This is a genomic window from Citrobacter sp. JUb117 (assembly GCF_024809055.1).
Taxonomy (GTDB): domain Bacteria; phylum Pseudomonadota; class Gammaproteobacteria; order Enterobacterales; family Enterobacteriaceae; genus Citrobacter; species Citrobacter gillenii.
Genome location: NZ_JANUFB010000002.1, coordinates 516,074 through 573,744, shown reverse-complemented (window position 1 = coordinate 573,744; position 57,671 = coordinate 516,074). Strand labels below are relative to the sequence as shown.

Here is a 57,671-nt window from a genome sequence, read left to right as displayed (position 1 = left end):
TCTTTCTTATCATCAGAAACCAGAGATTTCAGTTTATCGAACAAACCCATGATCTTCTCCTAAGCAGTAAATTGGGCCGCATCTCGTGGATTAGCAGATTGTTTTTTCTTCAATGAACTTGTTAACCAGCGTCATTAACTCGTCCGTTGTCGGTTGAGCAAGAGCCTGCTCTGCTAACACCTTCGCATCTTCGAAGTTCGTGTTACGGATAATCTTCTTAATGCGCGGGATAGAAATGGCGCTCATAGAGAATTCGTCCAGACCCATCCCCAGCAACAGAAGTGTAGCACGTTCGTCGCCTGCAAGCTCACCACACATGCCGGTCCATTTGCCTTCAGCATGAGAAGCATCAATAACTTGCTTGATCAGCGTCAGAACAGATGGCGACATCGGTTGGTAAAGGTGGGAAATCATATCATTACCACGGTCAACTGCCAGGGTGTACTGCGTTAAATCATTGGTGCCGATACTAAAGAAGTCAACTTCTTTGGCTAAATGACGTGCAATGGTTGCCGCAGCCGGTGTTTCCACCATCACGCCAATCTCAATGGTTTCGTCAAATGCTTTGCCTTCGTCACGCAGTTCCTGTTTGTAGATTTCGATCTCTTTGCGCAGTGCGCGTACTTCTTCAACAGAGATGATCATCGGGAACATGATGCGCAGTTTGCCGAAAGCAGAAGCACGCAGGATGGCACGAACCTGGTCACGCAGGATCTCTTTACGATCCATCGCGATACGAATAGCACGCCAGCCCAGGAATGGGTTCTCTTCTTTCGGGAAGTTCATGTACGGCAGCTCTTTATCGCCACCGATGTCCATAGTACGCACGATGACCGCCTGCGAGCCACAGGCTTCAGCAACGGCTTTATACGCAGCAAACTGTTCTTCTTCAGTTGGCAGCGAGTCACGGTCCATAAACAGGAATTCGGTACGATACAGACCCACGCCTTCAGCGCCATTACGCTCAGCGCCTTCAACGTCACGCACGGTACCGATGTTGGCGCACACTTCAACCTGATGACCGTCCAGCGTGATAGCTGGCAGATCTTTCAGCTTAGCGAGTTCCGCTTTCTCGGTAGCAACTTGCTCCTGAACGGCACGCAGTTGCTCAATAACGTCGTTGGTTGGATTGACGTAAACCAGATTGTTTACGGCATCCAGAATCAGATAGTCGTCGTTTTTCACCTGAGAGGTGACGCTGCCGGTACCCACGATGGCAGGCAGTTCCAGAGAACGTGCCATGATTGAGGTATGGGAAGTACGTCCACCCGCGTCAGTGATGAAACCCAGCACCTTATTCAGGTTCAGCTGTGCGGTTTCTGACGGTGTCAGATCGGCGGCAACCAGGATAACTTCGTCCTGAATAGCGCTCAGGTCAATAATTGCCAGACCCAGGATGTTACGCAGCAGGCGTTTACCGATGTCACGTACGTCAGCCGCACGTTCTTTCAGGTATTCATCATCCAGCTCTTCCAGAGCGGTGGCCTGACCTTCGATAATTTCATGCGCAGCTGCGTCAGCCGTCATGTGCTTATCTTTAATCAGGGCTATGATTTCCTGCTCCAGCTCCTCATCTTCGAGCAGCATGATATGCCCTTCAAAGATGGCTTCTTTTTCTTCACCGAACGTTTCACCAGCTTTGGTTTTGATCGCTTCCAGTTGCGCAGATGCCTTGGCACGACCGCTCAGAAAACGTTCAACTTCCTGATCAACCTTGTCGGCAGAAATTTTTTTCCGGTCAATGACGATTTCGTCTTCTTTCAGCAGCAGTGCTTTGCCGAAAGCGATACCCGGGGATGCTAAAATGCCTGAAATCATAACCCTACCTTACTTGTGACTGATATTGAAAAGAACTCGTTGAACTTACTCGAGTTCAGCCATCAGTTTAACCAGATGCTCAACTGCTTTCTGCTCGTCTTCGCCTTCTGCGGAAAGGGTAACAACGGTGCCCTGAGTCAGGCCCAGAGTCTGCAGTTTAAACAGGCTTTTGGCGCTAGCGCTTTTGCCGTTGGAAGTCACAGTAATTTCAGACGTAAAGCCTTTTGCTTCTTTAACGAACTGAGCAGCAGGGCGAGTATGCAGACCGTTCGGAGCGGTAATGGTAACTTCTTGCTGGAACATTATATTTCCCCAACTTATAGGTTTAGTGTTGTGGAACTAAAGTCTAGCCTGGCGGCTCAACTTTAGCCTGTATTGTTAGCGTCGACCTAAACAGGTCGCGACACAAAAGGAGTTCGGTGCAATCCGTTGCGGGCAACTTCTTGCCACTGACGTTTCTTTCGTCATTAAACATTATGCCGCGAAAGGAAGAATTGAACCAAATCATTAAATCGATTCAGCTCGCGCTTTTCCTGTAACGATTAATTTCGCGCATCAAAATAATTAGTTTGGTTAAATACCAGTTCCGGCGGGTTGAATCAATGCCAGGTGGGGCGAAACTTTGAAGCAGGCCACAAAAAAGCACCCAAAAGGGTGCTTTTCTACGCGTTTTTAACATGCTGGCATTACTGTTGCAGTTCTTTCTCAGTAAAGAGATCGGCAAACAGTGCAGTGCTCAGATAACGCTCACCCGATGACGGTAGAATAACCACTATATTCTTATTGGTAAAGGTTTCATCTTCCTGGAGTTTAAGCGCGGCAGCAACCGCGGCTCCTGAAGAGATACCTGCCAGAATACCTTCTTCTTCCATCAAGCGACGCGCGGTAGAGATAGCCTCGTCGTTAGTGATGGCGACCACTTTATCAATCAGTTTCAGATCGAGGTTGCCCGGAATGAAACCAGCGCCAATGCCCTGAATTTTATGTGGGCCAGGCTTGAGTTCTTCACCCGCCAACGCCTGAGCGATGACCGGAGAATCTGTCGGTTCTACGGCAACGGTGATCAAATCCGCTTTGCCTTTGGTTCCTTTGATATAACGGGAAACGCCGGTCAGCGTACCGCCGGTGCCAACGCCGGAGATAAACACATCCACCTGACCATCGGTGTCTTCCCAGATTTCCGGGCCGGTGGTTTTTTCGTGAATTTCCGGGTTAGCCGGGTTACTGAATTGCTGAAGCAGCAGGAATTTTTCCGGATTGCTGGCAACAATTTCTTCTGCTTTCTGAATCGCGCCCTTCATGCCTTTTGCGCCTTCAGTCAGCACCAGATTTGCACCCAGCGCTTTCAGCAGCTTACGACGCTCAATACTCATCGTTTCCGGCATCGTCAGGGTCAGCTTGTAACCGCGCGCGGCAGCAACGTAGGCCAGGGCAATACCGGTGTTACCGCTGGTCGGTTCAACCAGTTCAATACCCGGTTTCAGCACACCACGTTTTTCGGCATCCCAAATCATATTGGCACCGATACGGCATTTGACGCTAAAGCTCGGGTTGCGTGATTCTACCTTCGCCAGAATGCGTCCGTTACCGATACGGTTCAGTCGAACCAGCGGCGTATGACCGATAGTCAGCGAGTTGTCTTCAAAAATCTTACTCATGGCCTGTCCTTAACTGTATGAAATTGGGATACCGCATCAGCATACCTGTTGAGAAAGTATGGGGAAGTAAGGAAATCGCATATCTATATGCTGATGAGAAATAATGCCTTGCAGTATGGAATAAGAGCGGGCATAAGACGGCCCGCATTTACACATTTTTGCATTACTTCCATAACGCGTGCTTAGCACGATAGCAATCTACCCACATTGCGGTGGCACCGCAAACGGCAACCGGCATGATGAACATGTTGAGCACAGGGATCAGGGTGAACAGGCTGGTCAGCGCGCCAAACTGCATATTGGTGACTTTGCGCGTGCGCAGGGCGGTACGCATCTCTTTGAACGGCACTTTGTGGTTATCAAACGGGTAATCACAATATTGGATAGCCAGCATCCACGCGCTAAACAGGAACCACAGTACTGGCGCAACGGTCTGTCCAATGCCGGGGATAAAATAGAGCAGCAGCAGTACGACTGCGCGCGGAAGGTACCAGGCCAGTTTTTGCCATTCACGTTTCATAATACGCGGAACATCTTTCATAATACCGAGCACGCCGGTGTCGGGTGGCGTTGCGCCGGTCAGTCGCGCTTCCAGTTGTTCAGCCAGTAAGCCGTTAAACGGTGCCGCGATCCAGTTGGCAAGCGTGGAGAAAAAATAGCCAAATACCAGCAGCACGGAGAATGTCACAATGGGCCACAGCAAATAACTGAGCCACTGTAGCCAGTCCGGAACATGACTCATTAGAGCGGGTATCCAGCTATCCAGTTGGCTAAATAACCACCAGAACGCGCCCCCCATCAGCAAAATGTTCACCAGCAACGGCAGGAGAACAAAGCGACGGATCCCCGGTTGGCTGATGAGCTTCCATCCCTGAGAAAAATAATAAAAACCGCTGCGTGGTACACTTGCAGATGATGAAACCATAGTCGGGACATGCTCCTTGTGGTCTAAGTCCAGGTCAACTTCGCGTATATTACCGGGTTGTTGAGCGTTAGGCTGTTCAGAAATGTTCGAAAAAACAGCAAAAAGCACGATTTTATTCATCTTTATGCTGTGAAAGCCAAGAGTACACTTGCACTAGACGTAATCGGCAAATACTCTTAGTGAGTAAATGTTTGCCGTGGTGGCAAGGTGTTAGAACAACAGAGAATATAATGATGCAGGATTTGCGTCTGATATTAATCATTGTTGGCGCGATCGCCATAATCGCTTTACTGGTACATGGTTTCTGGACTAGCCGTAAAGAACGGTCTTCTATATTCCGCGATCGCCCACTGAAACGCATGAAGTCTAAACGTGATGACGAGGATTCTATCGGCGATAACGTCGAGGAAGACGAAGGCGTGGGCGAAGTCCGCGTACATCGTGTGAATCATGCTCCCGGCAGCGGTCAGGAACATGGTGTTCCTCCTCAGTCGCCGCAACACCAGTACCAGCCGCCTTATGCGTCTGCTCAGCCGCGTCAACCCGCGCAGCAGCCCGCTCAAGCGCCGGTACCGCCGCCGCATGTTCAGCCTGTGCAGCAGCCTGTACAACCGGTGTCGCATCAGCCTGTACCACAGCAGCCGATGCAGCACCAGCCGGTCGCGCCGCAAGTTCAGCAGCCGGTTCAGCATGCGCCACAGCCTGCACCGCAGGCCTTCCAGCCAGCCGAGCCTGTTGTTGAGCAACCGCAGCCAGAGCCGGTCGTTGAGCCAGCGCCCGTTGTGGAAAAACCGCAGCCTAAAGAAACGGTCATTATTATGAACGTGGCGGCACATCATGGCAGCGAACTCAATGGCGAAGTGCTGCTCAACAGCATTCAGCAGGCAGGCTTTAAATTTGGCGATATGAATATTTTCCATCGTCATCTGAGCCCCGATGGCAGCGGCCCGTCACTGTTCAGTCTGGCCAATATGGTGAATCCGGGGACGTTTGACCCTGAGATGACCGGCGATTTCACTACGCCTGGCGTGACTATCTTTATGCAGGTGCCGTCCTACGGGGATGAGCTGCAAAACTTTAAGCTGATGCTGCAGTCAGCGCAGCACATCGCCGATGAAGTGGGTGGTGTGGTGCTCGACGATCAACGTCGCATGATGACGCCGCAGAAACTGCGCGAGTATCAGGACCGCATCCGCGACGTTATAGAATCTCACGCCTGATTGCCCTCTGGCGTGACATCTCCTTTCTGAACCCCCGCCTGTCGGGGGTTTTTTATCATTGATGGTGCGATATGGAATCAATCGAACAACAACTGACAGAACTGCGAACCACGCTTCGCCATCATGAGTATCTTTACCATGTGATGGACGCACCGGACATTCCCGATGCGGAATATGATCGCCTGATGCGCGAACTGCGTGAACTGGAAGCTCAGCACCCGGATCTGATTACGCCCGACTCGCCGACGCAACGCGTCGGTGCGGCTCCGCTGGCGTCCTTCAGTCAGATACGTCATGAAGTGCCGATGTTGTCGCTGGACAACGTATTTGATGAAGAGAGTTTTCTCGCGTTCAATAAACGCGTACAGGACCGACTGAAGAGTACGGATAAGCTGACCTGGTGCTGTGAACTGAAGCTGGACGGTCTGGCGGTAAGCATTCTGTATGAAAACGGCGTGCTGGTCAGCGCGGCAACGCGCGGTGATGGCACGACCGGTGAAGACATTACCTCGAATGTGCGTACCATTCGCGCGATCCCGCTCAAGCTGCGCGGCGACAATATTCCAACGCGTCTGGAAGTACGTGGCGAAGTTTTTTTGCCGCAGGCGGGTTTTGAAAAAATCAATGAAGACGCGCGTCGCACTGGCAATAAAGTGTTTGCTAACCCACGTAACGCGGCAGCCGGTTCATTACGCCAGCTCGATCCGCGTATCACGGCGAAGCGACCGCTGACCTTCTTCTGCTATGGCGTCGGCGTGCTGGAAGGGGGTGAACTGCCGGATACCCATTTGGGTCGTTTGCTGCAATTCAAAGCGTGGGGACTTCCGGTCAGCGACAGGGTCACGCTGTGCGACTCTCCGGAGGAAGTACTTGCTTACTATCATCAGGTTGAAGCAGACCGACCAACGCTCGGCTTCGACATTGATGGCGTGGTGATTAAGGTCAACTCGCTGGCGCTGCAGGAGCAACTGGGCTTTGTGGCCCGTGCGCCGCGCTGGGCGGTGGCGTTTAAGTTCCCGGCGCAGGAACAGATGACCTTTGTGCGCGACGTTGAGTTTCAGGTCGGGCGTACCGGGGCGATTACGCCCGTCGCTCGCCTGGAGCCGGTACAAGTAGCGGGGGTGCTGGTCAGTAACGCCACGCTGCACAACGCCGATGAAATCGATCGTCTGGGTTTACGCATTGGTGACAAGGTGGTGATTCGCCGTGCGGGTGATGTGATCCCGCAGGTGGTGAACGTGGTGCTTTCCGAGCGCCCCGAAGAGACGCGTGAAATCGTCTTCCCAACCCATTGCCCGGTGTGTGGTTCTGACGTTGAGCGTGTGGAAGGTGAAGTCGTTACCCGCTGCACCGGTGGTCTCATTTGCGGTGCACAGCGTAAAGAATCCCTCAAGCATTTTGTTTCGCGTCGGGCGCTGGATGTGGACGGCATGGGCGATAAGATTATCGATCAGCTGGTCGAGAAAGAGTATGTCCATACGCCAGCCGATCTGTTCCAGTTAACGGCCGGTAAGTTGACGGGGCTGGATCGCATGGGGCCGAAGTCGGCACAAAACGTGGTCAATGCGCTGGAAAAAGCCAAACAAACCACGTTTGCCCGCTTTCTCTATGCGTTGGGTATCCGTGAAGTGGGCGAAGCCACGGCCGCAGGTCTGGCAAGCTATTTCGGTACGTTGGATGCGCTGGAAGCGGCGTCTATTGAGGAGCTACAAAAAGTCCCTGACGTCGGCATTGTGGTGGCCACTCACGTGTTTAACTTCTTTGCCGAAGAGAGCAACCGTGAGGTCATTGGCCAGCTACTGGCACAGGGCATTCACTGGCCTGCGCCGGTGGTCATCAACGCCGAAGAGATCGACAGCCCGTTTGCCGGGAAAACGGTGGTACTGACGGGAAGCCTGAGCCAGATGTCGCGCGATGACGCCAAAGCCCGGTTGACCGAACTGGGGGCGAAAGTGGCGGGCAGCGTGTCGAAGAAAACCGATCTGGTGATTGCCGGTGAAGCCGCAGGCTCCAAGCTTGCCAAAGCACAGGAGCTGGGTATCGCTGTGATTGATGAAGCGGAGATGATCCGCTTACTGGGCGCCTGAGATGGAAAAAGAGCAACTGATTGACATCGCTAATACCGTCATGCCCTTTGGCAAATACAAAGGGCGTCGGTTGATTGATGTGCCGGAAGAGTATCTGCTGTGGTTTGCCCGTAACGATGAATTTCCACCGGGCAAACTGGGCGAGCTGATGCAAATTACGTTGCTGATTAAAACTGAGGGGCTGACGCAGCTGGTACAGCCCCTAAAACGTCCGCTTTAAGCCTTTGCGGCGCGGCCTTCCTGCTGCGCCTGCAAGGCGTCAGTTTGTCGCTTATAGCGACGAGCCAGCACTGCGCAGACCATCAGCTGGATTTGATGGAATATCATCAACGGCAGCACCATCATGCCGATCACCGACGTCGGGAACAGAATGTTTGCCATGGGGATCCCGTTCGCCAGGCTCTTTTTCGACCCGCAGAATACAATGGTGATTTCATCGGCCTTATTGAAACCGCATTTACGCGCCACAAAGACATTTATCCCGATCACAATAGCCAGCAGTACGACGCTGACTACCACGATAAACAACAGTGAACCTACCCCGACTTTGTGCCAGATCCCATTCACCACGGCTTCGCTGAAGGCAGAATAAACCACCAGCAGAATCGAAGACTGGTCCGTTTTAGCGATCCATTTTTTATGTTGTGACACCCAGTTACCAATCCACGGGCGTGAAAGATGCCCCAGCACGAACGGCAGCAGCAGCTGCAGCATGATTTTACCCACCTGCTCAAGGCTGCCTTCTGCGCCATGCATATTCATCACCAGACCGACCAACAACGGTGAGAGAAAAATACCCAACAGGCTGGAGGCGGAGGCAGAGCACACGGCGGCTGCCACGTTACCACCGGCCAGCGAGGTGAAGGCAATCGCCGACTGCACCGTGGCAGGCAAAATGCACAGATACAGGAAACCCGTGTACAGCATCGGATCGACGTTAACCGGTGCCCACCAGGCAAACAGCACGCCCAGCACCGGGAAGACGACAAAGGTGCTGCACATCACCCACAGATGCAACCGCCAGTGGCTACCGCCGGCAATAATGGCTTCTCGTGAGAGTTTGGCCCCATGCATAAAGAACAGCAGGGCAATCGCTGCGGTGGTTAACCCTTCAAAGAAAGGGACAAATCCACCCTCGGCGGGAAAAAAAGATGCCAGTAACACAACGGTAATCAGCGTCAACGTGAACGGATCGAGGATACGAAAAAGTTTCATAAAAGCTCCTGGAATTCGGTCGCACTAGTTTGCGTTTTTCCATTTGAGAAATAAAATTGATTTATTGCATCCATATATGAATTAAATCGATGAATTACTCTCTGCGTCAACTGCGTATCTTTGTCACCGTCGCTCAGGCTAAAAGCTTTAGTCGGGCGGGGGATATCATCGGCTTAAGCCAGTCGGCGGTGAGCCACAGCGTAAAAGAGCTGGAAGGGCAGACGGGCGTGCGTCTGTTGGACAGGACCACACGAGAGGTGGTGCTTACCGACGCCGGACAACAGCTGGCAGCACGCCTTGAGCGTATCCTGGATGAGCTGCACAGCACGCTGCGCGAAGCCGGGCAGGTTGGCACGCAGCTCACCGGTATAGTTCGTGTCGCGGCCAGCCAGACCATCTCTGCCCATCTTATTCCCCAGTGTATTGCCCAGAGTAATGCGCTTTATCCCGCGATCGATTTTGTCCTGCATGACAGGCCGCAGCAGTGGGTACTGGAAAGTATTCGTCAGGGGGAAGTGGATTTCGGCATTGTTATCGATCCGGGTGCGGTAACGGACCTGCAGTGTGAAGCGGTGCTGTCGGAACCCTTCCTGCTGCTGTGTCGGGAGGATCATCCTTTAGCCGAGCGGGAGTGGGTTAATTGGCAGGATCTCCTGCACGAACGTCTGGTGTTGCAGGATTACGCCTCTGGTAGCCGACCGCTGATTGATGCGGCACTGGCCCATTTCTCCATTGATGCCAACATTGTGCAGGAGATAGGCCACCCGGCAACGCTCTTTCCGATGGTCGAAGCGGGGATTGGTATCAGTGTACTGCCCGCGCTGGCGCTCCCCCTGCCGCAGGGCAGCCATTTGCAGGTCAAACGTCTGACGCCGGTGGTTGAACGACAGCTGATGCTGGCTCGACGTAAAAATCGCTCTTTATCGACCGCCGCTCAGGCATTGTGGGACGTCGTGCGCACACAGGCCAGTGAATTAACTGCCGGTCGTGCGCGGGATCCGCTGTATCAGTTATAAGCGCCCCCATGCCATTTCCGGCAGGAGAATAATGTGAAGTTGGGCGGGTTTAGCGCAACTCATCAATACCGATTTACTATCGATCGACGGGAAAAACTGTATTGGTAATCGATTGCGTAGTCTCGTTATAACATCGGGGTACGCTACGTTATTTTCGATTACTCAGTTTTAAGGACATCTCATGAGCCACACTCTTTTCTCTCAGAATCCCTGGTATAGCGCCGATATCATTCGTGGTTATAAACCTGACTTCACGCCACGCGTGGCGTTTATTCTCGGCTCCGGGCTGGGTGCACTGGCCGAGCAAATCGAGGATGCGGTGGCGATCTCTTACGAGAAGCTGCCAGGGTTCCCGGTCAGCACCGTACATGGACATGCGGGGGAACTGGTGCTGGGGAATCTGGCTGGCGTTCCTGTGGTCTGCATGAAAGGGCGTGGGCACTTCTACGAAGGTCGCGGCATGACGGTGATGACCGATGCTATTCGTACCCTTAAACTGCTGGGCTGCGAACTGCTATTTTGCACCAACGCGGCGGGCTCTTTACGTCCTGAAGTCGGTCCGGGCAGCCTGGTGGCGCTCAGCGATCACATTAATACCATGCCAGGCACGCCAATGGTTGGACTCAACGATGAGCGTTTTGGCGAGCGTTTCTTCTCGCTGGCGAACGCCTACGATGCAGACTACCGTGCGATCCTGCAAACCGTAGCGAAAGAAGAGGGATTCCCGCTGAGCGAAGGCGTATTTGTCTCCTATCCGGGACCGAACTTTGAGACGGCGGCAGAAATTCGCATGATGCAGATTATTGGCGGTGATGTGGTTGGTATGTCGGTGGTCCCTGAAGTTATCGCTGCACGTCACTGTGAATTGAAGGTGGTTGCGGTTTCTGCCATCACCAACCTGGCAGAAGGGCTGGGGGATGTGAAGTTATCCCATGCCCAGACGTTGGCGGCGGCGGAACTCTCCCGACAGAACTTCATCAATTTGATCTGCGGCTTCTTGCGCAAGCTGGCTTGAATAAAAACGATAACTGACCCCGCTTGCGGGGTCTTACTTTTTTGGCAAGGAACGGAAAAATGGGTATCGCCTCACGCTTAAAGCTCATGTCGTTTTTGCAATATTTCATCTGGGGAAGCTGGTTGGTGACCCTGGGTTCTTACATGATCAACACCCTGCATTTTACCGGTGCCAACGTGGGTATGGTTTATAGCTCGAAAGGGCTGGCGGCGATTATTATGCCTGGCATCATGGGGATCATCGCTGATAAATGGTTGCGCGCCGAACGCGCCTACATGCTGTGTCACCTGGTGTGCGCGGGTGTGCTGCTGTATGCCACCACCGTGACCGATGCAGATACCATGTTCTGGGTGATGCTGATTAACGCCATGGCTTATATGCCGACGATTGCGTTGTCGAACAGCGTCTCATACTCCTGCCTGGCGCAATCCGGCCAGGATCCGGTGACGGCTTTCCCGCCGATTCGCGTGTTTGGCACGATTGGCTTTATTGTGGCTATGTGGACGGTAAGCCTGATGGGACTGGAACTGAGCAGCGCCCAGCTGTATATCGCCTCCGGCGCCTCATTACTGCTGGCGATGTACGCGTTTACCTTACCGAAAATTCCGGTTGCTGAGAAGAAAGTGGCAACGACGCTTGCCGGTAAACTGGGACTGGATGCGTTTGTGCTGTTTAAAAATCCGCGTATGGCGATATTCTTTCTCTTTGCCATGATGCTGGGGGCGGTACTGCAAATCACCAACGTCTTTGGTAATCCGTTCCTGCATGATTTTGCCCGTAACCCTGAATTTGCCGGCAGCTTTGTCGTGAAGTATCCCTCTATTTTGCTGTCGGTGTCGCAGATGGCGGAAGTGGGCTTCATTCTCACCATTCCGTTCTTCCTTAAACGCTTTGGGATTAAAACGGTGATGCTGATGAGCATGCTGGCGTGGACGCTGCGTTTTGGTTTCTTTGCGTTTGGCGATCCGTCACCGTTTGGCTTTGTGCTGTTACTGATGTCGATGATCGTTTACGGTTGCGCGTTTGATTTCTTCAACATATCCGGATCGGTGTTCGTCGAGCAGGAAGTCAGTTCCAACATTCGCGCCAGCGCACAGGGGCTGTTTATGACCATGGTGAACGGCGTCGGGGCGTGGGTGGGTTCAATTCTGAGCGGCATGGCGGTGGACTATTTCTCCGTCGATGGCGTGAAGGACTGGCAAACCATCTGGTTGGTGTTTGCGGCTTATGCGCTGGCGTTGGCCGTCATTTTTGCGCTGTTCTTCAAATACAAGCATGAGCCGGAAAGGTCCGTGCAGAAATCGCTGGCACATTAATCCTTACCTGCGGCGGGCTAATGCTGCCCGCCGTTTTATGTTCTGTGATGCAATGTGGTAACTTTGCGCATTATCCTTCTCCGCTGGAGCGCATTACTCATGGAACGCACGCATCGTATCGATCTGAAGTTACTGCGTTATTTTCTGGCAGTCGCAGAAGAACTGCATTTTGGACGTGCGGCTGCTCGCCTGAATATGTCACAACCCCCGCTAAGTATTCATATCAAAGAGCTGGAACAGCAGCTCGGCACACTGTTGTTTATCCGGCATTCCCGTAGCGTGACCTTAACCCACGCCGGAAAAATCCTGATGGAAGAGTCACGCCGCCTGTTATCCAGCGCTAACCAGGCGCTGGCACGCGTGGAGCAGATTGGCCGCGGTGAGGCAGGGCGAGTCGAACTGGGCGTAATAGGCACGGCGATGTGGGGAAAAATGCGCCCGGTGATGCGGCGATTTTTGAAAGAGAACCCGAACGTTGAGGTTCTGTTTCGCGAAAACATGCCGGCAATGCAGATGACGCTGCTGGAGCGGCGTGAGCTGGATGCGGGGATTTGGCGGATGGCGACAGCACCCTCGCACGGATTTACCAGCCTGCGCTTGCATGAGTCTTCATTTTTGGTGGCGATGCCGGAAGAACATCCGCTGAGCGCTCGTGACGCCGTGCCGCTGGAAGCGCTGCGTAATGAATATTTTGTCACGATGCCTTCCATTCATACTGACTGGGCATTTTTGCAGCGTGTGTGCCAGAGCGCCGGATTTTCACCAATGATTATTCGTGAGGTGAGGGAGCCACAAACGGTGCTGGCGATGATCAGTATGGGGATTGGTATTACGTTAATTGCAGATAGTTATGCGCAGATGAACTGGCCTGGCGTGGTATTCCGCCCGCTGGAAGAACGCATTCCTGCTGATTTATATATTGTGTATGACCAACAGCAGGCAACACCTGCGCTGGAGAAACTGGTTGGGGCATTGACGATGTGATGTGTGCCGGATGGCGACTGACGTCTTATCCGGCCTACAACGACGTAGACTGTTGGCCTGATAAGCGCAGCGTATCAGGCAGAGAATGGCTGAATTGTTAAATTCTACGCATAGCAAAAAGGCGCCTTTAGGGCGCCTTTTTACATTGGTGGGGCGTGCAGGATGACTCGCTTCGCTCGCCCTTCGGGCCGTCGCCGTGAACGGCTCCGTTGTCTCACTGCGTTCGACCCGAACCTGCTGCAGGTTCGAATCTTTGAATTCCGTGCATAGCAAAAAGGCGCCTTTAGGGCACCTTTTTACATTGGTGGGGCGTGCAGGATTCGAACCTGCGACCAATTGATTAAAAGTCAACTGCTCTACCAACTGAGCTAACGCCCCGAAGTGGTGGGTGATGACGGGATCGAACCGCCGACCCCCTCCTTGTAAGGGAGGTGCTCTCCCAGCTGAGCTAATCACCCACTTCGGTACTTCATATTTTGACAGAAAATCCAGCTGGCGAGAAAGTGGTGGGTGATGACGGGATCGAACCGCCGACCCCCTCCTTGTAAGGGAGGTGCTCTCCCAGCTGAGCTAATCACCCACTTCTCAATTTTCTGTTCTACACGGCGGAGACTACATAAAATAGTTGGTGGGTGATGACGGGTTCGAACCGCCGACCCCCTCCTTGTAAGGGAGGTGCTCTCCCAGCTGAGCTAATCACCCCCGCTGTGTGGAGTCGCATTATAGGGAGAGTTGAAAATGAGTCAACGCATTTTCTAAAGAAATTGTTCGTTCGTCGTAAATTTAAACAAAACGATCGCAAAACAGTCCATGCGGCATGATTTGTATACGAAAATGGCAAAGCGTGATGTTCCAACCTGAACAACATTGAGGAATCAGACCACGGTGATAGAATACGGGCCTGATAATCTTCCCAGGATTTGCCGGTTGTCGGCATCTTTATAAACGTAAGGCCATTTCATGAAAATCAAAACTCGCTTCGCGCCTAGCCCGACAGGTTATCTGCACGTCGGCGGTGCGCGTACTGCTCTTTATTCCTGGCTTTTTGCACGTAACCATAGCGGTGAGTTTGTGCTGCGTATTGAAGACACCGATCTCGAACGCTCCACGCCGGAAGCTATCGAAGCCATTATGGATGGCATGAACTGGCTGAATCTGGAGTGGGATGAAGGTCCGTACTTCCAGACCAAACGTTTTGATCGCTACAACGCCGTTATTGATGAGATGCTGGAAGCGGGTACAGCGTATAAATGCTATTGCTCCAAAGAGCGTCTGGAACAGCTGCGTGAAGATCAGATGGCGAAAGGTGAGAAGCCACGTTATGACGGTCGCTGCCGCCACGGCCACGAACATCACGCCGATGACGAACCTTGCGTGGTGCGTTTTGCCAACCCGCAGGACGGTTCCGTTATTTTTGACGACCAGATCCGTGGGCCGATCGAATTCAGCAACCAGGAACTCGACGATCTGATCATCCGCCGTACCGACGGTTCTCCAACCTATAACTTCTGTGTGGTTGTTGATGACTGGGATATGGAAATTACCCACGTTATTCGTGGTGAAGACCATATCAACAACACCCCGCGTCAGATCAACATCCTGAAGGCGCTGAACGCGCCGGTGCCGGTTTACGCGCACGTGTCGATGATCAACGGCGACGACGGTAAAAAACTGTCCAAACGTCACGGTGCGGTCAGCGTGATGCAGTATCGCGACGATGGTTACCTGCCGGAAGCGCTGCTGAACTATTTGGTGCGTCTGGGCTGGTCCAGCGGCGATCAGGAAATCTTCACCCGCGAAGAGATGATCAAGCTGTTCTCTCTTGGTGCGGTAAGCAAATCGGCGAGCGCATTCAATACCGAAAAACTGCAGTGGCTGAACCATCACTACATTAACACTCTGGCGCCTGAATATGTGGCAACGCATCTGCAGTGGCACATTGAGCAGGAAAATATCGATACCCGCGTGGGTCCGCAATTGTCCGAGCTGGTAAAACTGCTGGGCGAGCGCTGCAAAACCCTGAAAGAGATGGCGCAGAGCTGCCGCTACTTCTATGAAGACTTTGCTGAGTTCGATGCGGATGCTGCGAAGAAACACCTGCGCCCGGTTGCGCGTCAGCCGCTGGAAGTGGTGCGTGATAAAATTGCTGCCATCACCGAATGGACCGCTGAAAACGTACATCACGCCATTCAGTCTACCGCTGATGAGCTGGAAGTGGGGATGGGTAAAGTCGGTATGCCGCTGCGCGTTGCGGTTACCGGTGCAGGCCAGTCTCCAGGATTAGACGTTACGGTGCATGCGATTGGTAAATCCCGCAGCATTGAACGTATTAACAAAGCGCTGGCGTTTATTGCTGAGCGTGAAAAGCAGCAGTAAGACTGTCAGAGAGACAACAAAACGGCAGGCGCAGATCCTGCCGTTTTTTTTGGCATTTATTCGGATTCATCAATGCCCAGACGGGTGAGAAAACTACGGATACCTTCGCGCGAAAGAAACAGCGCCAGTTTTTCTTGTTCCGCTGGTGACATGTTATCCAACGCGCTGATTATTTGGCGACAGGCGTGGCTACGGACAACGTGCGTGTATTCTGCAACGGGTTCTTCAGCCTGATAAAATTCCGGGATTTTGCGAAAAGCTGGGATATTGAGAATAAATTCCCGCACGCCGGCATCAATATGAATAAGCCTTGCGCGACCGCCCTTCACACCGGGAAACTTTTCGGTTTTCCAGTTTTGTTCTCTGATCCAACGATTGACCGTTTGTTTCGCGACTCCGAGACATTCAGCCAGCTCTTCGGTGGTCATTTTGCTGCGTAATTTTTTCATATTATTTGCTGTCGCGGATCCCTAAGCGTTGTAACAAACCGGTAATGCCTTCACGCAGGATCAATGACGTAAACATTTTCTGTTCTGCTGGCGTCATTTCTTTCGCGAGGGTGATCAGCAGTGTTTCAATAGAAGAGTCGCCAGCTAAAGATAAGTTGTCTGATAAACCTTCAGCTGAACGCTCTGCACTGCGAATGTATTCGCGAACTTGTTCGTTGACGTGAACCAGACGAGCTTTTCCGCCCTGAACGCCCGGTTTTGGTGACGTAGCCCAGCCTTCCTTGCGCACCCATTTATTAATGGTCTGCCGGCTGTAACCGGTCAGATTAGCAAGTTCTTCTGGCGTCATCCGTTCCTTGAACATAACGATTCCCTGAGTAGTCGTGGGGTTAATTAGTGGTTCAGTTTATAGCACCATTTTACTAGAAACCGTGACGCGTTTAACTACTGAATGCGAGTTGTTGCGCAATGTTCTTCATTTGCCTGCTTTTTCAGCGATTGAATTCAGTGAGTTAATTTTGCCGTTGACACGCGCGAAGGGAATTCATATTATGCCGCCCGTCAACTCGACAAGCTTTACGTGACGGGGCTATAGCTCAGCTGGGAGAGCGCTTGCATGGCATGCAAGAGGTCAGCGGTTCGATCCCGCTTAGCTCCACCAAATTTAATCCCACTAAATTTGGTACGTAAAGACATCGTGGGGCTATAGCTCAGCTGGGAGAGCGCCTGCATGGCATGCAGGAGGTCAGCGGTTCGATCCCGCTTAGCTCCACCAAAATTAAGACCCTCGCTGAAAAGCGGGGGTTTTTTGTTTCTACTTCCTGCACGATCCTCTGCTTCCTCTGTCAGATCACCAAATGACGGACATAAAAAAACCGGGGAGAATCTCCCCGGCCGAGTCACTACGATTGCGATGCTACTGTCTTACAGCACCAGTGCTGCGATGGATGCGGACAGTACGCTCACCAGCGTAGAGCCGTATACCAGCTTCAGACCAAAGCGGGATACCACGTTGCCTTGCTCTTCGTTCAGGCCTTTGATTGCGCCTGCAATGATACCGATGGAAGAGAAGTTAGCGAAGGAGACCAGGAACACAGACAGAATACCTTCCGCGCGTGGAGAGAGCGTAGACGCGATTTTCTGCAGGTCCATCATGGCCACGAATTCGTTGGAAACCAGTTTAGTCGCCATGATACTGCCCACCTGCAGCGCTTCGCTGGACGGCACACCCATCACCCACGCAACCGGGTAGAAGATGTAGCCCAGGATGCCCTGGAAGGAGATGCTGTAGCCAAACCAGCCGGTGACGGTGGCAAACAGGGCGTTCAGCGCGGCAATCAGCGCGATGAAACCGATCAGCATTGCTGCCACGATAATCGCGACCTTGAAGCCTGCCAGAATGTACTCACCCAGCATTTCGAAGAAGCTCTGTCCTTCATGCAGGTTAGACATCTGAATATTTTCTTCGCTGGCATCTACGCGGTAAGGGTTGATCAGCGACAGTACAATAAAGGTGCTGAACATGTTCAGAACCAATGCAGCAACAACGTATTTTGGTTCCAGCATGGTCATGTACGCGCCGACGATGGACATGGAAACGGTGGACATTGCCGTCGCGGCCATGGTGTACATGCGGTTGCGTGACATCTTGCCCAGAATATCTTTATAGGCAATAAAGTTTTCAGACTGACCCAGGATCAGCGAGCTGACGGCGTTGAAGGACTCCAGCTTGCCCATACCGTTGACTTTGGATAACAAAAATCCAATTGCGCGGATGATAATAGGCAGAACGCGGATATGCTGCAGAATACCGATCAGGGCGGAAATGAAGACGATTGGGCACAGTACTTTCAAGAAGAAGAATGCCAGGCCTTTATCGTTCATGCTGCCGAAGACAAAGTTTGTCCCTTCATTAGCAAAACCGAGCAGTTTTTCAAACATCTCGGAGAAGCCTTTCACGAAGCCCAGCCCGACATCAGAATTCAGGAAGAACCACGCCAGTAACACTTCGATAACAAGTAATTGAATAACATAACGAATGCGAATTTGTTTACGGTCACTGCTTACCAGCAGTGCGAGTACCGCAACCACGGCAAGGGCCAGGACAAAATGAAGAACGCGGTCCATATTTGCTCCAAACATGAGGCAGGTTTAATTTCCGTGCACATTCTATGCAACAACACCAAAGAAAACGAGATCAAACACACACTATAATAAGGACCTGTGACGAGATTCAAAATTAGTGATCGGTAATACACTTCCGTGATGTTTAGTATGGAAGTGAAAAGTTATGTCATTGTGCTAACCTCATAACATTAATTAAACATCTCATCTGCGTTTCCAGTTCCCTGATCTATTTATAGACCAACGCTATCAAAGAAATCATTTTTATCCATCAAAATGAATTTGATAATCATTCTCAACTGGCGTAGTTTGAAACATAGCAAAGGCTATGTTTTTGAGGCACGAAAATGACGAACGATCGCGTTGAGACAAGCAGTGGACGGGCAGCACGCAAGCTGAAACTTGCGTTAATGGGACCTGCATTCATCGCGGCTATCGGGTATATCGACCCCGGTAACTTTGCCACCAACATCCAGGCAGGGGCTAGCTTTGGCTATAAACTGCTGTGGGTCGTCGTCTGGGCCAACCTGATGGCAATGCTGATTCAGGTATTGTCGGCCAAGCTGGGGATTGCTACTGGAAAAAATCTCGCCGAGCAAATTCGCGATCACTACCCACGTCCGGTGGTGTGGTTTTACTGGGTGCAGGCTGAAATCATTGCCATGGCGACCGACCTTGCTGAATTTATCGGTGCTGCGATTGGCTTTAAGCTGATCCTCGGCGTTTCGCTGTTACAGGGGGCGGTGCTGACCGGTATCGCCACATTTTTAATCCTGATGCTGCAACGTCGCGGGCAAAAACCACTGGAAAAAGTAATTGGTGGATTACTGTTGTTTGTGGCCGCGGCATATATTGTCGAACTGATCTTCTCGCAGCCGAATCTGGCGCAGCTGAGTAAGGGCATGATCATTCCCAGTCTGCCGAACTCTGAGGCGGTCTTTCTGGCAGCCGGCGTACTCGGCGCGACCATTATGCCGCACGTCATTTATTTGCACTCCTCTTTAACTCAGCATCTGCATGGCGGGACACGGCAACAGCGCTACGCGGCAACTAAGTGGGATGTGGCTATCGCCATGACCATTGCCGGGTTTGTCAATCTGGCAATGATGGCTACTGCTGCCGCAGCCTTTCACTTCAGCGGTCATACCGGCATTACCGATCTCGATCAGGCTTATCTGACGCTGGAACCGTTGTTGAGTCATGCGGCGGCGACGGTATTTGGTCTCAGCCTGGTGGCGGCGGGGCTTTCTTCAACGGTTGTCGGCACGCTGGCCGGACAGGTTGTGATGCAGGGGTTTATCCGTTTTCATATCCCGCTGTGGGTTCGTCGTACGGTTACTATGATGCCGTCATTCATCGTCATTCTGATGGGACTGGATCCCACCCGTATTCTGGTCATGAGCCAGGTGCTGCTGAGTTTCGGTATCGCGCTGGCGCTGGTACCACTCCTGATATTCACCAGTAACGGTACGTTAATGGGGGATTTAGTTAACACCGTCTGGGTTAAATATGTTGGCTGGATGATTGTGGTACTGGTGGTGGCGCTAAATCTCTGGCTGCTGGTAGGCACTGCGCTCGGGTTGTAAGCAAAAAGAGCCCGCAGGCTCTTTTGTTACATTAATGATGGTGGCCATGACCACGTCCGTGGCCTTTGCCGCGACCGCGATGGTCATCGCGATCGTTCCAGCCTTCACGGTAACCGCGCTCGTACGCTTTGCGCTTATCCCAGCCACGATGATTACCGTTATCATGACGCCACCAGCGATTTTTGCGCCATTCATAATTATTGTGCCAGTAACCCCGGTCGCGCCAGTGGCCGCCGTCCCAGTAGTTACCATAATTATCGCGATCGCCAATTTGCAATTTTATTGATGGCAGCAGGGTGATTTCACCAGCGTTTGCGGCCAGCGGCGTGAAAGCCAATAAGGCTGCAGCCAGAATCAGTGACCTGAACATTTTTTCTCTCCTTCACGATCGAGCCGTAGCCGGCCTGTTAATGCAATATTACGGGGCAGTAAAGCCCCGTTTAATCGCCTGAACTCTTAAATCATGAAAGAGAGCACTTTTTGTTAATAAATGTGTCTTTATTTCAAACAATTCAGGATGGCGTCAATCTCTGCGCATTCTTCTGCAGACAAATGACGGTTTGCCAGCATGCCAACAGCATCTTCAATTTGCGCTGTTTTACTGGCACCAATCAACACTGAGGTGACTTTGTCTTCTCGCAACACCCAGGCCAGGGCCATTTGGGAGAGCTTTTGTCCCCGACGCTCAGCCATTGCGTTCAGCTGGCGGACTTTTTCCAGTTTCTCTGGCGTTATCTGATCCGGGTTGAGAAAACGGCTACCGCTTGCCGCACGAGAATCTGCCGGGATCCCGTTCAGGTAACGGTCGGTTAACTGCCCGCCCGCCAGTGGAGAGAAAGCGATACTGCCCACGCCTTTTTCCTGCAACAGTGACAACAATCCCCCTTCAACCCAACGTTCAAACATGGAATATTTCGGCTGATGAATCAGGCACGGGGTACCTAAGTCGTCGAGGATCTCAATCGCCTGTCTGGCAAGGTCGGCGGGATAGTTAGACAGCCCGACATACAGCGCTTTTCCCTGGCGAACAATGTGATCCAGCGCCTTCATGGTTTCTGTGAGCGGCGTTTCGGGATCGGGACGATGGTGGTAGAAGATATCCACGTACTCCAGACCCATACGTTTCAGGCTCTGGTCGAGGCTGGCAATCAGGTATTTACGCGAACCCCAGTCGCCGTAGGGGCCATCCCACATGGTGTAGCCCGCCTTGGTGGAAATAATGAGTTCGTCCCGCCACGGTAAAAAATCTTCCTGCAAAATACGGCCAAAATTTCGCTCGGCAGAGCCCGGCGGTGGGCCGTAGTTATTGGCGAGATCAAAATGGGTGATCCCCAGATCGAACGCGCGCTGTAGCAGGCTTCGGCTGTTTTCTACCTGCGTGGTGTCGCCAAAATTGTGCCATAAGCCCAGAGAGATAACCGGTAGCTTGAGTCCGCTCTGACCGCAGCGGCGGTACTCCATTGTCTGATAGCGATTTTCATCCGCGTGATAAACCATGTAGACCCCTTCCTGATAGCAAGATGACGTATATGTTTTAGTGTATACGGTTACACGGTCGATTCTTCAATGGTATTTCACCGGCAAAACTGTAAATCCTGCTTTCCACCCCCCCCACGTCGTGTTTTCTGGACAGTCATCACAGTTCTTCGATACTCAACATGAGGTTACCGTCAGAAGGATAGCTGTCATGCAAACCGCGTATTCCGTTGCTGATTACCTGCTGGACAGACTGGCAGGGTGTAGTGTTGGCCATCTTTTTGGTGTGCCGGGCGATTATAATTTGCAGTTTCTTGACCACGTGATTGACCACCCCGACGTGCGTTGGGTTGGCTGCGCAAACGAATTAAATGCGGCTTATGCGGCGGATGGCTATGCCCGGGTCGCCGGGGCGGGGGCGCTTCTCACCACCTTTGGCGTTGGGGAGTTAAGCGCCATTAATGGAATCGCAGGCAGTTACGCAGAATATGTACCCGTGCTGCAGATAGTGGGTGCGCCGTGCAGCGGCGCTCAGCGGCGTGGGGAGCTGATGCATCACACCCTGGGCGACGGCGATTTTCTGCATTTTTATCACATGCATCAAGCGGTAACGGTGGCCAGCGCGGTGCTTGATGCCCAAAACGCCTGCTATGAAATTGACCGTGTGCTACGGGTCATGTTAACCGAACGTCGGCCTGGGTATCTGATGTTGCCTGCCGATGTCGCCAAACAGCCCGCCACGCCCCCACAGGACAGACTGATTATTCCTCTGAGTGAATCGGAAAGTAGCGTCGTTGCGGCGTTTCGCTATCAGGCCCGTGAGCGCTTGTTGGACAGCTCGCGCGTGGCGTTGCTGGCGGATTTTCTTGCGCAGCGCTTTGGTTTGCAACCTGTTTTGCAGCGCTGGATGGCAGAAACGCCGATGGCTCATGCCACATTGTTAATGGGTAAAGGGCTTTTTGATGAACGTCATCCTGCGTTTGTTGGCACCTACAGCGCGGGGGCCAGCAGTGAATATGTGCGCCGGGCGATAGAAGATGCCGACACCGTTATTTGCGTGGGTACCTGTTTTGTCGACACGCTAACCGCCGGTTTTACGCAATGCTTGCCGCAGGAGCGCACGATTGAGGTTCAACCGCATGCTTCACGTGTGGGAAGCCAGTGGTTTAACATCCCGATGGAGCAGGCGGTTACCACGCTACGGGAGCTGTGCCTGGAGCTGTCGTTTTCTCTGCCGCCAGAACGCCCGCCTGTCGGGCGACGTCAGGTTGAAAAGGGGCCGCTGACACAGGAAAATTTCTGGTACACGGTGCAGCAATACCTGGCACCTGACGACATTATCCTCGTCGATCAGGGGACTGCGGCATTTGGTGCCGCTACGCTTTCGTTACCTTCCGGGGCGGAAGTACTGGTACAGCCGCTGTGGGGATCGATTGGTTATTCCTTACCCGCCGCACTGGGAGCGCAAACGGCATACCCGGATCGGCGGGTGATCCTGATTATTGGCGATGGCGCTGCCCAGCTTACCATTCAGGAATTGGGGTCGATGCTCAGAGACGGACAAACGCCGGTTATTTTGCTGCTCAATAATGACGGCTATACCGTGGAGCGGGCTATTCACGGGGCAAACCAGCGTTATAACGACATTGCCGGATGGAATTGGACGCAGGTGCCACAGGCGCTGAGCCGCGAGTGTCAGGCGGAGTGCTGGCGCGTGACGCAGGCTGTACAGCTGGAGGAAGTTCTGGCCCGGCTGGCGCGCCCGCAGCGGCTTTCGTTAATTGAAGTGATGTTGCCGAAAGCCGATCTGCCTGAGCTTCTGCGTACGGTGACCCGTGCGCTGGAAGCCCGTAACGGGGGATAGTTATTGATCGGGGCGGTTGGCGATCATCATCGGTTTACCTGCCAACAGCAGCCAGGCGGGAAGCATGACGATGCACAGCAGCGGCAGCAGGGTGGTATCGGGGACCACCACTGCCGCCATAAACAGGCTTAGCCAGGCGTCGCGGGTGACAACCAGCACCAGCCCCAGAATGGCGCAGGAGACGGTGATTGCTGCCGGAACCGCTTCGACATGGGCATGCAGCATCAATCCCAGTGCCACGCCAACGAATACCGCCGGGAAAATACGTCCTCCACGAAAACCACTGGCGGCAGCAACCACTAACGCCGCCAGTTTGATCACCGCGAGCATGAAATAGTCTGATGCCCCCAGCGTTTGGCTAAACGCCATTTGCTGCATCTCATCCAGCCCTTTAAACAGGGTAAGTGGTCCCCCAATAATGCCCAGAATCCCAAGCAGAAAGCCGCCAATGCCGAGAATCAGTACCGGGTGTTTCAGGCGATGAATCAACTGATGTAAACGGGGTAAACACCACACCGCCACCATGCCTGCCGCAATGGCAATGGCGGCAACCACCGCGCCGCTAAAAATATCGGTCAGCTGTAGCTGAGTATATTGGGCGATGGGCAATGAAAAATGCGGATGAAAGAAAAGGTCAGTCGTCAGTGCACCGGCAGCAGCAGCCAGCAGTGGTGCAAACAGGCGATCCCATAACGGCACATCGTTGGAGCCATTCAGCGTTTGTGAAAATATCAGTGCCGCGGCGACAGGCGTACCAAATAGCGCTCCGATGGTGCCCGCAGAGGCGAGAATGGTCCAGTCCAGCTTATTAATTCGAGGGAACAGACGCACGCCAATCGCCGCTGCCAGCGCGATATTCACGGTCATTATTGGGTGTTCAGGCCCCAAACTGACGCCACCGGCCAGGCCGAGGATCAGCGCAGCCAGCAGGCCCGGCAGCGCTGATGTGGGGACCGGCATTCCGATGAGCGGTTCACAGGCTGGGTCCGGTCCCGCATGCCCGTGGCTGTAGCGGATGACGAGTCCGACCAGTATCCCGGTCAACGTGAGCATACCGATTATCCACAGCGAAGAGTCATGAGCAATGCCGATGCTGGCGGGCAGGCGCTCCCATAAAAATTGCTGTAAAACGGCGGCCACTTTCATGACGATGATCAGCACCAGGCTTGAGGCAACGCCAATGATCAGTGCGGGAGTGGATAACAACAGCATCGTTCTGGCTCGCGGATGGAGCATTTTCTATTCCCTCAAATAGAGTCATAAGCATAGTTTGCACAGCCTGCCTGCTGACATCGCTGCAAATGGTGCTGAAACGATAAAGTAATTCTGTGATCTGGGTCGATATTTTACCGGCATCAGCCTTCAGGCCGTTGTTGTTATGCCCCCATGAATTTACAGTGTGGCAAAGATTTATTCTGACTTTAGCGGAGCAGTAGAAGAATGACAAAATATGCTTTAGTAGGTGATGTTGGCGGCACCAACGCGCGTCTTGCTCTGTGCGACATTGCCAGCGGTGAAATTTCGCAGGCTAAGACCTATTCAGGACTGGATTACCCCAGCCTTGAGGCCGTGGTTCGCGTGTACCTGGATGAGCATAGCGTCAGCGTCGAAGACGGGTGTATTGCGATTGCCTGTCCGATTACCGGCGACTGGGTGGCGATGACCAACCATACCTGGGCGTTTTCTATTGCTGAAATGAAAAAGAATCTCGGTTTTAGCCATCTGGAAATCATCAATGATTTCACCGCCGTGTCGATGGCGATCCCGATGCTTAAAAAAGAGCATTTGATCCAATTTGGTGGCACGGAGCCGGTAGAAGGTAAACCGATTGCCGTGTACGGTGCGGGAACCGGTTTAGGCGTAGCGCATCTGGTGCACGTCGATAAGCGCTGGGTGAGCCTGCCGGGAGAGGGCGGTCACGTAGATTTTGCACCTAACAGCGAAGAAGAGGCGATTATTCTTGAAGTTCTGCGCGCTGAGATTGGCCATGTTTCTGCAGAACGCGTGTTGTCCGGTCCGGGGCTGGTGAACCTGTACCGCGCTATCGTCAAATCCGACGGACGTCTGCCGGAAAACCTGCAGCCGAAGGATATCACCGAACGTGCGCTGGCAGACTCGTGCACTGACTGTCGTCGGGCGCTGTCGCTGTTTTGCGTGATCATGGGACGCTTTGGTGGCGATCTGGCGTTAACGCTGGGGACCTTTGGCGGTGTTTATATTGCCGGCGGGATTGTGCCGCGCTTCCTTGAATTCTTTAAAGCATCGGGTTTCCGCGGTGGCTTTGAAGATAAAGGTCGTTTTAAAGCCTACGTACAGGATATTCCGGTGTATTTGATTGTGCATGATAACCCTGGTCTGCTGGGTTCCGGTGCGCACCTGCGCCAGACGTTGGGGCATATTCTGTAAGATCCCTGCCGGATGGTGTCTATTAACACCTATCCGGCACACTATAAATAATATGCCTGCCGCCGTCAGGGTAACGCATTATGTCCCGTGAGTTTTACTCGCAATCTCGTTCAGTACTATCGCTATCATCTGCTGTTCAAACATTTCGCTGTGCAGGTATCTTTTTTCTCTGTATTTTTTATCTGTCTCGAGATAAGGCTGATGCAAAACGCATTCAGGTGGCGTACACGAAATAAGAGTATTAATGACGTCGATTGGCTGAGGATATTCAAAAAAAAGCGCGCCGGGATGGTAGTTATGCTTAATTTGCCATTCTGCCAGGTCATCCAGAAAACAGTCAGCTTCTGGTTTTGACATTGTGCTGGCTTTTTCGCTGCCCCACACCACACTCGCCAGGTTGTATAACCCATGTGCGTATGGCCAGAACATTTTATGGAGCTTAGTAAGACCCGCATCCTTCAACTTTGGTACGCTTTTACAATATAAATCGAGCTGCACGCCCGCTTCTGTCACATCCTCCTCGAGGAGCGCCATCAGATAACGGAGGATACACACATCGCTGGCTGCCTGCTTCGTCGCCAGTACCTTTTGCGCTCGTTTACTGGCTTCAGCCGCAAAATCAGTTCGTTTGTACCACAGCGCCATGATTAAATTAGCAATCGCTATAGTAACAGGGTGACCGTTGTCACTGAGACCCCATTTTTCAGGTAACAGCAGCGGTACGCGGGCAAACAGGCCGGCAGCAAGAATATCGAGGGTCGTCCAGATGTTTATACTGTGGTCGCATCCGGAATCTACGCCGAGTGTTGTATGTTTGATCATGGCTGACTGACGCAGCGCAGCGTGCAGTAATGCCATATCGTTGGCGAGGATGGCCGTTTTATATCCTAATAAATCAGGATTGTGATTAATGCGCAGCATAAAAAGCCATAGCCTTATCTGCTCTTGCAGTGACGCATCTTTATGGCATTGCGTCTGGGTATCCAGACATTCTGCTAAATAATCATCGGTATCCATCCATACCCGGGCATTTTGATCAGCTTCTTTCGCGTATTCACGCTGATATGCACGTTGATATTTTTCCGTCAGCTTTGCCATTAAATCTCAGCGCTCTTTCATTGTGGGGTAAGTGTTATAAATGCATTAACTGCCTAAACTCTTTCACTTTACTTCGACTAACCGGGATTTCAAATTCCAGGTCTTTTAACCGCAGAATGTAGGTGTTATTGAACCACGGCTCGATTTCACGGATTTTATTCAGATTCACGCAGAACGAACGGTGACAGCGGAAGAAATGTGAAGCCGGCAGTTTGCTGCAAAATTCGCTGATGTTCATCGGCATGACGTACGATTCCCGTCGTGTGTAGACAAACGTCATCTTTTCATGTGCTTCAGCGTAGTAGATATCGTTGATCGGAGTCACGATGATTCGCTCATCTTTGATCAGATTGATGGTGTCATTCTCTCGCGTGACGGGGGTTATGTGTGGGGTTCCCGTTTGTTGCTGCTGCCAGGCTGCTTCCAGCTTTTGCAGCATTCCGACAATCCGTGACTCCTGGTACGGCTTCAGAATGTAGTCAAACGCTTCGAGTTCAAACGCCTCAACAGCGTGTTCTTTCCATGCAGTAATAAACACAATAAAGGGTTTATGCGCGAACTGGCTGATGTTTTGCGCCAGCAATACGCCGTCCAGCGAGGGAATATTAATATCGAGAAAAATGGCGTCGACGCGGTTGTGCTGCAGAAATTTCAGCACGTCCAGACCGTCGTCAAACGTGCCGACAATATCCATCTGGCTGTGTTCTTTTATCAGCCAGCTTAGTTCCTGTTGGGCCAGGAATTCATCTTCAACAATGATGACTTTCACAACTTCACTCCTGGTTAAAGCAATAAGGTCGCCGGTGCGGCAGCGGGGGAGTGCTGATTGGGCACATAAAACGCAATCTCGGTGCCAGGTTCCAGGCGGCGGATATGCAGCCCTTCGCCGTAGAGTAGCTTCACACGATGATGCACGTTCAACAGGCCGATTTTATTGCCCGGCATTTCGTTGGACTCGACCCGCTCAATGACTTTTGGATCGATACCGTGACCGGTATCCCTGACGGCGATGCGTACCCGGTTACCGCACTCTGCGACGCTGATAGTGACCACGCCTTTTCCTTTGCACGACTGGATACCGTGAACGATGGCGTTTTCTACCAGCGGCTGAATCAGCAGGCTGGGAATATAGCAGCTTACCTCTTCATCAATATCATAAATAACCGTTAGCTTATCGCCAAAGCGAGCCTGTTCAATGGCGATGTAGTCCTTAATTTGATACAGCTCTTTCTTAATATCGATCTGCTCATCGTCTTTCAATTCAATATTATAGCGAAGATAACGCGACAAATTAAAAATCAGCTGGCGGGCGGTATCTGGGTTAAGCCTGACCGATGACGAAATAGCGTTTAGCGCATTAAACAGAAAATGGGGATTGATTTTACTTTGCAGCGCGCGTAGCTCTGCCTTATTTGCCATCTCCCGCAGTTGCTCTGCACGGGAAACCTCAAGCTGTGTAGAGATAATCTGCGACAAACCGATCGCCATTTCCTGTAACGAGGAGGTGATCTGATGGGCGTGACAGTAGTAGATTTTCAGCGTGCCGGTCACGACGCCTTTCTCCCAGAGCGGGATCACCAGCATGGAGTGTATTTCCGGCGTTCGATGCGCTTCATCATTGTTTTTTATTATTATTTTGCCGTGATTGATGGCTTCCTGCGTAGTGGGGCTGACGAAGTCATCGTTATTGCGATAGTTGAGTTCCCCGACGCCAACATAGGCCAGAACGTGCTGGGTATTGGTAATGGCAACCGCATCTGCGTGAATGTCATGGCGAATAATTTCGCATACCTGACGTAACGACTCGCTGTTGACATGGCGAAAGAGCGGCAGGGTTTTGTTGGCAATATCCAGTGCCAGTTTGGCCTGCTTGGCGGCGCTGGCCTCTTTCTCTCCTTCGACGCTTTGTACCAGCATCACAATAAAGCCAATACAGACGCTGCCGAGAATCATCGGGATACCGATTTTTGAGACAATATCCAGTCCCAGTTCGGTGGTGGGGGCCCAGGCGACCACCAGAATCATGGTCAATGTTTCGCACAGCATCCCACCTAAAATACCGGCACGCCAGTGCTGTGCTTTGGGGATTTTACGGTTGATCCAGCCGGCAATACAGCCCGCCAAAATACTGGTGATAAAGCACGGCAGGGCGGTGACGCCGCCAATGTCGATCAGATAGCGGTGGATACCTGCGATGATGCCGGTAATGATGCCAACCCACGGGCCGAACAGGATCCCCCCCGACATCACCGCAATAATACGCACGTTTACCAGAGAACCTTCGACCGGTACTCCGGACCAGGTACTGAACAGGGCAAACATAGAGAAAATGGCCGTTACGGCGAGCAGTTCCTTCGGGGAGTGGGCTGACTTGTGCAACAGTTCTCGAAACAAGCGGATACGAATCAGAAAAAACAGGCAGAACAGCATCAGCGCTGCCCGATCAAAGACCGCCAGCAGCATATTGAATATTTCGTGCACGGGTGACTCTTGCGAATAGATTAAACCTCTATGATAGGTAACCTGAGCAAGGATGACCAGCATCCCCATCGCGCCGGGCTAATGAGGAAAAACCATATAATTAAAAGGGGATTGTAAAGGAAAAGTGTGTTTCTCCGAATTTTCCAGGATTGATTGATTTTCAGAGTAAAATTTATGACTTCAATATGTTAATGAATGGTGATTTTTGCAGGTTACGTAAAATGTTTATTTCCCTGTTTATTTTTATTGATCCTCTTTTAGAGCAGGAGAAAATATTTTGCGTTGCCTCTCGACAGAAGGAATTTATTCAGGCTATTTTCTAAACGTGCCACCATCGTGGCAGCGTCGCTCGGACGGTCCGGGCGCTAACGTGAATCTGAGGATACTATGGCTGACTCCCGCCCTGAACGTCGCTTTACGCGTATTGATCGTCTTCCCCCTTATGTTTTTAACATCACTGCTGAACTGAAGATGGCTGCGCGTCGGCGCGGCGAAGATATTATCGATTTCAGCATGGGGAACCCGGATGGGGCTACGCCTCCTCACATTGTCGAAAAACTGTGTACCGTGGCCCAGCGCCCGGATACCCACGGTTATTCAACCTCTCGCGGTATTCCGCGTCTGCGTCGGGCGATTTCCCGCTGGTATCAGGACCGCTATGATGTCGAGATCGACCCTGAATCCGAAGCCATTGTGACCATCGGATCTAAAGAGGGGCTGGCGCATCTGATGCTGGCTACGCTCGATCACGGTGACACGGTCCTCGTGCCTAACCCAAGTTATCCTATTCATATTTACGGTGCCGTAATTGCCGGGGCTCAGGTGCGTTCTGTACCGCTGGTGGAAGGGGTCGACTTTTTTAATGAGCTGGAGCGGGCGATCCGTGAAAGCTACCCGAAACCAAAGATGATGATCTTAGGTTTCCCATCCAACCCTACCGCGCAGTGTGTTGAGCTGGAATTCTTTGAGAAAGTGGTCGCGCTGGCTAAACGCTACGACGTGCTGGTGGTTCACGACCTCGCCTATGCCGATATCGTCTACGATGGCTGGAAAGCGCCGTCGATCATGCAGGTGCCTGGCGCCCGCGATGTGGCGGTTGAATTCTTTACGCTGTCGAAAAGCTATAACATGGCGGGATGGCGTATTGGTTTTATGGTGGGTAACAAAACGCTGGTTAATGCGCTGGCGCGGATTAAGAGCTACCACGATTACGGAACCTTTACACCGTTGCAGGTTGCGGCCATTGCCGCACTGGAAGGCGATCAGCAGTGCGTACGGGATATCGCAGAGCAGTATAAGCGTCGACGCGATGTGCTGGTCAAAGGGCTGCATGAAGCGGGCTGGATGGTAGAGATGCCGAAGGCATCGATGTATGTCTGGGCAAAAATTCCTGAGCAGTATGCTGCAATGGGCTCGCTTGAGTTTGCTAAAAAAATGCTGAATGACGCGAAGGTCTGCGTGTCACCGGGGGTGGGTTTTGGTGATTATGGCGATACCCACGTGCGCTTTGCGTTAATTGAGAACCGTGACCGTATTCGCCAGGCGATCCGAGGCATTAAAGCCATGTTCCGTGCAGATGGTTTGCTGCCCTCCAGCACGAAATCAGCCTCTGAAAGCGCTGATTAACCAAACGGTTAACCCACAAAAGCAAACAGGAGCCTGTGGGCTCCTGTTTTTTGCTGCATCTTTTAATTTAGATCATCAGGGCAAATGTACCGGCCCAAACGATGACCATAAATGAAATGCCCATAAAGAAATATTTCACTTTTCATCACTCCGCGTATTAAAGCACGCCTAAATGAACATACACTTACCTGATAGAGAGCTGACGCCAGCGTCAACGAAAGGGAGAATACCCCGCGTTTGTTTCGCTGCATCATCTCAGAATTCTGAGCTGTAATGCTCCAGACGGCGCTAATGTACGCCTAAAAATGAAGCGAGACAAGAGGCATTTTTTTATTTAATTTTAATAACTTACATGTGTCGTGAATCGGCGACAGTTTGATTTCCTTCAGCAATGAATCGCCACTGAGCGACGCGCTGATTACTCAGAGAATTCTCATATCACCATACTCATAATGCGGCTAATTTTGCGCAAAAATTGATAATGAAAAGGTTAAAAATGACCAGATTAATGATGTTAGCACTCGTTCTTACCCCACTGACGTCGATGGCGGCAGCCCCGCAAGCGTTGAATTTCAGCTGTGCAAGTATTGGTGGTGTGAATAGTGATGGTAAAGGTAATGTCTGGATTGATGGAGAGAAAGCCACCGTTAAGACATTCAACGAAAATTACTGGGAAGCGAAAAGCGGTAAAAATACCGTTTCTATTTCCCGTAATGATGACGGTAGCCCGGCCGTTTCCTGGACTGGCCCTAATCGTAAGCACGGGATTTGCCAGCCTGACGATGAGAAGAGCTATGCACCAGCGAAAAAATCGGTGAATGCTGGCCCGTCTTTCTCCTGTGCCGCGGTCGACAAGGGAAGTATGGAGGACATTATTTGTCAGAGCCCGTCACTTTCCGCAATGGACTTGAAACTGAATGGCATCTACAAGCAGGCGTTGGTGAAATCAAACAATGATTCGACGCTGAAAGCCGAGCAGCGCGGTTGGATCAAAGGCCGCAACGAGTGCTGGAAAGAGCAGGATAAGCCTGCCTGTCTTTCCCGCGAATACAGTCTACGGATGACTGAACTACAGAACAAATGGGGCATTAAGTAATTCAGCCGCAGAAAAAAAGAAAGGCCAGATGGCCTTTCTTTTTACGTATATAACGAGGCTTCACCCATCGGGCGGGTTTTGAAACGACGATGGATCCAGAGATACTGCTCGGGTGCACGCATAATCTCTTTTTCAATTATTTTGTTCATATAAGCCGCAGCCAGGCCCTCATCAGTAGGGTAACCTTCCATCTCCGGCGTGATAAACAGACGGTAGCCAGAATTGTCCGTTTTTCTCACCATGGTGACGGTCAACATCGCAGCACCTGATAAACGTGACAGTACGTAGGTACCATTGGTTGTCGCGACGTCCTTGACGGCGAAAAAGGGTGCAAACGAACTGCCTTTGCGACCGTAGTCCTGATCGGGAGCAAACCATACGGCTTCCCCTTTTTTCAGGGCGCTGACAATGCCACGCAGGTTATTTCTGCCGATCATGGCTTTGTTTGAGCGCATCCGACCACGGGTCTGGATCCACTCCATTAACTTATTGTTATGCGGGCGGTAGGTTGCCATCATGGGTTGGCAAAGCCCCATCACGCGGCCTCCCAACTCCAGAGACATAAAGTGTACGCCTACTACCATCACGCCGCGGTTTTGCGACTGTGCACGCTTCAGGTTGTCGAGACCTTCGACGTCAAACCATTTACGCACGCGACGGTCAGGCCAGAACCAGGCCATGCCGGTTTCAAGCAGTGCCATGCCAAGAGAACGAAAGTTTTCTTCGACCAGTCTGTCCCGTTCTGCCTGTGGCAGATTCGGGAAGCACAGTTCGAGGTTTTTACGGGCAATAGATTCACGACGTTTTAAAAACGGGCGAGCAAGCGTTCCGGTACGCGTACCCAAAAAGCACAATACGGGGTAGGGGAGTTGCACCAAGAGCCAGAGCACACCGACACCAAACCATGTGAGCCAGTAGCGCGGATGCAAAAACGCGCGTGAAAATTTACATTGGGGGAACATAAGCACCTGTTGTTGATACTAATAAGATGTATCGCGAAGATTCTTTGTCGACAGCGTTACACTCTGATACTGATCGTTAGGCCACCATGAAGGACAATGGTTCCTGTAAAGAGTGTAAAACTTAGTCAGGACAAAACCACGGGGGGGCATGAATGATCGGGCTTATACTTTACCACCTAGAGATTAATGTCAGCCAGAGATAAATCCTCAATAAGCGTAAATGTTTATGCGGGAGAGAAACTGAAATAGGGAGAGGGGTTTAACCTGTTGTTTTTGTGCTGGTTAACTGTCCATCTGATGTCGAGGTTCGCCGCCATAGCCGTATTTATTGTAACAAAAATGTTGCCTGGATTGCCTGTGTATAGGAATTGTCTTAGACTATAAATTCAAGGAGTGTAAGGACTTACATGACGTTTTACGGCAGACAGGAGGTACCGCTATGCTCTATTTCTGGACCTTTCTCATATTGAGCATTCTGTGCGTTAGTTGCTATATCTGGCAGGTTTTGGGCGCGTTGGCATCAATCAGTTCTTTAATCGGCATGGCTATCCTGGCGGCATTAATTTACTTCACTACTCTGTGGCTGACTCATGGTGATGAAATGGTTACGGGAATATTTCTTTTTCTGGCTCCGACCTGTGGGCTGATCATCCGCTTTATGGTCGGTGACGGGAAGCATTAAATCGACGTGTCATTAATGATGATAACAAAATGAGTGTCACACGTTTTTTCATCCAGGATATGAATATCCTGAAGTGCCAGCGATGCTGGCACTTTTTTATCGACCTGGAACAGATTACCGGGCATCAGCAAGCTCTAAAGCCGCTTCCTCTTGCTGGGCATCTTTTCGCTGTTGTTCCAACTCCAGCGCGCCGCGGTGAGACAAGTAGCAGAACACGATACAGCAGACGATCCCCCCCATCAGTAGGTAAAATCCCCCGTGCCACCCCATTTTGTCGACCATCACACCAAACAGGCTGGTTCCTAGTGATGCACCAAAAATGTAGCTCATAAATCCGCGCAACCCTACGGCTGAACCGACGGCGAAGCTGGGGACGATTTCCATGGTCTGCACGGATGCCAGAAACTGAGGAACGTAAATCAGGCAACCGACAATGGCGGCGAAAATAGTTACCATCACCAGGGATTCACTTTTCCAGTAGCCGATCAGACAGACGAAGATCAGCGCCATACAAATCATTGCCAGCGGCATCCTGCGCCCCTTAAACAACTTGTCGGTAAGCCAACCGGCCAGCAATGTGGAAGGAATGGCCGCCCATTCAAAAAACAGAAATGCCACGCTCATTTGTTCTTTTGAGAAGTGTTTTTCGGTAAGCAAGTAAATCGGCAACCAGCTGATCATGCCAAAACGCACCATATAGACAAACACGTCCACCAGAGAGACATACCAGGCATTTTTATTACGCAGCACGTAGGTGCAAAAGATCTGGTAGGCGCTCATATTCTCCGGTGCCTGGGTGACCTGTCGGGCGTTGAGCACGACTTTTTCTTCCGGCATCATTTCTTCCAGCGGTGGTAAACCTTCTTTACGTGGCGAACCTTTACCCAGCATTAGAACAATAAAGGCAAATAACACGGCGATACAGGCGGGGACAATATAGCTGGCGCTTTGCCAGTGTTCGCTACCCAGAATGGCAAAAGCGGTGCCTACAATCGGGGCGACAATACCGCCGCCAACGTTGTGCGAGATATTCCAGAAGGCGCCAACGCGTCCACGTTCTTTACGTGGGAACCAGTTGGCAATAGTTATAAATGAGGGGCCAACACCCATCCCCTGGAATAAGCCGTTGAACACTACCAGTGTGGCAAATATCCAGAATCCGGTGCTGAAACCTAACCCGACGTTCACGATGGCGCACAAGACCAGACCGCATGCCATAAAGACTTTGGGGCTGGCCTTATCGGCCAGGCTGCTCATAATACCCTTACTGATCCCGTAGGCAATCAACATGCAACTGCTGAGCAGACCGATTTGGGTGGCACTGAGATCCAGATGTTCTTTCAGGTACGGCGTAGAGAGTGTGAAGTTATTACGTACAATATAGTACGCAAGATAGCCGAGAAATACGCTAAGTAGCGCCTGCATCCGGTATCGACCATATGTCGCCTGGACTTGCTCCGGCGGGACTTTATTTGCCGATGGCCCTGTCTTAAATATTGAAAGCATATCACCACCTAAATTTATATTGATGTGAATATCAGGAGTTTTCGTTGTGCAGGGTGAAATAAACGGTGATGGAATTCAACTCGATGAAATGTGTCAGTATTGACTCAACTTAACCAAAGAATGACTAATTTTGACTCTTTTAAATTAACAGAGGTGTGTGTTTTTTATTTTTAGCGGGAATTTATAGCCAGCATGTGCGGGTACTAACAATTTTAATCGGTAATTTAAGGTATTCTGTACCCATGCTTTCGCTTTCGGCTTGGTTATTTTTATAACCACCTTACCTTTCCCCTGAGTTGGGGTAAACGGGTAAGTTTTGTCTCAATATTATTTTTCGAACATGTTGGTATTTATGAACGGGATCACAAACAGGCTTTGCGACCAGGGGCGGATGATCATCCTGTCGCTTTGTTTTACGTTGCTGTCTACGGCCAGCCAGGCACAGGGTAAAGAGCTCGTCATGGCCACGACGTTCTCCCCAGGAGCGACGGCATGGATTATCCAGCAATGGCAAACCGAGCCAGGGTCGGTAATGATTCGTACGCTAAACCGCACCAGTGCCTCTCTGGAACAACTGCTCGATACAGCGAACGCGGACAATGTTGATCTGATTTTGACCTCCTCTCCCATGCTGTTGCAGCATTTGCAGGAACATCAGAAGCTGGCTCCGTTTGATAATGCGCTGCCTGAGAGTCAACGCCTGGTGCCGGAGTCCATCCGTTCTACGTCCGTGGCGGTGGCAATATCAGGTTTTGGCCTGTTGATTAACCGTTCTGCGCTGGCGGCGCGGCATTTACCGGCTCCGACTGACTGGGGGGATTTAACGCACCCCCGGTATCAGGGCGCGCTGTTGATGAGTAGCCCGTCACGTTCGGATACCAACCATTTGATGGTGGAATCACTGCTGCAGCAAAAAGGGTGGGAACAAGGATGGGCGACGCTGCTGGCAAGTGCCGGCAATCTGGTGACGATTTCCTCGCGCAGTTTCGGCGTTGCTGACAAAATTAAGAGTGGATTAGGCGTCGCCGGGCCGGTGATTGATAATTACGCCAATCTGCTGCTCAACGACCCACATCTGGCGTTTAACTATTTTCCGCATTCCGCAGTGTCGCCAACCTATGTGGCGGTGTTGAACAATAGCCAGCATGCCGGTGAAGCCCGTCGTTTTATTCGCTATTTATTGAGTCCTCAAGGGCAGCGGATCCTTGCCGATGCGAATACCGGGAAATATCCGGTCACGCGGTTGCCCGCCGATAATCCGCGTGCTGCTCAGCAGGCCATACTGATGGACCAGCCACCACTAAATTATCGCCTGATCCTCAAGCGGCAGCAGCTGGTGCAGCGGATGTTTGATACCGCCATCAGTTTTCGTCTCGCGCAATTGAAGGATGCCTGGCGAGCGCTGTATAGCGCCGAAGCGCGGCTAAAACGGCCACTCCCTGAAATACGAGCGTTATTGACTAGCGTCCCGATAGACGCCAGCAGTAGTGAAGATGAGGCCTGGCTTGCGCAATTCGAGAATAAAAGCGTTGCTGAACAGCAGATGATGGAATGGCAGCTATGGTTTCTCAAAAACCAGCGCCAGGCTATCGCCAAACTGGAAGAATTAAAATGAAGGGCGGGTCGTTACTGCAACGTCTTCGTCAGCTTAGCATTAGCAGCAGTCTGCGCGGGGCCTTCCTGACAGGGGCGTTGCTGACGTTAAGCGTGAGTTGCGTCAGTCTGTATTCCTGGCATGAGCAGAGCTCGCAGATCCGCTATTCGCTGGATGACTACTTCCCGCGCGTCCATTCCGCTTTTTTAATTGAAGGCAATCTCAACCTGGTGGTGGATCAGCTCAATGAGTTCCTGTTGGCTCCCAATACCACGGTAAGACTGCAACTGCGCAACCAGATAATCCAGCATTTGGATAAGATTGAGACGTTAAGCCGTGGATTGCAGCTCGCGGAACAGCAGCAACTGGCGGTCATTTTGCAAGACAGCCGTACCCTGATGACGGAGCTGGACAGGGTGCTCTACAACATGTTTCTGGTGCGAGAAAAAGTAAGTGAATTGTCTGCGCGCATAGATTGGCTGCATGATGATTTTACAACCGAGTTGAACTCACTGGTGCAGGATTTTACCTGGCAACAGGGAACTCTGCTGGATCAAATTGAGGCCAAAAATGGTGATGCGGCGCAATACCTGAAACGTGCCCGGGAAGTGCAAAACGAACAGCAGCAGGTTTACACACTGGCGAGAATTGAGAATCAAATCGTCGACGATCTGCGTGACAGGCTGAACGAGCTGAAGTCCGGTAGCGATGACGGTATGTTGGTGGAGACCCACATTCGTTATCTGGCGAATTTGAAAACAACGGCGGATGAAAATATCCGTACGCTGGATGACTGGCCTAGTACCATAACGTTGCGCCAAACTATTGATGAGTTGCTGGAAATTGGCATGATGAAAAATAAAATGCCCGACACAATGCGCGACTACGTGGCGGCGCAAAAGGCCCTCGTTGATGCTAATCACGCCAGAGAAGCGACGCTTGGGCGCTTTCGTACCTTGCTTGAGGCGCAACTGGGCAGCAGTCATCAGCAAATGCAGATGTTTAATCAGCGCCTGGAGCAGATTGTTCGCGTCAGCGGTGGACTGATTCTGCTGGCGACTTTACTGGCGCTGCTTCTCGCCTGGACGCTCAACCACTACTTTATTCGCTCCCGACTGGTGAAGCGTTTTACCGCACTGAATCAGGCCGTGGTGCAGATCGGTCTCGGTAGAACGGATGCAACTATCCCGGTGTATGGTCGCGATGAGTTAGGGCGCATCGCGGGCTTGCTACGCCATACGCTGGGGCAGCTTAATACGCAAAAAAATCAGCTTGAGCAGGAAGTGGCTGAGCGTAAAGAGATTGAGTCCGATCTTCGCGCTACGCAGGATGAGCTGATTCAGACGGCGAAACTGGCGGTGGTCGGCCAGACCATGACCACTCTGGCGCATGAAATAAACCAACCGCTGAACGCGCTATCGATGTACTTGTTTACGGCGGGAAGGGCCATTGAACAGGGACAACCAGCGCAGGCAAGAAGCACTTTAACCAAAGCGCAAGGGCTGATTACCCGCATTGATGCCATTATTCGCTCGCTGCGCCAGTTTGCGCGTCGGGCCGAGCCGGGGGCGCCGTTGCATCCGGTTGATTTGCGGCAAACTTTTAGTGCGGCTTGGGAACTGTTAGCCATGCGTCATAAGCCACAGCAGGGCAGACTAACGCTCCCGCCGGAGACCGTATGGGTACTCGGTGATGAGGTGAGGATCCAGCAGGTACTGGTTAATGTGCTGGCAAACGCGCTCGACGCCTGTCCGGCTACGGCTGAAATTGAGGTGAGCTGGCGGGCTCAGGGCAAAACGCTGTGCGTATTGATCGCTGATAACGGACCCGGTTGGCCTCAGGCGTTGTTACCGTCGCTATTGAAGCCATTTACGACCAGTAAGGATGTGGGTCTCGGCATTGGTTTGTCGATTTGTGTATCGTTAATGACGCAAATGAACGGTGAGTTACGCCTGGCGTCAACGCTGGAGCGCAATGCCTGCGTAGTCCTGCAATTCAACCTGACGGATGTAAATGATGTTGAGTGATGAATGTTCTGTTCTGCTGATTGATGACGATGCCGATGTGCTCGATGCTTACACGTTATTGTTGGAGCAGGCAGGATATCGCGTCCTGGCCTGTAACAATCCGTTTGACGCCAGAAATCTGATGCCTGCCGACTGGCCAGGGATCGTATTAAGCGATGTATGTATGCCAGGCTGTTCGGGGATCGATCTGATGACTCTGTTTCATCAGGATGATAATCAACTGCCGATACTGCTGATCACCGGACACGGCGATGTCCCGATGGCGGTGGATGCAGTGAAGAAAGGCGCATGGGACTTTCTGCAAAAACCGGTCGATCCTGGCAAGCTGCTGGCGCAGGTTGAGGATGCCCTGCGTCAGAGGCAGTCCGTAATTGCGCGTCGTCATTACTGCCAGCAGAAATTACAGGTTGAACTGGTCGGATACAGTGACTGGGCAACGCAATTCCGCCAGCGACTACAGCAACTGGCAGAAACGGATATCGCCGTCTGGTTTTATGGTGAACCCGGAACAGGACGCATGACGGGCGCGCGGTATCTGCATCAGCTTGGGCGCAATGTCCACGGGCCATTTATACGTGCAGACCTGACATCCGGAAATGCGGTTCAGCTCAACGCGCTCATTGATCAGGCTCAAGGTGGAACGCTGGTACTGAGTCATATTGAATGCCTGACGCGCGAGCAGCAGCACCATCTGGTGCAGTTGCAAAGTCAAGAGCGGCGTCCTTTTCGCTTGATTGGGATCGGGGAGACGTCCTTGGTGGAGTTGGCGGCAACCCACCAGATTGTGGCAGAACTCTATTATTGCTTTGCCATGACGCAAATCGCCTGCCAACCGCTGTCTCTGCGCCCGGACGACATCGAGCCGTTATTTCATCACTACCTGCATAAAGCCTGTCTACGGTTAAACCATCCCGTGCCTGAAGTCGACGGGGAATTGCTAAAAGGCATGCGGCGACGAGTATGGTTGAGCAATGTACGGGAACTGGCAAATGCCGCAGAGTTGTTTGCCGTCGGGTTACTCCCGTTGGCTGAAACTGCCAACCCGCAGATGCATATGCCCGAGCCGACCCCGCTGGATCGTCGGGTAGAAGAGTATGAACGACAAATCATCACGGAAGCGCTCAATATCCATCAGGGGCGGATTAATGAGGTGGCAGAGTATCTGCAAATTCCGCGTAAGAAGCTGTATCTGAGAATGCGAAAATACGGGCTGAGTAAAGAGCACTATAAGTTCTAGCGCTCATCGAAATATTCGAACAGAGGCCAGAAAATCATCTGGCCATATCTCTTACCACATCAAATCATCAGGTACGACAAAGTCAGCGTACGGGTCATCTTCGTCCTTATCTTCCTGGCTCAGTTCGCAATTTAAGACAATGTAGCTGGCGTCACGCTGCGCGATCTTATCGGCAACCACCGCCGGGATGATGGCGTATTCGCTCTCGCGATCACTTTCAGCGGCCAGACGCGCAATGGCAAGACGCCCCTTGATTAACTGAGTCTGGGTAACTTTATCAACGTAGATTTTTTTAATCAGATTGTTGTCGGTAAAGTTATAACCAATATCGCCTCTTGAAATGGTGATTTTATTCATTTCAATCAGCTGCTTAATCTGAGCTTTGTATTCTTTCGACAGGGCTGCTTGCTTTTGCTGCTCGCTGAGTTGCTTATCACGCTCAACCTGTGCTTTTTTATTTTCTTCAACCGCCTCTCTGGCCTCACGCGCCTGAACGCGCGACTTTTTCGCCGTTCTTTGCACCTTCGCCATTTTTTTACTGGTGACTAAGCCAGCTTTAAGCATCTGCTCTTGTAGGGTGAGTTTTGTCATGTTCGTTTCTAAATCCAGTAAAAAGAGTTCTCAGGATTATACCCTTAACGTCCGGGGGGATGCCAGATTGCGGGGAGTTGCAAAGCGTCGGGGATAAAATGGCAGGCTATGGTGTCCCTGCAGGAATCGAATCTATATTTAAAATATTGATAATAATGTATTTAGTGAGGAAGCTTTCACTGAGTACCATCACAGATACCATCAGGTGATTGTGAGTGGCTCAATTTTAAGTGTGCGGGAATAGAACCAGGGAGTCGGTTTGCCCGTACTGAAATTGCCCACCTGGCGAAGCAATTCGGAGGTCAGGCGTGACCTATCAAGAATACATGGACTCCCCTCTTTCCCGGCAGACCGGGTAATTGCAGTCCGCTTGGGATTATTGACCGAAGCCGAATCTCGCAGCGCCGTATAGACGGCTGATGTGATGTGCGAATACCGTTCAACAGCGGCGTATGCCGGTGGGTTGATGGCTGATCCGGATAATCTTTGGCATCCATTCACCGACCGCCAGCACCTGCAGCGGCATATCGATACTTTACGCACCGAAAAAACCACCATGAAGCTGATGCTGGAATGTGACCTGATGGATTTCTATATTCTATGCGGCTTTCTGCGCGTTAAATATGGCATTCCCCAAGCTAAACAACCGGATCGGGGTTATGTCTTGCTCACTCTGATGAGTTGGAGCTGCAACTTAACCCGCATGCGTTGTTTATGGCTGCATTGGGAGGGCTTTATTGATGGCTGATAACGTTGAAGTCGTAACCGCCGCTGAGTTGGCAAGACGTAACGAGGCTGAAATTGAACGCGGCTATCAGGAATCCCAGCGTAATAAACGCGAGCGTGCAGAGTTGGAGATTTCCGAACGGTTGGCGCGTGAGCGCGCGCCCTATGAAACCGATGTGCGGCTGGCGGAAGCATTGGGTATGGGGCCATTGGGTGATCTGCGTTATGGCAAAGTGACAACGCGCTTTAAGTACCTCTCTTTTAATGGCGATCCCTATCATGAGGTTTACACCTGCGTTTATCCGAACGGCGGTGCATGGGTGCTGTATATGGCGGAAAATCTGCGTAACTATCAGTATGTCGGTACTGATATGGGCAGCGCAGAAACTTGCGAATCAGTTGCATGGGGTACCGAAAGTAACAGCCTCGGTCATTACAGTGTTAGCCGTCGATTTGATAGTGCAGCGGCATGGTCTGCGCACTGGAAACACCTCAATAAAGCGGTGTTTTCTGGTATCAGTGCGGTCGGCGATTTCATCCGGGAGCAGCCGATTATTGACGCGTTAATTGTGCTGATTATCGGGGCGCTAGTGTGGCGCTGGCGCAAAAACAAAGGGAAAAAGTGATGAGGCTAGCAATCGCTGGCGTGCACGGGACGGTTTTATTGTTCGGTTGTACTCGCATGAGCCAGATTATCGCAATACTCTTTTTTGCGTAGACTGACATGCTGCAAAAAAGAGGTCACTGCAATTTTGAAGCGACTTCTGATTCCGAATGGTGTCTACCAATTGCCCAAAACATCGTTTCAGGTCATTACGTCATGCACTAATCTGTGTAAAATCAGAGCTAACCCAATATCGTGGAGTGCTCTGCTATGGCTGGCGTAAACAAAACTCATCTGACCGAAACGGACATCATTACCAAATTCATCCTGCCCGCGATTAAAGACGCGGGCTGGGATGTGATGTCGCAGATCCGCCAGGAAGTGAAGCTCCGCGATGGTAAAGTGGTGGTGCGCGGCAAGCTGGCAGCACGTCTGACCGTGAAATCAGCGGACATTGTGCTTTACCATAAGCTGGGATTACCGCTTGCCGTCATAGAGGCTAAAGCCAATAAGCATGAGATAGGCAAAGGGATGCAGCAGGGTCTGGATTACGCTCGCTTGCTCGACGTGCCTTTTGTTTTTGCCTCTAATGGCGATGGTTTTATCTTCCACGATAAAACGAATCCCACCCAGCTTGAATCAGAAATCACGCTCAACGATTTCCCAACGCCGGAACAGCTGTGGAATAAATACTGCGTCTGGAAAGGTTTCACCGCTGAGCAATTGCCGGTGATCAGTCAGGATTACCACGAAGGCAAATCCCCGCGTTACTACCAGCTCCAGTCAATCAATAAAACAGTAGAGGCCGTTTCTGCCGGGCAAAAACGGGTATTACTGGTGATGGCCACTGGAACCGGGAAAACGTATACAGCCTTTCAAATTATATGGCGTTTATGGAAAGCAAAAAATAAGAAACGCATTCTGTTCCTTGCTGACCGCAATATCCTGGTCGATCAGACTAAAATTAATGACTTCCAACCTTTTGAAAGCGCGATGACAAAAATCACCGGGCGCACCATCGATCCGGCCTATGAAATTCAACTGGCACTCTACCAGGCTATTACCGGCCCCGAAGAGCATCAGAAAGCGTTTAAACAGGTTGCCCCTGATTTCTTTGACCTGATTGTGATTGACGAATGCCATCGCGGCAGCGCGTCGGAAGACAGTGCCTGGCGCGAAATCCTCGAATACTTCAGTAGCGCTACACAAATTGGCCTGACCGCCACGCCGAAAGAAACCGAAGAAGTCTCAAGCACCGACTACTTTGGTGAGCCGGTTTACACCTATTCGCTCAAAGAAGGCATTGAAGATGGCTTCCTTGCCCCTTACAAAGTGGTGCGTGTGGATATTGATGTCGATTTACAGGGCTGGCGGCCAACCAAAGGGCAGGTTGATAAACATGGTGAACTGATTGAAGACCGTATTTATAACCAGAAAGATTTTGACCGCACGATGGTCATTGATGAGCGCACCTGGCTGGTGGCGCAAACTATCACCGACTATTTAAAACGTACCAACCCGATGGATAAAACCATCGTTTTTTGTAACGACATCGACCATGCCGACAGAATGCGCCGGGCGCTGGTCAACCTGAATCCGGAGCAGGTGAAGAAGAACGAAAAGTATGTGATGAAAATCACCGGCGACGACGATGTCGGCAAAGGGCAACTGGATAACTTCATCAACCCGAAGAAAGCCTACCCGGTTATCGCCACCACCTCAGAATTGATGAGTACCGGTGTGGATGCGCAGACCTGCAAACTGGTGGTTCTGGACCAGAACATTCAGTCGATGACCAAATTTAAGCAGATCATCGGGCGCGGCACGCGTATCAACGAAAAATACGGCAAGCTGTGGTTCACCATTCTCGACTTCAAAAAAGCGACCGAGCTATTTGCGGACGAACGCTTCGACGGCGTACCAGAGAAAGTGATCCGTACCACGCCGCAGGATATTACCGATCCTGAATCTGATTTCGACGACCAGCTTGAAGACGAAACGCCAGAGCACGAATTACCTGATTTGATAAATGGCGTCGCTGAAACACCTGCCATCTATGACTCAACATCAGGTAACGGCAGTGGGGCTTTTGAAGAAGACGACGAAAACAAAATCCGTAAGTTCCACGTCAACGGCGTCACCGTAAAAGTACTGGCAAAGCGTGTGCAGTATTACGACGCCGACGGCAAACTGGTCACAGAATCCTTCCAGGATTACACCCGCAAAACGTTGCTAAAAGATAAAGACTACGCATCACTTGATGACTTCACCCGTAAGTGGCAATCTGCCGCCCGCAAGCAGGTTATCATTGAGGAACTGCAACAGTTAGGCGTGCTTTGGGATGTGTTAGCCGAAGAGGTGGGTAAAGATCTCGACCCGTTCGATTTGCTCTGCCACGTGGTATACGGCCAGCCACCGCTTACGCGCCAGGAACGTGCCAATAGTGTGCGCAAGCGTAACTACTTCACCAAATATTCCGCGCCTGCGCAGAATGTGTTAAACACGCTTCTGGATAAATACGCTGATGAAGGCGTGCAGGAAATCGAGGATATCCAGGTGTTGAAACTCAAACCGTTCGACACGCTGGGTCGCCCGCTGGAAATTATCAAAAGCAGCTTTGGTAACAAGCAGGCTTACGAAGATGCGGTGAACGAACTGGAAAACGAAATCTACCAGTTGCCACCACGCTCCGCCTGATAACCCAACCACTATTCTGCCACCTGGCGCTTACGGCTCCCGGTGGCATCATTTTTTAAAAACGGAAATAAAACATGTCGATTAGCTCAGTCATAAAATCCCTCCAGGACATCATGCGCAAAGACGCAGGCGTGGACGGCGATGCCCAACGCTTAGGCCAGCTTTCCTGGCTGCTGTTCCTGAAGATTTTTGACACCCAGGAAGAAGAACTGGAACTGGAGCAGGATGACTACCAGTTGCCAATCCCTAAACGTTACCTGTGGCGCACCTGGGCGGCGAACAGCGAAGGGATTACCGGTGATGAGCTGCTGGAGTTTGTGAATGACGATCTGTTCCCGACGCTGAAAAGCATGATTGCGCCAATCGATAAAAACCCGCGTGGTTTTGTAGTGAAACAAGCGTTTAGCGATGCCTATAACTACATGAAAAACGGTACGCTGCTGCGTCAGGTGATCAATAAACTCAATGAAATCGACTTTAGCAGCAGTTCAGAGCGCCATCTGTTTGGCGACATCTACGAACAAATCCTGCGCGACCTGCAAAACGCAGGCAATGCGGGTGAGTTCTATACCCCGCGCGCGGTGACGCGCTTTATGGTCAACCGTATCGACCCGAAGCTGGGTGAGTCGATCATGGACCCGGCCTGCGGTACTGGCGGTTTCCTGGCCTGTTCGTTCGACCATGTGAAAGAGCATTACGTTAAAACCACCGAAGACCATAAAACACTGCAAAAGCAGATTTTTGGCGTCGAGAAAAAGCAGCTTCCACACTTGTTGTGTACCACCAATATGCTGTTGCACGGAATTGAAGTACCGGTACAAATCCGACACGACAACACCCTTAACAAGCCGCTTTCCTCCTGGGATGAGCAGCTAGATGTGATTGTCACCAACCCGCCGTTTGGCGGCACCGAAGAAGACGGCATTGAGAAAAACTTCCCGGCAGAAATGCAGACCCGTGAAACCGCCGACCTGTTCCTGCAACTGATTATTGAAGTGCTGGCCGATAAAGGCCGTGCGGCGGTGGTGTTGCCAGACGGTACGCTGTTTGGTGAAGGTGTTAAAACCAAAATCAAAAAGCTGCTCACCGAAGAGTGCAACCTGCACACCATCGTGCGTCTGCCAAACGGCGTGTTTAACCCGTACACCGGCATCAAAACCAATATTCTGTTCTTCACCAAAGGGCAGCCAACCAGAGAGATTTGGTTCTACGAACACCCGTACCCGGATGGCGTGAAGAACTACAGCAAAACCAAGCCGATGAAGTACGAAGAATTCCAGACTGAAATCGACTGGTGGGGCAGCGAAGCCGACGGCTTTGCCAGCCGCGAAGCGAACAACCAAGCGTGGAAAGTCAGCATCGAAGACATCATCGCCCGCAACTTCAACCTTGATATCAAGAACCCGTACCAGGGCGAAACCATCAGCCACGATCCGGACGAACTGCTGGCGCAGTATCAGACTCAGCAGGCGGAAATCAGCGAACTGCGCAACCAGCTGCGCGATATCCTCGGTGCCGCGCTGGCGGGTAACAAGGGGGCGAACTGATGGCCGTTGAAAAACTGATCACCCAACATATCGATACCTGGACTTCCGCCCTGCAAACCCGCTCGACAGCAGGACGCGGCAGCAACGGTAAAATCGACCTCTATGGCATTAAGAAACTGCGTGAGCTGATCTTGGAACTGGCGGTGCGCGGCAAGCTGGTGCCGCAGGACCCGACTGATGAACCGGCTTCTGAGCTGTTAAAGCGTATTGCTGCTGAAAAAGCGGAGTTGGTTAAGCAGGGCAAAATTAAAAAGCAAAAGCTGCTTCCTGAAATTAGCGAGGATGAGAAACCGTATGAGTTGCCGGTGGGGTGGGAATGTGCTCGTTTAGGTAACACAGTTGCAATTATTCGTGGAATTACATTCCCTGCGAGTGAAAAGCATAAAGAACCGTCTGAAGGAAAAGTTGCTTGCCTGCGGACAGCGAATGTTCAAGACAGCATAGAATGGGATGATTTACTTTATGTTAGTGAATCATTTGTGAAGCGCTCTGAGCAATTCGCTGAAAAAGGCGATATTGTTATGTCAATGGCAAACAGTCGAGAGCTGGTTGGAAAAGTTGCATACATCTATAATATTCCTACTGGCTCCGCAACATTTGGTGGTTTTTTAAGCGCCATCAGACCATATGGCTTTAATGCTGCTTTTCTGATGTCAGTATTACGTTCTCCTAATATAAAATCTATTCTTATTGATAGTTCAAGCCAGACAACAAATATTGCTAATATTTCTCTCGAAAAGTTAAACCCCCTTGTTATTTCAGTACCTCCTATTGGCGAACAGAATCGAATTGCTTCTAAAGTTGAAGAACTTATGTCCCTTTGCGACCAACTGGAACAGCAATCCCTGACCAGTCTGGATGCACATCAGCAACTGGTAGAAACCCTGCTGGCAACACTGACCGATAGCCAAAATGCCGAAGAACTCGCCGAAAACTGGGCGCGAATCAGCCAGCATTTCGACACGCTTTTTACCACTGGCTCGAGCATTGATGCACTTAAACAAACTATTCTGCAACTGGCGGTGATGGGCAAACTGGTGCCTCAAGACCCGAATGATGAACCCGCCTCAGAGCTGCTCAAACGTATTGAGCAGGAAAAATCGCAACTGGTGAAAGAAGGAAAAATTAAAAAACAAAAACCTTTGCCGCCAGTGAGTGATGAGGAGAAACCGTTTGAGTTGCCGGTGGGGTGGGAGTGGTGTCGCATTGGTGAAATTATTGCAAACATGGATGCTGGTTGGAGTCCCGCTTGTTCTCCTGAGCCATCACCCAATGAAGATATTTGGGGGGTATTAAAAACTACTGCAGTACAAAGTTTGGAGTATAGAGAACAGGAAAATAAAACTTTGCCAAGTAGTAAGCTGCCCCGACCTCAATATGAGGTTCATGATGGTGATATCTTAGTAACAAGAGCGGGACCAAAGAACAGAGTTGGTGTTTCGTGTTTAGTTGAAAAGACACGTTCCAAGTTAATGATATCGGACAAAATCATCAGGTTTCATTTAATTTCAGATGATATATCAGCAAAATATATTTCATTATGCCTTAACCGTGGGGTGACAGCTGATTATTTGGAAGCATCGAAATCTGGTATGGCTGAAAGCCAAATGAATATATCCCAAGAAAATTTGAGATCAGCCCCCATAGCTCTTCCTCCTACAGCAATTCAATTGAAGGTGATATCCACTATTGAAGATTTTTTCAAAGTATGTGACCAACTTAAGTCCCGCCTGCAATCTGCCCAGCAAACCCAGCTCCATCTGGCGGATGCATTCACAGATGCAGCATTAAGCTAAGGAACAGATAATGCCGGTTCATCATGCTATCTGGCGGGTGGGGGAGAACCCTCAGCCGCTAACTATCAGCAAGCTCTCCAGTGAAAAACTGCTGCAGAAGATGATTATCCAAGATCCGGCCATACTGTCCGATCAGTGGATGATTATCGGTGAGGAGGTCAATACGTTCGACAGCGGGCGTATCGACTTGCTGGCAATTGCACCAGATGCCTCGTTGATCCTGATTGAACTTAAGCGCGATCGCACGCCGCGTGAAGTGGTGGCGCAAGCGCTGGATTACGCCTCTTGGGTCGATGATTTAACCGCCGATCGCCTGTCGCAGATTTATGAAAAATTCTCCCGTGGCGGTAATCTGGCTGATGCATTTAAGCAACGCTTTAATGCTGAACTAGAAGAAGAGTCCATTAACCAAACTCATCAAATCATTATTGTTGCGGCAGAGTTGGACTCGTCCACAGAGCGCATTGTTGCGTATCTCAGTAAAAATAAGCTTCCGATAAATGTGCTTTTCTTTAGAGTTTTTCAACATGGCGAAGAACAGTTTTTAAGCCGCACGTGGCTAATTGATCCGGGCGAAACCCAAACCAACGCAGCGCAAGCGACTGTGGACGCTATTACGGGTGCAAAAGAACCTTGGTTCGGTGAGTTTTACGTCTCATTTGGTGACCCGAAAAGCCGCGTCTGGGAAGAAGCTCGCCGCTACGGGTTTATCAGCGCCGGAGGCGGAAGCTGGTATAGCCAAACGTTAAAGCAGCTGCAGCCTGGCAATCGTGTGTGGGTAAAAATCCCGGCAACGGGTTACGTTGGAGTTGGTATTGTCCAGAGTGCGGTTGAGCCTGCCAGTAGCTTCACGATCAACACCGAAGACGGTGAAAAACTGGCGATGGACGTACTTAAGTACAGCGATCTCTATCGCCAGAATGCGGATGACCCTGATAAATCTGAATATTTTGTCCCTGTGAAATGGCTGGAAACCCGCAGCGAACAGGAAGCGGTTAATGAGATTGGTTTCTTTGGTAATCAGAATACGGTCTGCAAACCGACCACACCAAAATGGCGGCATACAGTCGATAAGTTAAAGCGTATTTTTTTACGCTGGGACACTGAACGGGCAGAATAAGAGAGGCTGGAATGATGTCTGTTAGCGATAAAGTATTGAAACTCGCCTTCCAGGGCGAATGGAATACGCTTTTACCTATTCTTCGTGATTATCCTGATCTGGTAAATCACCCCAGTGAGCCTAAAGGTTATACCCCGCTGCATCAGGCTGCATGGCATGGGGCTAATTTGTCGGTTATTGGAGAACTGTTAACTCTTGGCGCTGACCGAAGTGCGACAACAAATGCTAAGCGGCAGACTGCTTATGATATCGTCGTTGAAAGGCATAAACGGTCTGATCTGCAATATCTTCTGTTCCCGCAAAAATTGACCATCGCACAAATTTTCAGAAAAGTGGTTTCCACTGAGCGGCAATTGTTCACTGATTATGATGGCAACCAATTTTTGGTCGATAAAATGATTGCGGCTTGCGGTGTTGAGCAATGTCCTGATGACCTTAACGAACTGGATACCAGGCTAAATCACCTCTTTTTTGCGTTGACGGGGAAAGCGATATCAACGGCTGATACCATTCACTTTGAAGTAGCTGAAGGTTTTACATTTACGGTAGAAGCTGAGTTTTTCAGACTGAAATTTTTCCCGCTGGTACATCAAGCAGCGGCAAAAAAGATTAGCTTTCCGGAACGTGAGTGGGCCGTTGTATCAGACTTGTTTGAACCTGCTCCGACGCAATGGGGATTGAGAGGGAGTTTGTTCTTGTGGCTGGAGATGCGACAAGCCTTATGTCAGGTTTGTATCCCGGAAGATAAAGATGAGTTAGCGAATATTATTTCGGCAGCATTTCAGTCACTGACGGGGAAGTCGTTAATCAATCGGGTGGGCGGCAACGACTTTTACGTCGAGCGATTCAGTCGTGGTGGCGGATCTTCGGGTTATGTTGCTTCCCTGTTTTGGCTCAATGAGTTCATCCCACAATTGCAACAGCGGTTAACTTGGCTGCAAACTGTTTGGTCGATTTCTCCACGTTCCTTATGATGCTTTTTTTAGTAATCATTGGGCGTTGTTTTGCTATTTTTCACGGGATTATTTCATCGCTTCAAATTTGATGTGATCGCTTAATTTGTTTTAAACAGCTCAGGGGGAAATATGACTACAGCAGAATTAGGGCAGTTAATGGTATTGCAGAAACTCACGAGCCTTGGTGCCAGTAATGCCATCGTCCAGAAAGAGGGCAACAGGTCATCCATCACATTTGATGCCCCAAACGGTAAAACGTATAAAGTTACCACCAGAGCGAAAACGTCAGGGACCTGGCAAACCTCAACAAACTATGCTGCCCAGTGTACCCTTGATAAAAATGATAATGAGTTTTGGGTATTTATAGATCTTGGTCGAGAACCGAATACTTTCTATGTCACGCCGCTATCGTGGATCAGGAATGATATTTATACGGCATTTATGGGTTATCTGGAGAAACACGGTGGGCACCGTGCGCAAAATGATGAGTCGACTCATCATGCTATTTCAGCAAAACGCATTGCTGATTGGAAAGATGCGTGGGGGGTGATGGGGCTTAGTCTATAAAATTTTGCTGAGCGTTCGCGTATTGAGGGCATCGATACCCGTAACTCACCTGCGCGGCGTCTGCCAGTTGTGGTACCTATCTGTAGCTGAATCAGGATGTTTACACCTCCTGTGAATTTTTTTGCAGCATGTATATCCCTACTTGCCCTACCAAACTGAAAAAACCCAGTAATAACGCTAGTTTCAGACTTGTAGGCTAATATTTTCATGACCCTACATAACCCTACCAAATGCCGAAAGCCTACCACACGGAGTAAATTACTTAGTAGGGGTATATGGGGATAAGTAGGGATAAATATAGATATATCTACCATGCCTAAAACCTTGTGATTGCTGGCTTAATCTTCATTTTGGTAGAGTGGTAGGGATAAGTCCTGTCGTAAAATTCTCACTCATTTTCATGAGGTGGAGATACACCAAAAGCGCGGGGGATAAATTCCTCTGCCAGTTCTGTAAATCCCACGTTGGTTTGTGCTCTGCCATTAATACTTCGCGTCTGGTAGGTGGCTCGATATTCTCTGGCGGCTGATTTGATAGCGCGTGAGAATTTATTAACAGAAAGCGGCTTGCCCAGCCCGTGATATTCAATAAAAGCCAGATAAAGGTGATACAGATATTTACGAGGTTCTGGCTGGCCTGTCCATGTGCCGCCACCCATCATCAACCCTTTAGGCTCATTCATGAAATACAGTGCAGCACACATATCGATTACCGGATCAGTACCACGCTTCACATCCAGTGCCTCCAGTGAATCACGCTGCTCGATGAGTAATCTCTTTGCACTGTTCTGGTCAGTAAATGCTTTTAGTAGGTAACGAATAATGATAGGGATTTCACGGCGGATCTTCGCGGTTAAGTCCGGGTCTTTATCGGCATCTGACACCGTGTGGTTGAATGGGAATATAACGCGCCTGCGGGCAATGCCTCCGTTACGCTCTGTGAAGGTCATAGGTTCGTTATTGGTTGCCAGTACTACGGCATTTAAAACGGCTGTAAACTGCTTCTCATATTTACCGTCAATCTCTACCGGGTCACCACCTGTAATGGCCTTAATCCCGGCTCCTTCACCCACGTAGCGTGTCTGGTCTGGCATAATAATCAGACTTTTTCCGACAAACTGCGCACGCCCTCGGGCGAGATCTAACGTGCTCATGCTTCCGCTAGCGGTGTTGTGTTCGCCCGCCAGAGCAGTAGCGATGCTGCTGAATACTGATTTTCCGCTGCCACCTTCCCCCGTAATCTCAATGAATAGCTGCCAGTCGTGCCGTTTCGCCAGTACCATAAACAACGCCGCTTTTATCCGATCAGCTTTCTGGCTGTCGTTTGCGGTAGCATGGGTCAGCCAGCGACTAAAGTTCGGTGCGTGAGTCGTGAGATTCTCACTGGGCACCGGTGGGGTATAGATGATCCCGTTGTGATTCATTAACCAGTTTTCCGGACCGTGATTGCGGAATGTCTGTCGAATCAGGTCATAAACACCATTCTCGAACCCAATCAAATCACCGCGCTGATCACCAATAACTGCAAGCTGTAGTTTCATTGTCGCTACGACGGATTTAATCCCCTTTTCAGTGTAATGGGCTTTGTGTTCTTCAAAAATTGACACCATGACGCGCTCAAGCTCACTATCTGCTAGCTTTTCCCATATCCCAGCCATGTAGCAATAAACAGTCCCGCTGTTAGGATTGACGGCCAGTATTTCCCAACGTCCGGCGAGAAGTTTTGCCTTCTGGCTGACCGCCATCTGCGAAATATCGCCGCTGTCAGTTTTACGGCGCGGGTTATTGCCTTCAATAGGTTTGAGTTCAGCTGTCACGTCTTCCTCCAGTGATTGATACATCGAATCGGTAAATGCTGCGGTAGCGGCTTTCAGTTTTTTTTGCTGGTGGTAGTCGTTCCAGTCGGTCTTTTCCTCCGTCGGAGGTAAAGCAATCCAGCCCGCCACGGACAGAGCAGCTTTCTCAGCGGCTATCTTCCCGATGTTCGGCTGGCTGTCGTCGTGATAGTCGTTATCGGCGGCGATGATAATTTGCAGTATTGGGTGGCTCCGGCGCATGGCTTCTGCCACGGGTAATAGATTCCCGGCGTCAATAGCGCACACCGTCAATGCGTCAGGGCGCATCAGATGGACAGAAAGGGCTGTTGCTAGCCCTTCGGCAATAATCACTTCCTGCGATTGCTCTGGTGTGTTTACGGTGTGATATGCCCCACGCTTTGCCGACCCCGACACAAGGCGTTTTTCTCCTTGTGGAGTGATGGTCTGTGCTGCCACAACAGCCCCAGATTCATCCACCAGCGGCAGGAGGATTGAACCATCGGTCAGTATGGGGAAAGTGAACCCACCCAGTCCTTTTGATCGCAGATAATCAGATTCACCCTGCACAGCTTGCTGGCGTATTCCGGTATACAGACGGACAAACATATCTCGGCGCTGTTTTGCGTCCTCTACGGCTTGTTTCTGGCATTCCTGTTTGCGCTGCTGCTGTTCGGCTCCCAGCCGCTTCCGTCTCAGGCTGGCTGTCGTCGGGTCTGTTTCCGTTGCCTGGTAATCAATACCCAGTACATCAGCCGCAAGGCGTGCGGCCAGTGTGGTGTCGCAGTTATTTACTTTCTGGATCAGGTCTAAACCATCTCCTGCGCCACACTGACCGCAAATATGCGAACCACGTCCGTTATCGTCGAAACGAAAGCGATCTTTGCCACCGCAAGCAGGGCATGAGGTGTGCTTACGCGGTGAATCAGGGACATCGATATTGAGGCTTGCCAGTACTGATGGCCAACGACCGGCAGCGGCGTGAGTGACTTCGTGAATAAGGTCGATATTACGCATCGGCTGCTCTTTTGCTGTGTTTGATAATTAGAACACTACTGTTTTTAGCGTGAGTTTGGCCGCTGGCTGTTAAGCCAGAATTTTTTAATTTCATGGTTTTACTCCGGGGGATTAGTTGTGTTTCTTAGCTTCCAGCCAGGCGCGAATCTCTGCTGCATCGTAAACAGTGACGCGTTCAGAGAGGCGAATTGATTTTGGGAAATCAGGTTTGCTTGTTTCCCAACGCCAGAGGGTGACGGTGCTAACTTTTAAAAAGTCAGCAGTAGCTCGTGGGCGAGCGTGTCCTGAGAGGGGATAGATCTGCGTAATCATAGGTTTCACCTGCCATGTTATGTCGCTTGTGTAATCAACATGGCAGATGGTATATAACAGCCGGATAGAGTGAAATGCTGAGTAAGTTTACTCAGCAGTCGAGTAAGCTTACTCAGTAGTTTTTTCTGCTTTGATAATTCCGCTAAGTATTGTGGAAATCTTTCTCTCGGATCTAAGTTTCAAACCGCCATAATCATTTTTACGCGCTAGAGTGGCTTTTACCCATTTATTGAGTAGTAATTTGCCATTTTTGGTGCATTCATCCGGATAATGTTCACGAACTTTCATGGCAACCAGTTCAACTTCTTGTCGGTTGTGTTCGTGTCTGTCAGTTTGTGCTATTGAAACTGAGCTGACAGGAATAACCTTAATTTCACGCGTCTTGCTTGTAAAATAACTCTCCATTTGTTTACCTGATATAGCCGATGTCCATATTTTTTCGATATCGTTCCTCGTAATTAGGAGGTCTTTTAACTCAAGGATGACGTCTTTCGTTCCTTGGTAAAAAAATAACGCTGAGGTTATGTCATTTGGAATGTTTGCAGGGCTTAGTGTTTTATATCCAGTGCTGAATGATTTTGTTATAGTTATGCTGTTTTTTTCATCCACTGATCCATTAATTATAACCCATAAGTCACTAATGTTTCCATGAAATCGAAATTCATCAATTGATGCTATATAGCCCTTGTCATTTACATCGCCCAAATTGCGTAGAAATTGAGAGCCATAAATTCCAAGTTCGTGCATGATATATTGAGATTTATTGTATTTTTCTATGTCAGCGCTATCTTTCTGCTCACGTAATTGAACAGAAAAAGAACCTTCCATATTTTCTGGCTTAAATGCTATCGATATAGCACCTATTTTATTCCAATGAATTAGGTCTTCACATTCGCAATTGAGCAACTTAGCTGCTCTTTCAAATGAGCAGTATTCTAAAGGCGCAATTCTGTTTTCTTTCCAAACGTTGCTATCCATCAAGTCACCTTCGTGCGCACCTGATGAAAACTGAAGCAGACAGCAGGTGTTACTGCTTTTCGCCTGTTTGGGCTAGCTTCAGTTTTTTCGGTTAACTGCCCACTATCCGCAATTTCTTCATGTCGTATGGCGCAACATGTTTATCAGCGTTTGCTTCCAGATAGTCTGACCACCATTGCATCATTCGGCGGCGTTCCTGCATGTGCTGTGCCAGATGAACATAAGCCGCCCGTACTTCGTTACGTTCCTGATGGCTCATTTGTCGTTCTACTGCATCCCGTGACCACAGTCCTGATTCGGTTAAAGCTGAACAGGCCATTGCCCGGAAACCATGTAGACAAACGTCAGCCTGAGTATCATAGCCCATAGTACGGAGCGCTTTGTTAACCGTATTCTCGCTCATAGGTTTATAAGGATTGCTATCACCAGGAAAAATCAGCGTGTATTCACCGCTAATGAATTTGATCGACTTCAATACGTCCATCGCCTGAGATGATAGCGGCACAAAATGCGCACTGCCCATTTTAGCCCCACGTTCAGAGAATTTTACACCTGCAATTTCTTCTCGCTGGCCAGGGATTGTCCACATTGCAGTTTCAAAATTTATCTCGTCCCAGCGAGCGTGACGAAGTTCGCTCGAACGGACAAATGTATGAAGAGAAAGTAACACTGCGAGTCTGGTGAGTGGTCTGCCGGTATACGTTTCAGTTTTAGCTATCAATTCAGGTAGACGATCCAAGGCAAGGGCAGGGCGGTGTTTAGTTTTGGGACTCGTTAAAGCGCCTTTCAGATCATGGGCTGGATTGTACTCGACAACTCCACGTTGGACCGCATAGCGGAAAACGCTGCTCATCGTGGTCTTAACTCTCCCCGTCGTAGCACCGATGCCCTGTTCGTTCATGCTGATAAGCAAAGGCAATAGATCCCGTGTTTTTAAGCTGTCGATGGGTTTGCTACCGATTAGAGGAAATATGTGGTTTTCCATTTCCCTCAAAATTTTATTACGGGTGATCTCTTTCCACTCTGGATGGCCCATAGATCCGCGATGCCACTCGCGAGCGATCGTTTCAAATGACGGTGAAGTTGCCTCATTGCTTTCAGCTTTTTTTAGCTCGCGTGGATCTTTGCCATCGGCCAGCACTTGCCTGGCTTCATCTCGGCGTTTACGAGCGGTTGCAAGCGGCACATCTGGATAAACACCTAACGCTAATGTTGCCTGCTTCCCAGCAAAGCGATAATTCATACGCCAGTATTTACCTCCTGCCTTTTTGATCAATAGGTACAAGCTGCCACCATCGGATAATTTGTAATCGGTATTCTGTGGTTTGGCATTCTCGATCTGTTTGGGTGAAAGCTCGTTTATAGCCATAAGTGGCACCCCTTGAGAGGTAATTGATGGTATCTGGATATCGAACTGGTGAGTACCATCACTTATACCATCATGATGCTGTAATGTCATGAAGAGATATGAAAGCTATTTAAAGCTTGGGTTTTCTGAGAGGCTTGGTATCACTGGGTTTCTTAAGTGAACTGAAGTGATGTGAAATGACTTAATGGTGTCCCCTGCAGGAATCGAACCTGCAACTAGCCCTTAGGAGGGGCTCGTTATATCCATTTAACTAAGGGGACGAAGCGGCACGAGTATAGCGTTTTTTACCTGCAACGGTAAGTCTGTGTCCGCCTGACTGCTCAAACAGTCGCCATTCAGGATTGTTTCTTCTGGTTTTTCTGCTCTTTTTGTTCCCGCTCAGCCTCTAATCGGGCCTCTTCTTTGCGTTTATTGCTCATATCATTGCGAATTTGCGCATGGCTCATCAACGCGAAGATAAATGTCCCACCGCAAATATTCCCGGCAAGTGTTGGAAGCGCGAACGGCCAGAAGAAGTCGCTCCAGTGCAGCGTGCCGTTAAAGACCAGGTAGAGAATCTCAACCGAGCCGACGACGATGTGCGTGGTATCACCCAACGCAATAAGCCAGGTCATCAGAACAATGACGACAATTTTTGCCGCGCCCGCTGCGGGAAACATCCACACCATAGTGGCGATCAGCCAACCGGAAATAATCGCGTTGGAAAACATCTCCGTCGGGCTATTTTTCATAACGTCCATCCCAATTTTGACAAAGGCGTCGCGAGTCTCTTCATCAAAAATTGGCATATATTCAAACGCCCATGCCGCAATGCCGGTGCCGATAATGTTACCCAGCAAGACCACGCTCCACAGACGCATCAGTAAACCAAAATTTCCGAGGGTTGGATTTTGCATGACCGGCAGGACAGCGGTTACGGTGTTTTCGGTAAAGAGCTGTTGGCGGGCCATGATGACGATGATAAACCCGAAGGTATAACCGAGGTTTTCCAGTAAGAACCCGCCGGGAACGCCCTCAAGCTGTACGTGAAAAATGCCCTTTGCCAGTAAAGAGGCTCCCATCGATAGCCCAGCGGCGATAGCTGACCACAGCAGCGCCATCGCATCGCGTTCCATCTCTTTTTCCCCGTCCTGGCGAATATGTTCGTGAATCGCCATGGCGCGGGAAGGAAGTCGGTCCTCGTCGACTTCTATCTTTTTACCCTGCAACTTCTCTTCACTTTCTACTTCGAGTTCGTTGCTGTGTTGATCAATTTTTTCTTTTTCGATGTCATTCATTTTTGAGTCCTGAATAAGCACGTATTGCTAAAGCGTAGCGGTTTTTATCCAGGAACTGGCGGGAGAAACTCTGAAATCGCAAAAATGGTAACGTTTGTATTTATCGGATTCGGTAAAATAGAAACACCGCGAGGTCTACCTTACCAGGCTATGATCAAATCAGTAAGTTAGGGTATATAGACATCGTTTGACGTGCTGTTACAATCGCTCACATCTAAACCGGCGGATACCTTATTGTTCCGTCATGGATGGCAATCAGCGATAGCCATAATACACAGGGAGACACTTATGAAGCTTCGCCTGTCGGCGCTTGCGCTGGGAACCACACTTTTGGTGGGGTGTGCGAGCTCCGGTACAGAACAGCAGGGGCGCTCGGATCCGTTTGAAGGGTTCAACCGCACCATGTACAACTTCAACTTTAATGTGCTGGATCCGTATGTTGTTCGACCGGTGGCTG

The 57,671-nt window shown here is 50.7% G+C and carries 50 protein-coding genes, 7 tRNA genes and 1 other RNA gene (2 of these 58 running past the window's edge); 28 read left to right on the top strand and 30 right to left on the bottom strand.

Annotated elements, in window-relative coordinates; translation table 11 throughout:
* From crr to cysZ, 5 genes are all read right to left on the bottom strand, one after another.
* Positions 1–50 carry the start of a PTS glucose transporter subunit IIA gene (gene crr / locus M2374_RS06560; RefSeq protein ID WP_049841435.1) on the bottom strand. The gene continues 460 nt to the left of window position 1, outside the view, so the window shows 50 of its 510 coding nt (coding positions 1–50); it begins with the start codon at positions 48–50; the stop codon falls past the left edge of the window.
* A 40-nt stretch (positions 51–90) separates the two neighbouring features.
* Complete coding sequence (gene ptsI / locus M2374_RS06555) at positions 91–1,818, bottom strand: phosphoenolpyruvate-protein phosphotransferase PtsI (RefSeq protein ID WP_115257832.1); 1,728 nt, start codon at positions 1,816–1,818, stop codon at positions 91–93.
* 45 nt (positions 1,819–1,863) lie between these two features.
* Entirely contained in the window at positions 1,864–2,121 is a 258-nt protein-coding gene (gene ptsH, locus M2374_RS06550) for a phosphocarrier protein Hpr (protein ID WP_002913505.1), read from the bottom strand.
* A gap of 383 nt (positions 2,122–2,504) precedes the next feature.
* Positions 2,505–3,476, bottom strand: a complete 972-nt coding sequence (gene cysK, locus M2374_RS06545) for a cysteine synthase A (RefSeq protein ID WP_115257833.1) — start codon at positions 3,474–3,476, stop codon at positions 2,505–2,507.
* Between the two features lie 163 nt (positions 3,477–3,639).
* On the bottom strand, positions 3,640–4,401 hold the full coding sequence (gene cysZ / locus M2374_RS06540; protein ID WP_115257834.1) for a sulfate transporter CysZ: 762 nt from the start codon (positions 4,399–4,401) through the stop codon (positions 3,640–3,642).
* A gap of 230 nt (positions 4,402–4,631) precedes the next feature.
* On the opposite strand from cysZ, the gene zipA reads away from it, so the two are divergent.
* The 3 genes from zipA to M2374_RS06525 all read left to right on the top strand — a co-directional run bounded on the left by zipA (position 4,632) and on the right by M2374_RS06525 (position 7,928).
* Complete coding sequence (zipA, locus tag M2374_RS06535) at positions 4,632–5,621, top strand: cell division protein ZipA (RefSeq protein ID WP_096756257.1); 990 nt, start codon at positions 4,632–4,634, stop codon at positions 5,619–5,621.
* A 71-nt stretch (positions 5,622–5,692) separates the two neighbouring features.
* Positions 5,693–7,708 (top strand): NAD-dependent DNA ligase LigA, encoded by a 2,016-nt coding sequence (ligA, locus tag M2374_RS06530; protein ID WP_115257836.1) that lies wholly within the window; start codon positions 5,693–5,695, stop codon positions 7,706–7,708.
* A 1-nt stretch (position 7,709) separates the two neighbouring features.
* Complete coding sequence (locus M2374_RS06525; RefSeq protein ID WP_181688899.1) at positions 7,710–7,928, top strand: DUF3820 family protein; 219 nt, start codon at positions 7,710–7,712, stop codon at positions 7,926–7,928.
* On the opposite strand, the gene M2374_RS06520 is transcribed toward M2374_RS06525, so the two are convergent.
* Positions 7,925–8,923 (bottom strand): bile acid:sodium symporter family protein, encoded by a 999-nt coding sequence (locus M2374_RS06520; RefSeq protein ID WP_137361919.1) that lies wholly within the window; start codon positions 8,921–8,923, stop codon positions 7,925–7,927. The two genes, M2374_RS06525 and M2374_RS06520, sit on opposite strands and share 4 nt — an antisense overlap.
* An 89-nt stretch (positions 8,924–9,012) precedes the next feature.
* Between M2374_RS06520 and M2374_RS06515 the strand changes: the two genes are divergently transcribed.
* From M2374_RS06515 to M2374_RS06500, 4 genes are all read left to right on the top strand, one after another.
* The gene (locus M2374_RS06515; protein WP_181688900.1) at positions 9,013–9,939 is read left to right on the top strand and encodes a LysR family transcriptional regulator; all 927 of its coding nucleotides are present in this window, start codon (positions 9,013–9,015) and stop codon (positions 9,937–9,939) included.
* 181 nt (positions 9,940–10,120) lie between these two features.
* Positions 10,121–10,954, top strand: coding sequence for a xanthosine phosphorylase (xapA, locus tag M2374_RS06510; RefSeq protein WP_137361918.1), 834 nt, complete (start codon positions 10,121–10,123; stop codon positions 10,952–10,954).
* A 59-nt stretch (positions 10,955–11,013) separates the two neighbouring features.
* Positions 11,014–12,270, top strand: a complete 1,257-nt coding sequence (locus M2374_RS06505) for a nucleoside permease (protein ID WP_115257840.1) — start codon at positions 11,014–11,016, stop codon at positions 12,268–12,270.
* A 99-nt stretch (positions 12,271–12,369) separates the two neighbouring features.
* Positions 12,370–13,254, top strand: coding sequence for a LysR family transcriptional regulator (locus M2374_RS06500; protein WP_181617530.1), 885 nt, complete (start codon positions 12,370–12,372; stop codon positions 13,252–13,254).
* A 146-nt stretch (positions 13,255–13,400) separates the two neighbouring features.
* On the opposite strand, the gene M2374_RS06495 is transcribed toward M2374_RS06500, so the two are convergent.
* From M2374_RS06495 to M2374_RS06475, 5 genes are all read right to left on the bottom strand, one after another.
* A non-coding RNA gene (locus M2374_RS06495) (RtT sRNA) lies at positions 13,401–13,534 on the bottom strand.
* A gap of 22 nt (positions 13,535–13,556) precedes the next feature.
* A tRNA-Lys gene (locus M2374_RS06490) sits at positions 13,557–13,632 on the bottom strand.
* 4 nt (positions 13,633–13,636) lie between these two features.
* Positions 13,637–13,712: transfer RNA gene (locus tag M2374_RS06485), tRNA-Val, on the bottom strand.
* Positions 13,713–13,758: 46 nt separating this feature from the next.
* Positions 13,759–13,834, bottom strand: a tRNA-Val gene (locus M2374_RS06480).
* A gap of 46 nt (positions 13,835–13,880) precedes the next feature.
* Positions 13,881–13,956: transfer RNA gene (locus M2374_RS06475), tRNA-Val, on the bottom strand.
* Between the two features lie 258 nt (positions 13,957–14,214).
* Between M2374_RS06475 and gltX the strand changes: the two genes are divergently transcribed.
* Complete coding sequence (gltX, locus tag M2374_RS06470; RefSeq protein WP_096756264.1) at positions 14,215–15,630, top strand: glutamate--tRNA ligase; 1,416 nt, start codon at positions 14,215–14,217, stop codon at positions 15,628–15,630.
* Positions 15,631–15,686: 56 nt separating this feature from the next.
* Here gltX and M2374_RS06465 read toward each other — a convergent pair whose 3' ends face one another.
* Both M2374_RS06465 and M2374_RS06460 read right to left on the bottom strand, forming a co-directional pair.
* Entirely contained in the window at positions 15,687–16,079 is a 393-nt protein-coding gene (locus M2374_RS06465; protein WP_096756265.1) for a YfeC-like transcriptional regulator, read from the bottom strand.
* A 1-nt stretch (position 16,080) separates the two neighbouring features.
* Positions 16,081–16,443, bottom strand: coding sequence for a YfeC-like transcriptional regulator (locus M2374_RS06460; protein WP_096756266.1), 363 nt, complete (start codon positions 16,441–16,443; stop codon positions 16,081–16,083).
* 221 nt (positions 16,444–16,664) lie between these two features.
* On the opposite strand from M2374_RS06460, the gene M2374_RS06455 reads away from it, so the two are divergent.
* A tRNA-Ala gene (locus tag M2374_RS06455) sits at positions 16,665–16,740 on the top strand.
* Positions 16,741–16,778: 38 nt separating this feature from the next.
* Positions 16,779–16,854: transfer RNA gene (locus M2374_RS06450), tRNA-Ala, on the top strand.
* A 149-nt stretch (positions 16,855–17,003) separates the two neighbouring features.
* On the opposite strand, the gene nupC is transcribed toward M2374_RS06450, so the two are convergent.
* Positions 17,004–18,206, bottom strand: a complete 1,203-nt coding sequence (nupC, locus tag M2374_RS06445) for a nucleoside permease NupC (RefSeq protein WP_115257842.1) — start codon at positions 18,204–18,206, stop codon at positions 17,004–17,006.
* A gap of 344 nt (positions 18,207–18,550) precedes the next feature.
* Between nupC and M2374_RS06440 the strand changes: the two genes are divergently transcribed.
* The gene (locus tag M2374_RS06440; protein ID WP_117343677.1) at positions 18,551–19,789 is read left to right on the top strand and encodes an Nramp family divalent metal transporter; all 1,239 of its coding nucleotides are present in this window, start codon (positions 18,551–18,553) and stop codon (positions 19,787–19,789) included.
* Between the two features lie 31 nt (positions 19,790–19,820).
* Here M2374_RS06440 and ypeC read toward each other — a convergent pair whose 3' ends face one another.
* Both ypeC and mgrA read right to left on the bottom strand, forming a co-directional pair.
* Positions 19,821–20,159, bottom strand: coding sequence for a DUF2502 domain-containing protein YpeC (gene ypeC / locus M2374_RS06435; RefSeq protein WP_096756273.1), 339 nt, complete (start codon positions 20,157–20,159; stop codon positions 19,821–19,823).
* Positions 20,160–20,287: 128 nt separating this feature from the next.
* The gene (gene mgrA / locus M2374_RS06430; RefSeq protein ID WP_096756274.1) at positions 20,288–21,286 is read right to left on the bottom strand and encodes an L-glyceraldehyde 3-phosphate reductase; all 999 of its coding nucleotides are present in this window, start codon (positions 21,284–21,286) and stop codon (positions 20,288–20,290) included.
* A gap of 190 nt (positions 21,287–21,476) precedes the next feature.
* Between mgrA and M2374_RS06425 the strand changes: the two genes are divergently transcribed.
* Entirely contained in the window at positions 21,477–23,129 is a 1,653-nt protein-coding gene (locus tag M2374_RS06425) for an alpha-keto acid decarboxylase family protein (RefSeq protein ID WP_181688902.1), read from the top strand.
* Here M2374_RS06425 and M2374_RS06420 read toward each other — a convergent pair whose 3' ends face one another.
* Positions 23,130–24,365 carry an ion channel protein gene (locus M2374_RS06420; protein WP_181688903.1) on the bottom strand — a complete coding sequence of 412 codons (1,236 nt, stop codon included), beginning with the start codon at positions 24,363–24,365 and terminating at the stop codon, positions 23,130–23,132.
* Between the two features lie 204 nt (positions 24,366–24,569).
* On the opposite strand from M2374_RS06420, the gene glk reads away from it, so the two are divergent.
* Positions 24,570–25,535 (top strand): glucokinase, encoded by a 966-nt coding sequence (gene glk / locus M2374_RS06415; protein WP_096756277.1) that lies wholly within the window; start codon positions 24,570–24,572, stop codon positions 25,533–25,535.
* A 78-nt stretch (positions 25,536–25,613) separates the two neighbouring features.
* Here glk and M2374_RS06410 read toward each other — a convergent pair whose 3' ends face one another.
* The 3 genes from M2374_RS06410 to M2374_RS06400 are packed head-to-tail and all read right to left on the bottom strand — an operon-like array spanning position 25,614 to position 29,114.
* Positions 25,614–26,633: a hypothetical protein gene (locus tag M2374_RS06410; protein WP_181688904.1), complete on the bottom strand. Its 1,020-nt coding sequence runs from the start codon at positions 26,631–26,633 to the stop codon at positions 25,614–25,616.
* 34 nt (positions 26,634–26,667) lie between these two features.
* The gene (gene ypdB, locus M2374_RS06405) at positions 26,668–27,402 is read right to left on the bottom strand and encodes a two-component system response regulator YpdB (RefSeq protein ID WP_115257849.1); all 735 of its coding nucleotides are present in this window, start codon (positions 27,400–27,402) and stop codon (positions 26,668–26,670) included.
* A gap of 14 nt (positions 27,403–27,416) precedes the next feature.
* Complete coding sequence (locus M2374_RS06400) at positions 27,417–29,114, bottom strand: sensor histidine kinase (RefSeq protein ID WP_115259914.1); 1,698 nt, start codon at positions 29,112–29,114, stop codon at positions 27,417–27,419.
* Positions 29,115–29,501: 387 nt separating this feature from the next.
* Here M2374_RS06400 and alaC point away from each other — a divergent pair, with 387 nt between their 5' ends.
* Positions 29,502–30,740, top strand: a complete 1,239-nt coding sequence (gene alaC / locus M2374_RS06395) for an alanine transaminase (protein ID WP_115257850.1) — start codon at positions 29,502–29,504, stop codon at positions 30,738–30,740.
* A gap of 67 nt (positions 30,741–30,807) precedes the next feature.
* Here alaC and ypdK read toward each other — a convergent pair whose 3' ends face one another.
* Positions 30,808–30,879 (bottom strand): membrane protein YpdK, encoded by a 72-nt coding sequence (gene ypdK / locus M2374_RS06390; protein ID WP_010723117.1) that lies wholly within the window; start codon positions 30,877–30,879, stop codon positions 30,808–30,810.
* A gap of 342 nt (positions 30,880–31,221) precedes the next feature.
* Between ypdK and M2374_RS06385 the strand changes: the two genes are divergently transcribed.
* Positions 31,222–31,836: a lysozyme inhibitor LprI family protein gene (locus M2374_RS06385; RefSeq protein ID WP_137399783.1), complete on the top strand. Its 615-nt coding sequence runs from the start codon at positions 31,222–31,224 to the stop codon at positions 31,834–31,836.
* 41 nt (positions 31,837–31,877) lie between these two features.
* On the opposite strand, the gene lpxP is transcribed toward M2374_RS06385, so the two are convergent.
* Complete coding sequence (gene lpxP, locus M2374_RS06380; RefSeq protein ID WP_115257852.1) at positions 31,878–32,798, bottom strand: kdo(2)-lipid IV(A) palmitoleoyltransferase; 921 nt, start codon at positions 32,796–32,798, stop codon at positions 31,878–31,880.
* Between the two features lie 439 nt (positions 32,799–33,237).
* Between lpxP and M2374_RS06375 the strand changes: the two genes are divergently transcribed.
* The gene (locus M2374_RS06375; RefSeq protein WP_115257853.1) at positions 33,238–33,480 is read left to right on the top strand and encodes a YfdY family protein; all 243 of its coding nucleotides are present in this window, start codon (positions 33,238–33,240) and stop codon (positions 33,478–33,480) included.
* A gap of 114 nt (positions 33,481–33,594) precedes the next feature.
* Here M2374_RS06375 and pgtP read toward each other — a convergent pair whose 3' ends face one another.
* A complete protein-coding gene (pgtP, locus tag M2374_RS06370; protein WP_115257854.1) occupies positions 33,595–34,986 on the bottom strand; it encodes a phosphoglycerate transporter PgtP in 1,392 nt (463 codons plus the stop codon).
* Positions 34,987–35,377: 391 nt separating this feature from the next.
* Here pgtP and pgtC point away from each other — a divergent pair, with 391 nt between their 5' ends.
* The 3 genes from pgtC to pgtA are packed head-to-tail and all read left to right on the top strand — an operon-like array spanning position 35,378 to position 39,844.
* Positions 35,378–36,601, top strand: coding sequence for a phosphoglycerate transport regulator PgtC (gene pgtC, locus M2374_RS06365; RefSeq protein ID WP_135912847.1), 1,224 nt, complete (start codon positions 35,378–35,380; stop codon positions 36,599–36,601).
* Complete coding sequence (gene pgtB, locus M2374_RS06360; RefSeq protein ID WP_181689113.1) at positions 36,598–38,607, top strand: two-component system sensor histidine kinase PgtB; 2,010 nt, start codon at positions 36,598–36,600, stop codon at positions 38,605–38,607. Before pgtC ends, pgtB begins: the two co-directional genes overlap by 4 nt.
* A complete protein-coding gene (gene pgtA, locus M2374_RS06355; protein WP_115257857.1) occupies positions 38,597–39,844 on the top strand; it encodes a two-component system response regulator PgtA in 1,248 nt (415 codons plus the stop codon). The genes pgtB and pgtA overlap by 11 nt, the downstream gene beginning before the upstream one ends.
* 51 nt (positions 39,845–39,895) lie before the next feature.
* Here pgtA and M2374_RS06350 read toward each other — a convergent pair whose 3' ends face one another.
* Positions 39,896–40,435 (bottom strand): DUF2058 domain-containing protein, encoded by a 540-nt coding sequence (locus M2374_RS06350; protein ID WP_096756304.1) that lies wholly within the window; start codon positions 40,433–40,435, stop codon positions 39,896–39,898.
* Between the two features lie 466 nt (positions 40,436–40,901).
* Between M2374_RS06350 and M2374_RS06345 the strand changes: the two genes are divergently transcribed.
* From M2374_RS06345 to M2374_RS06310, 8 genes are all read left to right on the top strand, one after another.
* Positions 40,902–41,183 carry a hypothetical protein gene (locus M2374_RS06345; RefSeq protein WP_259154062.1) on the top strand — a complete coding sequence of 94 codons (282 nt, stop codon included), beginning with the start codon at positions 40,902–40,904 and terminating at the stop codon, positions 41,181–41,183.
* Positions 41,176–41,787 (top strand): hypothetical protein, encoded by a 612-nt coding sequence (locus tag M2374_RS06340; RefSeq protein WP_259154060.1) that lies wholly within the window; start codon positions 41,176–41,178, stop codon positions 41,785–41,787. The genes M2374_RS06345 and M2374_RS06340 overlap by 8 nt, the downstream gene beginning before the upstream one ends.
* Before the next feature lie 248 nt (positions 41,788–42,035).
* Entirely contained in the window at positions 42,036–44,462 is a 2,427-nt protein-coding gene (hsdR, locus tag M2374_RS06335; RefSeq protein WP_259154058.1) for an EcoAI/FtnUII family type I restriction enzme subunit R, read from the top strand.
* A gap of 74 nt (positions 44,463–44,536) precedes the next feature.
* Entirely contained in the window at positions 44,537–46,009 is a 1,473-nt protein-coding gene (locus M2374_RS06330) for a type I restriction-modification system subunit M (RefSeq protein WP_259154056.1), read from the top strand.
* Entirely contained in the window at positions 46,009–47,805 is a 1,797-nt protein-coding gene (locus M2374_RS06325; protein WP_259154055.1) for a restriction endonuclease subunit S, read from the top strand. Before M2374_RS06330 ends, M2374_RS06325 begins: the two co-directional genes overlap by 1 nt.
* Before the next feature lie 10 nt (positions 47,806–47,815).
* Complete coding sequence (locus tag M2374_RS06320) at positions 47,816–48,925, top strand: endonuclease NucS domain-containing protein (protein ID WP_259154053.1); 1,110 nt, start codon at positions 47,816–47,818, stop codon at positions 48,923–48,925.
* Positions 48,926–48,936: 11 nt separating this feature from the next.
* Positions 48,937–49,899, top strand: coding sequence for an ankyrin repeat domain-containing protein (locus M2374_RS06315; RefSeq protein WP_259154051.1), 963 nt, complete (start codon positions 48,937–48,939; stop codon positions 49,897–49,899).
* 111 nt (positions 49,900–50,010) lie between these two features.
* Positions 50,011–50,448 carry a hypothetical protein gene (locus tag M2374_RS06310; protein WP_259154050.1) on the top strand — a complete coding sequence of 146 codons (438 nt, stop codon included), beginning with the start codon at positions 50,011–50,013 and terminating at the stop codon, positions 50,446–50,448.
* 388 nt (positions 50,449–50,836) lie between these two features.
* On the opposite strand, the gene M2374_RS06305 is transcribed toward M2374_RS06310, so the two are convergent.
* The 6 genes from M2374_RS06305 to M2374_RS06280 all read right to left on the bottom strand — a co-directional run bounded on the left by M2374_RS06305 (position 50,837) and on the right by M2374_RS06280 (position 57,214).
* The gene (locus tag M2374_RS06305; RefSeq protein WP_259154049.1) at positions 50,837–53,278 is read right to left on the bottom strand and encodes a phage/plasmid primase, P4 family; all 2,442 of its coding nucleotides are present in this window, start codon (positions 53,276–53,278) and stop codon (positions 50,837–50,839) included.
* A 111-nt stretch (positions 53,279–53,389) separates the two neighbouring features.
* Entirely contained in the window at positions 53,390–53,590 is a 201-nt protein-coding gene (locus M2374_RS06300; protein ID WP_094948409.1) for an AlpA family transcriptional regulator, read from the bottom strand.
* A 108-nt stretch (positions 53,591–53,698) separates the two neighbouring features.
* Entirely contained in the window at positions 53,699–54,568 is an 870-nt protein-coding gene (locus M2374_RS06295; RefSeq protein ID WP_259154045.1) for a hypothetical protein, read from the bottom strand.
* Positions 54,569–54,659: 91 nt separating this feature from the next.
* Entirely contained in the window at positions 54,660–55,937 is a 1,278-nt protein-coding gene (locus M2374_RS06290; RefSeq protein WP_259154042.1) for an integrase arm-type DNA-binding domain-containing protein, read from the bottom strand.
* 185 nt (positions 55,938–56,122) lie between these two features.
* Positions 56,123–56,197 (bottom strand) — tRNA-Arg (locus M2374_RS06285).
* A gap of 75 nt (positions 56,198–56,272) precedes the next feature.
* The gene (locus M2374_RS06280; RefSeq protein ID WP_137362113.1) at positions 56,273–57,214 is read right to left on the bottom strand and encodes a formate/nitrite transporter family protein; all 942 of its coding nucleotides are present in this window, start codon (positions 57,212–57,214) and stop codon (positions 56,273–56,275) included.
* Between the two features lie 288 nt (positions 57,215–57,502).
* Between M2374_RS06280 and mlaA the strand changes: the two genes are divergently transcribed.
* On the top strand, positions 57,503–57,671 hold the beginning of the coding sequence (mlaA, locus tag M2374_RS06275) for a phospholipid-binding lipoprotein MlaA (protein WP_096756318.1). It continues 587 nt past the right edge of the window; 169 of the gene's 756 nt are visible here — the first part of the coding sequence; it begins with the start codon at positions 57,503–57,505; the stop codon falls past the right edge of the window.

Bases quoted from the DNA above. Each gene is read 5' to 3' on its own strand.
- cysK (WP_115257833.1), bottom strand. From the start codon at position 3,476: ATGAGTAAGATTTTTGAAGACAACTCGCTGACTATCGGTCATACGCCG.
- ptsH (WP_002913505.1), bottom strand. From the start codon at position 2,121: ATGTTCCAGCAAGAAGTTACCATTACCGCTCCGAACGGTCTGCATACT.
- M2374_RS06385 (WP_137399783.1), top strand. From the start codon at position 31,222: ATGAAAAGGTTAAAAATGACCAGATTAATGATGTTAGCACTCGTTCTT.
- M2374_RS06305 (WP_259154049.1), bottom strand. From the start codon at position 53,278: ATGCGTAATATCGACCTTATTCACGAAGTCACTCACGCCGCTGCCGGT.
- pgtP (WP_115257854.1), bottom strand. From the start codon at position 34,986: ATGCTTTCAATATTTAAGACAGGGCCATCGGCAAATAAAGTCCCGCCG.
- M2374_RS06350 (WP_096756304.1), bottom strand. From the start codon at position 40,435: ATGACAAAACTCACCCTACAAGAGCAGATGCTTAAAGCTGGCTTAGTC.
- M2374_RS06420 (WP_181688903.1), bottom strand. From the start codon at position 24,365: ATGCTCCATCCGCGAGCCAGAACGATGCTGTTGTTATCCACTCCCGCA.
- pgtA (WP_115257857.1), top strand. From the start codon at position 38,597: ATGTTGAGTGATGAATGTTCTGTTCTGCTGATTGATGACGATGCCGAT.
- xapA (WP_137361918.1), top strand. From the start codon at position 10,121: ATGAGCCACACTCTTTTCTCTCAGAATCCCTGGTATAGCGCCGATATC.
- M2374_RS06310 (WP_259154050.1), top strand. From the start codon at position 50,011: ATGACTACAGCAGAATTAGGGCAGTTAATGGTATTGCAGAAACTCACG.
- glk (WP_096756277.1), top strand. From the start codon at position 24,570: ATGACAAAATATGCTTTAGTAGGTGATGTTGGCGGCACCAACGCGCGT.
- M2374_RS06280 (WP_137362113.1), bottom strand. From the start codon at position 57,214: ATGAATGACATCGAAAAAGAAAAAATTGATCAACACAGCAACGAACTC.
- gltX (WP_096756264.1), top strand. From the start codon at position 14,215: ATGAAAATCAAAACTCGCTTCGCGCCTAGCCCGACAGGTTATCTGCAC.
- M2374_RS06295 (WP_259154045.1), bottom strand. From the start codon at position 54,568: ATGGATAGCAACGTTTGGAAAGAAAACAGAATTGCGCCTTTAGAATAC.
- nupC (WP_115257842.1), bottom strand. From the start codon at position 18,206: ATGGACCGCGTTCTTCATTTTGTCCTGGCCCTTGCCGTGGTTGCGGTA.
- cysZ (WP_115257834.1), bottom strand. From the start codon at position 4,401: ATGGTTTCATCATCTGCAAGTGTACCACGCAGCGGTTTTTATTATTTT.
- M2374_RS06525 (WP_181688899.1), top strand. From the start codon at position 7,710: ATGGAAAAAGAGCAACTGATTGACATCGCTAATACCGTCATGCCCTTT.
- M2374_RS06315 (WP_259154051.1), top strand. From the start codon at position 48,937: ATGATGTCTGTTAGCGATAAAGTATTGAAACTCGCCTTCCAGGGCGAA.
- M2374_RS06425 (WP_181688902.1), top strand. From the start codon at position 21,477: ATGCAAACCGCGTATTCCGTTGCTGATTACCTGCTGGACAGACTGGCA.
- M2374_RS06290 (WP_259154042.1), bottom strand. From the start codon at position 55,937: ATGGCTATAAACGAGCTTTCACCCAAACAGATCGAGAATGCCAAACCA.
- ptsI (WP_115257832.1), bottom strand. From the start codon at position 1,818: ATGATTTCAGGCATTTTAGCATCCCCGGGTATCGCTTTCGGCAAAGCA.
- M2374_RS06300 (WP_094948409.1), bottom strand. From the start codon at position 53,590: ATGATTACGCAGATCTATCCCCTCTCAGGACACGCTCGCCCACGAGCT.
- M2374_RS06375 (WP_115257853.1), top strand. From the start codon at position 33,238: ATGCTCTATTTCTGGACCTTTCTCATATTGAGCATTCTGTGCGTTAGT.
- alaC (WP_115257850.1), top strand. From the start codon at position 29,502: ATGGCTGACTCCCGCCCTGAACGTCGCTTTACGCGTATTGATCGTCTT.
- pgtC (WP_135912847.1), top strand. From the start codon at position 35,378: ATGATCATCCTGTCGCTTTGTTTTACGTTGCTGTCTACGGCCAGCCAG.
- ligA (WP_115257836.1), top strand. From the start codon at position 5,693: ATGGAATCAATCGAACAACAACTGACAGAACTGCGAACCACGCTTCGC.
- pgtB (WP_181689113.1), top strand. From the start codon at position 36,598: ATGAAGGGCGGGTCGTTACTGCAACGTCTTCGTCAGCTTAGCATTAGC.
- hsdR (WP_259154058.1), top strand. From the start codon at position 42,036: ATGGCTGGCGTAAACAAAACTCATCTGACCGAAACGGACATCATTACC.
- M2374_RS06320 (WP_259154053.1), top strand. From the start codon at position 47,816: ATGCCGGTTCATCATGCTATCTGGCGGGTGGGGGAGAACCCTCAGCCG.
- zipA (WP_096756257.1), top strand. From the start codon at position 4,632: ATGATGCAGGATTTGCGTCTGATATTAATCATTGTTGGCGCGATCGCC.
- M2374_RS06460 (WP_096756266.1), bottom strand. From the start codon at position 16,443: ATGTTCAAGGAACGGATGACGCCAGAAGAACTTGCTAATCTGACCGGT.
- M2374_RS06330 (WP_259154056.1), top strand. From the start codon at position 44,537: ATGTCGATTAGCTCAGTCATAAAATCCCTCCAGGACATCATGCGCAAA.
- ypeC (WP_096756273.1), bottom strand. From the start codon at position 20,159: ATGTTCAGGTCACTGATTCTGGCTGCAGCCTTATTGGCTTTCACGCCG.
- M2374_RS06440 (WP_117343677.1), top strand. From the start codon at position 18,551: ATGACGAACGATCGCGTTGAGACAAGCAGTGGACGGGCAGCACGCAAG.
- M2374_RS06465 (WP_096756265.1), bottom strand. From the start codon at position 16,079: ATGAAAAAATTACGCAGCAAAATGACCACCGAAGAGCTGGCTGAATGT.
- M2374_RS06340 (WP_259154060.1), top strand. From the start codon at position 41,176: ATGGCTGATAACGTTGAAGTCGTAACCGCCGCTGAGTTGGCAAGACGT.
- lpxP (WP_115257852.1), bottom strand. From the start codon at position 32,798: ATGTTCCCCCAATGTAAATTTTCACGCGCGTTTTTGCATCCGCGCTAC.
- M2374_RS06500 (WP_181617530.1), top strand. From the start codon at position 12,370: ATGGAACGCACGCATCGTATCGATCTGAAGTTACTGCGTTATTTTCTG.
- M2374_RS06345 (WP_259154062.1), top strand. From the start codon at position 40,902: ATGGCTGATCCGGATAATCTTTGGCATCCATTCACCGACCGCCAGCAC.
- M2374_RS06505 (WP_115257840.1), top strand. From the start codon at position 11,014: ATGGGTATCGCCTCACGCTTAAAGCTCATGTCGTTTTTGCAATATTTC.
- M2374_RS06515 (WP_181688900.1), top strand. From the start codon at position 9,013: ATGAATTACTCTCTGCGTCAACTGCGTATCTTTGTCACCGTCGCTCAG.
- mgrA (WP_096756274.1), bottom strand. From the start codon at position 21,286: ATGGTTTATCACGCGGATGAAAATCGCTATCAGACAATGGAGTACCGC.
- M2374_RS06325 (WP_259154055.1), top strand. From the start codon at position 46,009: ATGGCCGTTGAAAAACTGATCACCCAACATATCGATACCTGGACTTCC.
- M2374_RS06520 (WP_137361919.1), bottom strand. From the start codon at position 8,923: ATGAAACTTTTTCGTATCCTCGATCCGTTCACGTTGACGCTGATTACC.
- M2374_RS06410 (WP_181688904.1), bottom strand. From the start codon at position 26,633: ATGGCAAAGCTGACGGAAAAATATCAACGTGCATATCAGCGTGAATAC.